Source organism: Gordonia sp. IEGM753, assembly GCF_050321825.1.
Taxonomy (GTDB): Bacteria; Pseudomonadota; Gammaproteobacteria; order Pseudomonadales; family Pseudomonadaceae; genus Aquipseudomonas.
Map to the genome: position 1 here is coordinate 287,461 of NZ_JBNQGB010000006.1, position 57,671 is coordinate 345,131.

The following is a 57,671-nucleotide window of genomic DNA, read 5'->3' on the forward strand; positions in this document are numbered from 1 at the left end:
GTAGGCCCATGCCGCCAGGAAGTTCCAGCGCGCACCACCGGAGGTTTTTGGATTTGGAGTGATAACCGAGACGTCGTTCTTGACCAGGTCACCCCAATCCTTGATGCCTTTAGGATTGCCCTTGCGCACCAGGAACACGATGGTCGAGGTATATGGCGTGCTCGCCTCCGGCAGACGCTTCTGCCAGTCAGTCGGCAGGGTCTTGCCCAGTTTGGCGATTTCGTCGATATCACCCGCCAGCGCCAACGTCACAACATCAGCGCGCAATCCGTCGATCACTGCGCGGCCCTGTTTGCCCGAACCACCATGCGATTGCTGGATTTTCACGGTGTCGCCAGCGTGCTCTTTCTGCCAGAACTTGATGAATTCAGCGTTGTAGTCCTGATACAGCTCGCGGGTCGGGTCGTACGAAACGTTAAGCAGCTCGTAATCCTTGGCAACCGCGGAACCCGCAAAAAGGGCGCTGGCCAGGGCGGCCAAAGCGAAATGACGAATCGACGACATGGTGAAAGCTCCTGGAATTCTGATGGTGTTGGCTTTTTCTTATGGTGTGCTGGCAACAGGCTGCCGAACGCTTAGCTCGGCTTGTTGTTCGGGTTCTGCAAACGGAATTTTTCCTTGCGTTCGATCTGCACCACCTGGGCGTTGTGCACGGTGATTTCCACTGCACCAAAACGCAGGTCGCGCAGTGCACTCTGGATTTCACGCAGGATGGTTGCTTCGTCTTGACCGTCAACGCTACGCAGGGATGCGCTCATGGTGCTGCTCCTTCGACTGAGAGGTTGCCTGGCAGTGGGCGGCACTGCTTGCGGCTTGGGAGCAATATAGATAGGTGCGGTTATTCTTAAAAAGACTATTTAAGAATGTTTATATAACCAGAAGGCATTATTTGATGTGACAAGGGGTTGCGAAGGATTTCAGGCTGCGCACTCCCACGCCCTGCGTGGAAATGCTCAGGTTGTGAACTCAGCCAATCAATGGCGAATGAGCCCAATCCAGCTGCGCGGCGGGCACCGGACGACCAAACCAGTAGCCCTGCCCAAGATCGCAGTCATGATCAAGCAGGAACGCCGCCTGCTCGGCCTGCTCGATGCCTTCGGCATGCACTTGCATTCCCATGCTTTGAGCCAATGCGATAATCACCCGTACGATTGCAGCGTCATCCTCATCCCACGGCAATCCGGCCACAAAACCCTGATCGATCTTCAGTTTTTGCACCGGCAATCGCTTCAAGCGAAGCAATGACGAGTAGCCAGTGCCGAAGTCATCGATGGCCAAACGCACACCCAGTTCACGCAAGCGGTGCATTTGCTCCAACGCCACTTCCGGGTCGTCCATCACTGCGCTTTCTGTGACCTCCAGCTCTAGATAAGCCGGATCCAGCCCTGTTTCATGCAGCACCTGGGCGACCTTTTGGTAAAGCTCACGGCGCGCGAACAAACGGGAAGACACGTTCACCGCGACAAACGACAACGCCACGCCAGCGGCCTGCCACTGGCACATCTGCTGACACGCTTGCTGCATGACCCATGCGTCAATCTCCGAGATCAGCCCGGTACGCTCGGCGATGGGGATGAATTCTGCCGGCGACACCAATCCACGCTGCGGATGCTGCCAGCGCACAAGTGCTTCCACACCGATCAGGCGGCTGGTTTTAAGGTCGTGCACCGGTTGGTAGTAAACCCGCAGCTCCTGTTGCTCCAGGGCGCGACGCAATTCGAATGCGGTTTCGACGCGTTGTTGCGCGTGTGCGGTCAGCTCTTCGGTGTACAGCGCATAGCTGTCGCGGCCAGCACTCTTGGCCTTGAACAGCGCCGAGTCGGCATTGCGCAACAGTTGCTCGGCGCTTAAGGCATCACTTGGAAACAAACTGATGCCGATGCTGGCCCCGATGAAAAGCTGATGGTCGCTGATATGAAAGGGCTGTTTGAGCCCGTCGATAATTCGTTGAGCAAGCGCGGCGGCTTGCACCAGTTGCGGACAGCTCTCGGCGAGCACTGCGAACTCATCGCCACCCAGCCTTGCGAGGGTAATGCCGGGCCCGAACATGGCCTTCAGGCGTTCGGACACGGCCTTCAACAGTTCGTCGCCAATGGTGTGCCCGAGGCTGTCATTGATCATTTTGAAATGATCCAGGTCGATCAACAGCAACGCGCAACCGCGCTTATGGATTTGTGCCGACGACAACGCCTGCTCGGCGCGGTCGGTAAACAGCAAGCGATTGGGCAGATCGGTCAGCGGATCGTGATGCGCCAGGTGCTTCAGCTCATGCTCGGAGTCCTTGATCGCACTGATGTCGGAAAACACCGCAACGTACTGACTGAGCTGGCCCTGATCGTCACGAATGATACGAATGGTCTGCCATTGCGGATAAATTTCACCGCTTTTTCGGCGGTTCCAGATCTCCCCACTCCACTCCCCTGCACTGCCAAGTGCCGAGAACATGGCCTGATAGAAACCTGGCGGATGATGACCGGACTTGAACAAACTGGGTTGCTGACCCAGCACTTCTTCGCGCTGATAACCGGTGATCTCCATAAAGGCGCGATTTACGTGGACGATCACTCCTTTATTGTCAGTGACCAGCACGCCTTCGCGTGTGCAATCGAATACGGCGGCAGCCTGTCGCAAGCGCTGACGGTCCTCATGTCGCTCGCGCAGTTGCGCGCCTACCCCAAGGCAACGGAACAATCGCGCCCTGGCGAAAAAAACGAATACCGCACTGAACACAACCCAGGCGTAACCGTTGATCAGTTGCCATCGCATCAGCTCAGTAGAGCTATCGAAGAAACTGTTCAATAAATGATCACTTGTCTGCAGCCAGGCTACGGAAAGCAACAGATAAAGCAGCGCTGCACGCAAGGCATAGCGAGAGGTGGCAGACATTCGGCGGTCCATGTCCCTTCAAAAAGGCTGGAATTATAGGGTAAAGAAACATCCAGCCACTCTTATCTGAAAGGGCGACTGGTTTTATCTGTGAGCTTAGTGATAATGCAACGGCTGTTTTTTTATTCAACGAGGGCCCTATAGCCTATGTGGTACGAAGGTTTTCTCGGCTTGTCGCCCTGGTCACTGGTGGCAGTCACCCTGCTGATGACCCACGTTACGATTATCGGCGTCACGGTCTATCTGCATCGCTATTCAGCCCATCGCTCGCTTGAGCTCAATGCTGGCCTGAAACATTTTTTCCGTTTCTGGCTGTGGCTGACCACGGCCCAGAACACGCGCGAGTGGACCGCTATCCACCGCAAACATCACGCCAAGTGCGAAACCGTCGATGACCCGCACAGCCCGGTCATCAAAGGGCTGTCCACCGTTCTGCGCACAGGTGCCGAGTTGTACCGCGCCGAAGCGGAAAACCCCGAGACACTGCGCATCTACGGCAAAAACTGCCCTGAAGACTGGATCGAACGCAACCTGTACAGCCGCTTCCCGCTGTTGGGCGTGGCAATCATGGGCGTCATCGACCTGCTGCTGTTCGGCACCATCGGCATCACCATCTGGGCCATCCAGATGATGTGGATTCCGGTATGGGCTGCCGGCGTGGTCAATGGCCTTGGCCATGCTGTCGGCTACCGCAATTTCGAATGCCGTGATGCGGCAACCAACCTGGTGCCTTGGGGCATCCTGATCGGCGGCGAAGAACTGCACAACAATCACCACACCTACCCTAATTCGGCAAAATTGTCGGTGAAAAAGTGGGAATTCGATCTGGGCTGGGCCTGGATCCAGGTGTTCAGCTTCCTGCGCCTAGCCAAGGTCCAACGAGTTGCGCCCATCGCCCACCGGGTTGAAGGCAAAGGCAACCTGGACATGGACACCGCCATGGCGATCCTCAACAACCGTTTCCAGATCATGGCCCAATACCGCAAGCTGGTTATCGCGCCGCTGGTCAAACAGGAACTGGAGAGGGTCGATCACTCGGTTCGTCACCAGTTTCACCGGGCCAAACGCCTGCTCTCGCGGGAGACCAGCCTGCTGGATGACAAACACCACATCCGCATTCAGACCATGCTCGAACACAGCCAGGCACTCAAGGTGATTTACGAAAAACGCCTTGCCCTGCAGCAGATCTGGCTCAAGACCAGTTCGAATGGTCACGACATGCTGGCAGCCATCAAGGATTGGGTACACGAAGCTGAAGCCAGCGGAATTCAATCGCTACGCGACTTCGCTGATCAGCTTAAGACCTACTCGTTACGCCCCGCCACTGTTTAAAACCGTTGATCGGTGCGCCCTTTTATAGGGCGCGCCTTCCGGAACTTCGCTCCAAATCCCCTATCTCAAAGACACTTCGCCATCCAGGCGCGCTTCGCACTGGCCGCTTCGAACCTCGGACGGCACACGCCCTTTGAGATCTGTGCCGATGGCCAACAAAAATCTGGAAGACTCATCTCCTCCGCAGTGGCCAGACGCTGCACAAACCCTGATGGCATTGATGCACGCCCAAGGTGAAGTGGCTCGCCTGAGCGAGCGCGAACAGTTGTTCAGTTCTTTGCTGGTAAGCGTCAACGCGGTGCTTTGGGCCTTCAACTGGGAAACCCGTCAGGTGCTGTACGTAAGCCCTGCCTATGAGCGGATTTTCGGCCGATCTGCCGGCCTGCTGCTGTCCGATTTCAACCAATGGCGCGACAGCATTTATCCAGACGACCTGGACTATGCCGAGCGCAGCCTGACGGAAGTGCTGGTTAAAGGCGCCGTGGAAGATCGAGAGTATCGAATCATTGCCGCTGACGGCGAAGTACGCTGGCTCAGCGACAAATGCTTCATCAATCGTCAGGCCGAGCCAGGACAACCCGTGATTATTGTCGGCATTGCAGAAGACATCACCGACAAGAAGCAAATGGAAACCGAGCTGCAGCGCCTGGCCACCACGGATGAACTGACGGAGAGCAGCAATCGTCGACACTTCTTCGATTGTGCGAACCGTGAGTTCGAACAGGCACGGTCCCAAGGTTCATCGTTAGCGTTTTTGCTGCTGGACATCGATGATTTCAAAGTCGTCAACGACACTTACGGTCATCAGGAAGGCGATATTGTGCTGCAACGCATCGCCGAGACCGGCCGCTCAGCATTACGTCGCGGCGATCTGTTCGGTCGGATCGGTGGAGAAGAGTTCGCGGCGGTATTTCCGGGTTGTGCGCCCGACATGGCGATGCAAGTGGCCGAGCGTCTGCAGCGGGAAATTCAACGGTTAGGCTTCAGCCATGGCGATCAAACGTTCAGCATCACCGTCAGCCAGGGTTTGACCAGCCTTACAGCAGAAGACGAAAGCATCGATAGCCTGTTCGCCCGGGCGGATGCCGCAATGTACGAAGCCAAGCGCCAAGGCAAAAACCGGATCATATCCGGCTGATCGGTTTATGACGCAAACGCATCAATTCAGGAAAACCAATCTTGAGCAAACGTGCGGTGCGGCTTTTGGCCAGCGTCTCGACGTTCTCATGCTCGGTCAGGCGCGCCAATTGCGCGGCCATGTTCATCACCAGGGCCTCGCGCGAATAAACCCCGCCACCGAGCTGGTACACCGACGCAATCAGCTCACGCAACTCCAATGGCAGCCGCCAACGAGTTCGCAGGGCCGAGCCGTAAGCCGCGCCAAACTCGGCCAGCGCATCGCCCACCTCCTCCAGCTCATCCAGCTCACCACCGGCCTGCTTCCACTCCTGCAGACATCGCAATAACGCAAGATCACCCAGGCGATGCAACATGCCGGCGCAATAACAACGCTCTTGATCCAGATCCAGCAAGCGTGCCAGCGTTCGCGCGTACTCGGCGGTATGCAGCGACAGTTCCCAATAACGTTCGGCGTAGTCCGCCAGACAAGGATCACTCAACCGAGCGCTACGCTTGAGCGCCAGCCCAAGAATGAGATTCATGCTTTGACCGGTGCCGAGACGATGCAGCGCCTGGGACAAGGTTTGCACCGCCGCGCCATGGTGCTGGGCAGCGCTGTTGGCGGCAGCAATCAATACCGCCGTGATTTGCGGGTCCGTCCGGACTTCATCCTCCAGCCGTGCCAGATCGAGACCTCCGGGATCGAGGCTGCGCTTGACTGCAAGGTGCACGTCCGTCATCAGCGGCGCACCGTCCGCAGACTGACGACGACGCTCCAGATACACCGACAGCGTCATGCCTGGCGCCAGTGAAGGCACATCGCACGACACCTCTTCGCCCACGTTCAACAACAAGCCCTGCAGGCGTTTGGTCAGGCTTTCCATGTTCAGCGGTTTGGTGAGATACGCCGAAGGCGCCAGCGGCAACGCCTCGCGCACGCTGGCGCCGTCGCTGCGACTGCTCATGAGGATAAACGGCAGCGGCGGATTGCGTTTGCGCTGACGGACGTTGCGCAACACATTCAAACCATCGACACCCGGCAACTCCCAATCTGCGATGACCAGGTCGTAAGGGTTTTGCGCCAACAGGTGCAACGCTTCCTGACCGTCAGCACACAAATCGAGCCGCGCATCGCAACGCACATTAAGCAACACTTGCTTGAGAAGATCACGAGACCACGGATCGGCCTCGGCAATCAGCACGCGTGGTACAGCAGGTAAAACCACAGCAGTCATCTGCACTCTCCAAAGGCACTGCTTGCACCTTAGTCAATGCTGGCCATTCGAAACAGGGCATGTGTTTCAAGAGGCATAAAAAAACCCGCCGAAGCGGGTTTTTTGTCGATCAGCTCACAAATACATCAGAGCTCGGAGAAGCACTCTTCAATGATCGCCAGACCTTTGTCCAACTGCTCGTCCGGCGAAGTCAGCGGCACCAGCACGCGCAGCACGTTGCCGTAAGTACCGCAGGACAGCAGGATCAAGCCCTTGTCGCGAGCCTTGGCCACTACGGAGGCAACTGCAGCAGCGTTCGGCTTGTGGCTGTCGCCATCGACAAACAGCTCAACCGCGATCATCGCGCCCAGCGCACGGACTTCGCCGATAACCGGATACTTGGCCTGGATGGCTTTCAGACCTGTTACCAGGCGCTCGCCAACAGCCTTGCAGCGGTCCAGCAGATGCTCTTCTTCAAACACTTCCATTACGGCCAGGGCCGCAGCGCAAGCAATCGGGCTACCGGCGTAAGTGCCGCCCAGGCCGCCTGGAGCAATGGCGTCCATGTATTCAGCCTTGCCACAAACACCGGCCAGCGGGAAGCCGCCAGCGATGGATTTGGCGAAGGTGGTCAGGTCGGCCGAAACGCCCATCTGTTCCATGGCGAAGAAAGTGCCGGTACGGCCAGCGCCAGTCTGCACTTCGTCAGCGATCAACAGAATGCCGTGCTGGTCGCACAGGGCGCGCAGACGCTTCATGAACTCTTTAGGAGCGACGTAGAAACCACCTTCGCCCTGAACTGGCTCGATGATGATTGCAGCGATGTCACGCGGCTCGGCGTCGTTCTTGAAGATGCGTTCGATGCTGGCGATCGAATCGTCAACGCTCACACCGTGCAGTTCGTTCGGGTACAGCGCGCGGAACACGCCGCCTGGCATCAGGCCCATGCCGGCCGAGTAAGGCACGACTTTGCCGGTCAGGCCCAGGGTCATCATGGTGCGACCGTGGTAAGCGCCGGTGAACGCGATTACGCCTGCACGGCCGGTGGCGGCACGGGCGATTTTCACGGCGTTTTCCACCGCTTCGGAACCGGTGGTCACCAGCAGGGTTTTCTTCTCGAAATCACCTGGCACCTTGGCGTTGATTTTTTCGCACACTTCGACATACGGCTCGTAGGCCAATACCTGGAAGCAGGTGTGGGTCAGCTTGTTCAGCTGCTCGGTCACCGCGGCGATGATTTTCGGGTGCACGTGGCCGGTGTTCAGTACCGCAATACCACCCGCGAAGTCGATGAACTCGCGACCTTCGACGTCAGTCACGGTAGCGTTCTTCGCGGACTCGGCGAAAATCGGGTGAATCTGGCCAACACCGCGTGGTACAGCGGCTTCGCGGCGCTTCATCAGGGATGCGTTAGTCTTGCTCATAGTGTCCTCATTCACCGCTCATCGGGCGGCGTGGTTCAAGGAAAGTGCGGCGGGGAGGCAACTACGGCAGCATGCGATGATCGACTGCCACAGCTTTCCCGGCCACAGAGAAAATTCCGTTTGAAACACGCAAAGGGACAGCGCTCTCGTGCCCTTTGCGTTTGAAGCAATGCCCTGCCAGGGCTCGTAAATCAAGCGTTTAGATGCCCAGGCAGAGGTATTTGATTTCCAGGTAATCTTCGATGCCGTACTTGGAACCTTCACGGCCCAGGCCCGAGGCCTTGATGCCGCCGAATGGCGCAACTTCGTTGGAGATCAACCCGGTGTTGACGCCGACCATGCCATATTCCAGAGCCTCGGCTACACGGAACACACGACCCAAGTCACGCGCATAGAAGTACGAGGCCAAACCGAACTCGGTGTCGTTGGACATCGCGATCACTTCGGCTTCGTCTTTGAAACGGAACAGCGGCGCCAATGGGCCGAAGGTTTCTTCCTTGGCCACGGCAGCGTTGTTCGGCACGTTGGTCAGAATGGTCGGCTCGAAGAAGTTGCCTTCGATGCTCTTGCCGCCGGACAGCACGGTTGCGCCTTTGCTCACGGCGTCAGCGATGTGCTCTTTGACCTTGGCCACGGCTTTTTCATCGATCAGCGGGCCAGTGGTGGTGCCGTCTTCCAGACCGTTACCGATCTTGAGTTTGGAGACTGCCACTTTCAGCTTCTCGGCGAACGCGTCGTACACCGAATCCTGAATGTACAGACGGTTGGCGCAGACACAGGTCTGACCGTTGTTACGGTACTTGGAGATGATCGCGCCTTCGACGGCCTTATCCAGGTCCGCGTCGTCGAACACGATGAACGGCGCGTTGCCGCCCAGCTCCAGGGATACTTTCTTGATGTCCTTGGCGCATTCAGCCATCAGCTGACGACCGATTTCGGTCGAGCCGGTGAAGGACAGTTTGCGCACGATCGGGTTGCTGGTCAGCTCGCTACCGATGTCGCCGGCACTGCCGGACACAACGCTGAACACGCCAGCAGGAATGCCGGCACGCTGAGCCAGTTCAGCCAACGCGAACGCGGAGAACGGGGTTTGCGAAGCAGGCTTGAGCACCATGGTGCAACCGGCAGCCAGCGCCGGGCCCGCTTTACGGGTGATCATCGCAGCCGGGAAGTTCCACGGAGTAATCGCAGCGGTCACACCGATCGGTTGTTTGATCACGATCAGACGCTTGTCTGGCTGGTGACCAGGAATCACGTCACCGTATACGCGCTTGGCTTCTTCAGCGAACCACTCGATAAAGGACGCGGCGTAAACGATTTCGCCCTTGGCTTCAGCCAACGGCTTGCCTTGCTCCAGCGTCATCAGGCGGGCCAGGTCATCCTGGTTCTCGATGATCAGCTCGAACCAGCGACGCAGCTTGTTCGCGCGATCCTTGGCGGTCAGTGCACGCCAGGCCGGCAGCGCTTTGTCAGCGGCTTCAATTGCGCGACGGGTTTCAGCGGCGCCCATTTTCGGCACAGTGCCCAGAATTTCGCCCGTTGCCGGGTTGTTGACCTTGATCGTCTGACCATTGTCGGCATCGACCCAAGCGCCATCGATGAAGGCTTGCTGGCGGAACAACTGGGTGTCTTTAAGCTGCATGTCGGCTTTCCTTAACAGCACCGCGGCAGGCGCGGAGCAAATTATGATTGTAGAAAGGCGCCTGAAAAGGCTGCCGTCAGGGAAATCATTCACCGGGCTGAAGCACATAAATAGCGCACGGATTGGACTCGTGCGGTTCAGCACCCAGACAAGAGCGTTTGAAATCTCAAACGAATCCTAGGATCAAAGGGGGTAAAGGACAATAGGCTGTTCGAAAAAAAGAACGAAAACGCCGCATTTGCCCCTTTTTTCTGATCAGCGTAGTAAACAACGCCTACGCTTTGAAAAAGCGCTGTTTATTCAGCAGCATGGACGCCTGCGGTGCATATGAGTATCATGGCGCCCGCTTGCACCAGTAGCTCAGCTGGATAGAGTACTGCCCTCCGAAGGCAGGGGTCGTGGGTTCGAATCCCGCCTGGTGCACCATATAGCAGAAACGAGAAAGCCCCGGGCCGTAAGGTCCGGGGCTTTTTTGTGGGCGCTGATTCAAGACGCACAGGTGCAGCGCCATTCCTCGGTTTGAAGTCGACCCCTACAAATCGCCTCGCAACGATCAGGTCTTTGCCAAATCCTGCATTCCCGAACATTGGTGTAGCACCGAAGCCGGTACCACTTCGGAGCCCGCGTCTCAATTGGGCGATACGCGGCGCGGGCGGACCTGCGAGTGTTTTCGTACTGGGCATGCTACCGGCCAAGATGGCGTTCCCTGATGCAGTGAAGGACAAGTCCAAGAGTTCGGTAAAGGGCGGCGGTCTGCGTAAACGCTGGAAAGATCGTAAAGGCCGCATTTATGAGTGGGACTCTGAAAATGGCAGGGTTGAGTTATACGACAAGCAAGGCAAGCATTTGGGAGAGTTCAACCCTGACACAGGGGAGCGAACCAAGGACGCCGAACGTGGCAGAACAACTCCAAAGTAATTAAGGGGAGACTCATGCACCTATGCATCACAGGTTTTTTATCGGGCGACAGCGATGATACTTCGCTGAAATATGAACTAGTCGTACCGTCGCAGTTTGAGCCAGCGGTACTAGAGGTACTGGGGTGGCAAAGCCTTGCACAAAGCCCGGACGGCGAATGGCTGCTTACAGGCGACCAATCTCAGCGGATTGCGACTGCGATTAAAGAGCAGCTACCCAGCGACCTGGATCTATTCATCGGGCTAGAGGCCTAGCGAACCAGTTGGACCCCTAACAGCACGCCAAAACGGTTCGCGCTTGGAGGCAGAAGCAGAAAAAATGCGAAAAAAAACCGCCGAAGCGGTTTTTTCACTCAGTCGTCCAATCAAACTCGTCGTACTCATCATCCTCTTCGTCCTCGAACTCTTCATCGTCGAGAACGTCTTCCTCAAGAGCCGCTTCTTTCTCCTGCGCCAGAAGAAACTCCTTACGACTCTCCGTCACTGCTCGCCGCAGTTCTTCGCCCTTGACCGGGCAGTTGAGCATTTGGGCGATGCGGTCGATTTTTTTCGCCATGGCTTCCTCCAACGCATCGGCTATGGCCCGATAGTGCGCGCTTTCGGGCCTGTATGCCAAATTGGCGACCGCTGTTTACCCGGTTAAACCCATCTAAAAAAAACTTCAGCGATGGTAACGCCGTACCACACTGCTGTTTTTCAGCACGTGGCCTTTGATTTTCTCCAGCAGTTGCGCGCGGGTCAGGCCAGCGGGCAAAGCGTCGGGGGCGAGGTCCAGGGCGTATAGCTGAATCACGTAATGGTGCGCACTGTCACCGACGGGCGGGCATGGGCCGATGTAGGTTGTGGTGCCTTTGGTGTTGCTGCCGCCCACGCCTTCAAAGGCAGATTTTGCGCCGACACCTGCAGGAATCTGGTGAGTGGTGGCCTTGATACCGTAATGCACCCAATGATCGACCCCTTGACCTTTTTGCCCATCGGGATCGTGCATCACGATGGCATAACTGAGCGTGCCGGCCGGGCCTGCGTTCCAGTTAAGCGCGGGGGAAATGTTTTTCCCGCCGCAACCGTGAGCGTCGCTGGCGGCGCCCGAGGTGAACAGTCGGTCATCCGTAACACCTGGGATATTCAGGGTGAAACGCTCCTGGGCCTGCACGGGCAGTTGCACGCAAAGGGCGACTGCAATGGCCGCCAGCCAAGGGTTCAGAGAGGTCAATCGGGTCATACCGGAGCACCTTGTGCTGGTGAGGCCGTCGTCGGCTTGCGAACTATAGCTGTACCGTTGGTGCCGTGGCAGTGGGAATTGGCTGAACCTGTGGATAAGTACCGAACTCTTACCTTAAATGTCTGCCTGGAGAGCGCTCATGGCACTGCACCGTGTTGCCCGTTTAGCCAATGTGTCCGAGACCCGAGGCCTGGAAGTCCAGATCGGAGACACAAAAATTCTGCTGCTGAAAGTGGGTGATCAATATCGCGCCTTTCAAGGCGAGTGCCCGCATGCAGGCGCACCGCTGGCTGAAGGAGCGCTGTGCAATGGACGCCTGATTTGCCCTTGGCATAAAGCCGCGTTCAGGACCGAAGACGGAGGATTGTGCGAGCCGCCGGCGCTGGACAGCTTACAACGCTATCCGCTGGAAATTCGCAGTGATGAGGTCTGGGTTGATGACCAGCCCTTGGCTGACGCTCATACCCCGCCGGCCGATGACGAGCGCGTTTTCGTGATCGTCGGTGCCGGCGCCGCAGGCACCGCCGGCGCGGTCACGCTGCGTGAAAAAGGTTTTGGCGGTCGTATCGTGTTGATCGACCGCGAGGCCGATGCCGGGTACGACCGAACAGTATTGAGCAAGTTTGTGATTGCCGGAGAAATGCCGCCGGAAGAAATCCCGCCATTGCGTGATGAACGTTTTTACCGGGAACAACGGATCGAGCAACTGCACGCCGACGTGGCAAGCCTTGATTGCACGAACAAGACCCTGCAACTGAGTGACGGCCAAACGCTGGCCTATGATGCGGCGCTGATTGCCACTGGCGGCATGCCGGACCCGCTATCGTTGCCGGGTGCCGATTTGCCTCAGGTTTTTCTATTGCGCTCCAAAGATCAGGCACAACAGATTTTGCACACGGCAAAACCCGGCCAGCGAGCGGTGATCATTGGCGACAGTTTCATTGCTCTGGAATCCGCTTCGGCGTTACGTCAGTACGGGCTCGCAGTCACCGTACTGGCACGCCACGCGGTGCCCTTTGCCAAGCAGTTCGGCGACACCGTCGGCAAAGCGATTCGGGCCCGCCACGAGGCCAACGGTGTGGTGTTTCATACCGACGGCGAAGCAACGCGTATCGAAGGCCATGGAAATGTAGAAGCCGTGACGCTGGACAATGGCCAACGCCTGCCCGCCGATCTGGTGCTGGTAGGGATTGGCGTGACCCCGGCAACCGGGCCGTTTGCCGATTTGCCGAAGGCGCAGGATCAGTCACTGCAGGTCGACGGCGGGATGCGCGTAACCGAGGGGCTGTGGGCTGCGGGCGATATCGTGACCTTCCCGCTCAATGGCCAGCCGCATCGCATCGAACATTGGCGCCTGGCGCAACAACAGGCACGAATTGCTGCCGCGAACATGCTCGGCGGCGACGAACATTACCTCGACGTCCCGTACTTCTGGACCTGGCATTTTGGCAAAAACTACGACTATCTCGGGCATGCCGAAAACTGGGACGAGGTCGAGTTCAAGGGTGATCCCTATCATCCGCCGTTCATCGGGCTGTTTGCCAAGAATGGTGTGGTGGCGGCTGCAGTCGCATGCGACAGGGAACGAGCGATGGCGATGCTCGCCGAACGGATGAAGCAGCCGCTGCCAGTGGACGAGGCGTGGCGGCTGATCCGGGACGTGGGCTAAGTACGGTTCTGCGGCGGCTGGGTGTCATCCTCCTCGGATGGCAAACGAATCACCCGCGGATGCGCGAGTGGCGCAAGAGCTGGCGACTCCAACGCCGGGTCCACCGGAAAAAAATGGCTAACTACGTGGCTGACATCGCCGTCCTGGGTGTTGTGGATGGTCATGATGCCGGGCTTGCGCAGCTTTTCCAGCCCATCGCCGGTCAGCTTGAAACTCTTGCTCAAGCCTTGATCATCCACCACCGGTGCCGGCAGTCGTCGCTGGGCGAAACTGCGGCTTTTGCGATGTTGATAACGCGCCCATGAAATCAGGATGACCGCGTTGATCACCGCCACCCATAGATAGATATGCAAGGTACCGATTGCGTCGAAAAGCCCCTTGTCGATACGCGGACCACCGTGCGTATCAATCAGCGGCCACAGGCCGCGAGCCAATAAATAGAGCAGGCCGATCCAGGCCAGCACCGTGCAAAACGCATCGACCACGACCAGGAATGGTCGCTGCCGGGTTCTGATGATTTTCATCTGATGACTTCCTCTTCATCGTCGTCCTGCGGTTTGATGCCCCGGTCCGGGCTGACCCACCGCGCACGTTTCTGATGCCGGCCGAACAGTACTTTGGGGAAACTGACCAGCGTGGTCAGCAGGCTGATGAACCAGAACACCAGCGGGTACCAAACCACCCAGAACATGGTTTTCCACAACCCTTTTTCATAGCGACGGTCGATCAGGATGCTGATCGCGAATTGCATCAGGCACACCATCGCCAGTAACAACCCGGTAAATGCGGGAGGCATCAAGTGATGCACGGCGATGGCTTCCGGCATTTCAACGAATTTACCGACCGCCCAGAAAATCACCGACAACAGGAAAGTGAAGGCCCAACCAGTGGACAGGCAGTATTCGAACAACAGCGGCCAGAGGTAGCGATGGCGGTACTGCCAGATTCCACGGATGTTCTTGAACAACACTTCGGCGCCGCCCTGAGCCCAACGCAGCCGCTGCTTCCACAGACCACCGAGGGTTTCGGGCATCAGGATCCAGCACAACGCACGTGGCTCGTAGAAGATGTTCCAGTGGTCCAGTTGCAGTTTCCAGCTGATGTCGATGTCTTCGGTGATCATGTCCGGGCTCCAGTAGCCGACCCGGTTCAGGGCCGTGCGACGGAACGCCACGATCACCCCGGAGACGGTAAAAATCCGCCCGAAAACCCGTTGTGTGCGTTTGATCAATCCGATGATCGACGAAAATTCACCCACTTGTACGCGCCCCACCAATGTCGAGCGGGTGCGGATGCGCGGGTTGCCGGTGACGGCGCCAAGCCGAGCGTTGTCGAGCATCGGCGCCACCAGGTAAGCCGCCGTGTTAGGCGCCAGTAACGCGTCACCGTCGATGCACACCAAGTATTCGCTGCGCGCCGCAATAGCGCCCATGCGCAAAGCAACAGCCTTGCCCTGGTTTTCCGCCAGATGCAGTACCCGCAAGCGGGGATCTTGCGCTGCGAGTGCGTCGAGCACGGCGGCGGTGTTGTCTTTGGAGCCGTCGTTGATCGCGATAACTTCAATGTTCGGATAGTGCTGAGCCAGCGCCGCATGAATAGTGTCGGCAGCGTTATCGCCCTCGTTGTAGCAAGGGATCAAAATCGAGATCAGCGGCTCGCCGGCCAATGGCGGAGGCAAGGTGTCGTCCTTCCACGGCCAGTGCCGCTCCCAGTGCAGCCAGAAATACAGGCCACCGGCGATCCACAATCCAGACATGAACAATGGATAGAAGAACACGAAGTCCATCAGGAATTGCCCGGTCACCAGGAAGATCAGCCCAAGGGGAATCCCGAGGACGATCGCCAGTACCAACAGAGCCAGCAGTCTATCCAGCATGTTATGGATTCCACTTGTTGGAGAGCGCAGGCCGCACGGTTTTCAAGTCCGGCAGGTTCTCGAGGAAGTTATCGGGGTAGTAGCCAAAACTGGTCGCACCCTGACGCTTGAGGATGCGCATCCAGTCGGCCAGTTGCTCGCCGTCGATGTCGGAATCGGTTTTTTTCGTCCAGTCTTTGGCCTGCAATTCAAACACTGTGCGCTCGAGCGCACCGGGCCTGGACTTGACCGTCGCCACCAGCGCTTCGAGCCATGGCCCGGATTGCTGCCGAGTCTGTTTTTCCATGAACGGCATGGCCATTGGCGCCGTCCAGTCGTAGGTGACGAGGAAGTCGTCAAGGTTCTGCGCGAACCACGTTTCGCTCTCGGGGTTGAGCATCGGCTCGGCGAAAATATTGCGCGCGGTCAACACTTGCGGGCCGCGAATGGCGCGCACCTTGGCCGTCAATTCCTTGGTGAAATCGATCAGGTAACGGCTTTTGAAACGTGTCCAGCGCTGCATTGTGGCGGGATCTGCACGAAGTGCTGCAATAGAGCCCGGCAGGCCATTGGCAGCATAAGTCTTGAGCGCTTCGGGGCTGGCGTCTTCGAAGTCCGACAGCACGGCATCATCGTGATAGAGAATGCCGTCGACAGAAGTCAGGCGCGCCACGTCTTCGTAGATTTCACCGATGATGCGTCGCACATTCGGGTCAAACGGTGACAGGCGTTTGTATTGGTCCGGGTCTACTGATGTCTTGCCGGTTTTCGGGTCCCAGCGAGTCACGCGTGGCAGCTTCGAATCCAGGGCAAAACTCAGCACTGGCATCCAGGCGAAGACCTTCACATGAGCCCGTGTACGCAGTTGCCACGCAACACGATCAAAGATGTCGGCAGCCACCGGCAAGTGACGGTTGGGGAAGTACAGCGAGTGCACCAACCCATCGCCTTTCGGGTCGGCAAAGGCTTGCAGGAATACCGTGTTGGCGCCCATGTCGGCCATGCGCTGGATCAATTTACCAAGGTTGATTTCCTGCTGCGCCGGGTCGGCGTCGTAGACGTTATCGAGGTCCACGTGCACCACGCGCATCGGAGCATCAGCCTGCACAGAAACGACACTGTTGGCGAAATGCTCGCCGTCCGGGTCAGAAGCCACCAGGAAACGCGGGCTGCTCATCAGGTTATCGAGGGCGTCCAGACCGTCATCCAGGGTCAAGGCCATTTGATAGCCTTCATCGGTGACCACTTGCAGTGTCGCGCCATCCGCCGCGCCGTATGGCCAGACCCAAACCCGTGGTTTTTTGCCCGTGACCTTGCGGATTTTTTCCGAAATCGCGGCAACATCCGTGCGCATCCGTGACTGGAATTCCGCTTCGGTTTCATAGCGACCATTCACCGCGTCATAGCGACGGGTGGCCGCGGCTGGCTGCAGGTTGCCCTGCGGGTTGGCCAGGATGCCTTTGTGGCTGGCGTCGGTGTGGGCGGCAATTTCCACCAACCCGGATTGCGAAATTTCGCGGATCTGATCCCAGGTCAAAAAGTCCGAACGTTGACGCGGCGTACCGGCGAAATCGACCGGCTGATTCAGCGGCGTGTCGATCCACACCCCGACCGGGGCCAGCAGTGCATGCCAGTTGTAGGCGCGCAGCACGGGCAGCACGCGGGTATAGAAACTGGCGTAGCCGTCGTCGAAGCTCAGCAAAATGGCTTTGGGCGGCAACTCGGGGCCACCCTTGCGGGCCGCGATGACCTGGTCGACGGTAACCGGTTGGTAGTTGTTCTCCCGCAGCCACGCCAGTTGCTCGATCATGCGTTCGGTGCGCACCGCCACCACCGCCTGATCGGGGTCGCGGTCTTCAATGTCGTGGTAGGCAATGCCGAGCACGTGGTTTTTTGGCCACGGTTTTTCGTTAGCCGCGACCGGACGCTCGGAGGGCGGCGCGAAGGCCGGTGCTTGCTGGGCGCATGCGCTGATCAACAGCACTCCCAGCAGGAGGATGAAACGCGAGATAAGAGGCATCTTCAAACTCTTTTAGAAGCGGTAAGTGAGGTCGACAAGCAGCCGCAAATCGGTTTCGCGGTCGCCGTCGTAAGGCCGGTTGATCACGCTCAACAGACCTCCCACCTCGAACACGTCATTCCAGCTATAGCGCTGGCCGTAACCCAGCAAGCCAATGCCACCGGTGCCATGATCGCGTTGGCTGTATGTGCCCGCCCCGGCCTGGAATTGCTGGCTCCAGGAGGTTTCATAACGGTGGTACAGCACGTGATTGACGTTCACCGTTGGCAACACGCTGAAGTCGGCTTTGGGGTTGAAGTACGGCACGTCTTCAGACATGGAGTTGTGGCTGGTGCCTACTTCCAGGCCCAAGTCGACTTGCACGCCTGGTCGGCTGTAGACGCCTTCGCGCCCGGTGAGTACCGCTTCGACCCGGTTGTTGCCATCGCTGAAGTGCGACGGGCTGACCGCCAGTTTCCACTCGCGACTTTCATTGGCGCGCCAGCGGATGAAACCGCTGCCACCGTTGGCGGTGACGTCGCTGTTCAAGGCTCGGAGCGGGGTTTGCGCCGAGAAATATTCGAGACTGCCGCCGTATTGCCACTGGTCGTCGATGTCCCGCGCAATGGCCAGGCGTGCGCCCTGCTTGCTGCCAAAGCCATAAGAGTGATTGGACACTTCTGCTTCAAGCGTCATGTCTCGCGTGCGGCGCTCCAGCCCCACGCGCTGGAAGCGGTGATTACCGGTGCCTTCCTCAAAATCGCCAGTGGCGTACCCGACGCCGGCGAAAACGCGCCAGTCTTCATCAATGGGCGGGCTGTAAAGTGTGGTTTCGATGCCAAAATCACGGCTGCCATTCACCGCACCCGCGTCGCCATTGCTGCCGCCATAACTCTTGCCGCCGTAGGTCTCAACGCGCAGCTCGGCCATGTCGTGCACTTCACGCTGGCGCGCCAGGCGTTGTACCTGACGGTTGTCCGGGAAGCGCGCGACGACGTCGTCGGTCAGCGCATCAACTTGCCGCCACTCTTGCAGGTCAAGCGCGGTTTGGCCCTGAGCAACTTCCAGCCCGACGTCACGCGGGGCCATGCTTTCGGTTTCCTTGAGTTGAAGCTCGGCACGCCGTGGCCAGTCTCGGGCCAGATACAGATCGGCCTGGGCCAGGCGCAAGCCAATGTTGCCCGGTGCCTGATCGACCAGGGTTTGCAGACGCTGCTCGCCGGAAGGCAGATCAGCGCCGTACGTGCCGGCCTGCGCAGCTAACTGCTGGGCGTCCATCCAATCATCGTTGGGGTTGCCTATGGGCAAGCCCTTGAGTTCGACCCGCGGGTTTTCGGTTTTGGCCAGGTCTTCGGCAACTTTGCGCGCCTCTTCAGCCTTGTCGCTTTCGAGCAAGGCGTAGTAAAGCGCGGTGCTGTCTTCGAGGCGATCGCCGGCGTCGGCGTCTGGCGCCGCCAGCACTTGGCGGTAAAGGTCAGTCGCGATTTCCGGCTGTCGCTGATCCAGATAAGACGAGGCCACCCAGCGCATGGCATAGGTTGGAATATGAACGCCCTCAGCGATCAGTTTCTGGTATTCGGTGATGACGTCAGCGGTGCGAGCACGCGCCTTGAGTGCTCCCATGCGGTCGATGCGCCAACGAACGACGTCGTCATGCGCAGTAGCGTCCGGGGTCCAGGTGGCGAGTAACTGGTCGTAATCGGCCAGCGCCCGGTCGGCGATCACGTAGCGTTCCTTTTCGCTGCGGGTGGCCAGTTCCGCCAGGCGCACACGCTCGGCGGCAAGATCGCCTTCAAGGCGCCGCACAGTCACTGGATCGATCAGCCCAGGTCGCTGACGAGCCAGGCGCAGGGCCGGTTCTGGCAGGCGTACACGTTGCAGCGCATTCACGTACTCACGAGCAACGTCGGGCTTGCTGCCGGCACGGATGAACGCCTGGTCGTACTCGAACAGCGAATCATAGCTTTTGCCGGCGCGGGCATAGGCATAAGCCAGAGCCATACGGCGGGAGGCGTCGTCCGGCTTCGCGGCGACCAGTGCCTTGGTGCGGATAACCGCTGCATCGGGATTGCCGGAATCGGCTTGGGTCAACGCCAACCCTAATTGAAGGTCAGCATTTTGCGGGTCCAGCGCCAGGGCCTTGGTGTAGACCTCGGTGGCCGAATCCCAACGTTTCAGATTTCGATAAGCGCGCGCGGTGGCGGTCAACGCCTGCACCGGCAACGCCCGATTGCGGCCTTGAGTCTCGTAGACCTGGACCACTTCGGCGTCGAGCCCGGCCCAACTGGCGATTTGCAGATGATCGCTGACCTGGCCGGTGGTGGCCTGGTTTTCAGGCACCTGACGCAGCACGGTCAATACCGGCGCGTAGTTGCCCGCTCGAGCATCAAGCACCAGTTGATCATAAGGAGTATTGGCTAACGCTATGGCAGGCCAAAGCAATTGGCTGCATAGCGCTACGCGAAACAGGGGGCGTAAACCACGATGTAACAACGGACCATCAATACGCGGCATTCGTCAGCATCCTTCCATGGCTAGCCGGGTCGCAATGCCCTCCTGGCCTTTCGTAACAAATTGACTGAATCCGGACCCAGTCAGACTTCAACCATCAAGTCTTGCACGCAAGCGTAGACCAATATTCAGATCACAATAATTGTTCAGATTGTGCGCACGCCCCTGGAGCGCATTAAACGGCGCACAGCAAAACGCCCGGCGCCTGCGTTTGCAGAGGCCGGGCGTTGCGGTGTGATAGGTGCCGTTACTGGACTACGCCAGCGCCACCGAGCTTGCTCATCACGAAGCCGACAAACTGCTCAACGGTCATTTTCTGGCCGTTGAATTCCACTTGATTGTTGGCGTAATGCAGCTTGCTGACGATGTTGGTGCCGTCCAGTTTCGCCAGTTGCGTACCGACGGCAATGGCGCCGAACATATCAGCAGTGGCCGTCGCCTGGTCAGCGATGACCTTGGCGTCGGCTTGCCCACCGAGTTGCCCCTGCACGCTCAACAGGTCCACGAGCATTGGCTTGGAGACTTGCACATTGACGTCCAGCAACGCGATCAATTGTTGAGTCAGTTGATCAGGCGGCAGGTCCATGGATTGCGGTTTGGTCAGGTCCAGCACCAGATTGGCACGGCTTTCACCATTGGCGGTGTTGAACGAAAGGTTCTCCAGGGCGAACTGCGGACCGGCGGCAAGGATTTTCTCCAGGCCGGTTTTTACCTGGGCTTCTTCTTCGGGAGTCAGGTTCAGTTCGGGTGCTGGCTGACCCGCGGCAGTGGCTTGGGCAGCAGCCTTCTCATACGGCTGCAGCTTGGTCTGGTAAATCTGCATCAACGACATCGTGGCCGGGATATCGAGGTTCTTCAGGCTCATGGCCATTTGCGCAGAACCAATCGTTTTGCCATTCAGCGACACTTCGCCAACCTTGTAATCGGCACGTCCCGAAGCGTTGGTATCCGTCTCTTCGGTCTGGTTCTTCATTTCAAACTTCTTCAAGCCCAGTACCGATTGCGGAGCACCAAACGTGGTCTTGCTATCGGTCAGCTCGACGGTGTTCTCGCCGGTGTAATAACCGTAGGTACTCTTGGTCAGGTTGCTGGCGAGGGTCAGGCCGTTAAGCTCCACCTTCACCGGCGTCTGGTCTTCAGCCACGGTGCTCAGTGTCAGGCTGTCCATGTAACCGTTGGCCTTGATCTTCTGCGCTTGGGCGTTGGCAGCGACATCGAGGCTCAGGCCAGAAAATTTCAGGGTCGATTTATCGTCCAGTGCCACGTCCAGCGGCAGCAACTGCAGCGTACCGTTGGTGGAGTTGTCGTAGCCGATGTTAACCACGCCAGTGAGCGGGGATTGGTCTTTGGCTGCGGCGAACCACTTTTCGGTGATCGGGGTTTTTTCCAGCGCATAGTGACTGGTCGCCATCACCGGCAACCATTTCAGCGACATCAGGCGCGAGAACGGTAGCGGGCCGTGTTCGATGTGATCGACGAACAGCAGCTCTACCGGCGCCGGACCGAACATCTCGCCTTCACCCTTGAGCCGGTAATGTGCGGTACTGCTGAAAACACCGCGTTCCAGCGACACCAGTTCCAACGACGCAGTGCCGTTGTAACCGACCAGTTCGGCCTGCAGCTCTTTGTTGGCGTCGGTGATGGCTGTGTTCAGCACACCCTCGATTTTGGTGCCGGTGTACCAGGCACCGCCGGCGCTGATTGCGCCGATGGCGACAACAATTCCAAGAAGCACGCCTGCTGATTTATTCATGAATTACCCGATCAATGTCCGTTGTTTGAAGGTGTGGTCGTCTTCCCTGAACCCGTGACGGGTACGGCTCGACTCCAATAAAAGTGCGATGGAGATTAGCATCAGGCGCGCAATGTCACCCAATGTTTAAAGGCTAAAGAGTGTCTATGGACCCGCCACACCGGTCGAGAGTTTCGGCGCTTGTGCAATATGGGGTTAAACGCAAACCCTGTAGGAAAACGGCTTGCTGGTGATAGCGATCGCGAAGACGCCATCGCTGGCAAGCCAGGCTCCTGCGGATCGGCGGTGTATCGGTTACAGACCCGATGGCTCAGGAGTATTGGACTTCCATCTCATCAAGCTGATGATCGAAGCTTTTGAGCCGTGCGGTCCACGTGTAGACCAACACTTCAAAATCCCGATTGATCACCGCCCCGCCCGTCACCTCCGCGCGCGGATCGCAGAAGTCCAGCTGATAGCGCTCGCGGGCCATGGCAGTCGCGACATCAGACAGCTCACGGGCATTGTTGAGCCAGTGCCAGCCCTCTTCATCCAGCTGCTTATCCAGGGCCAGGCATTGTTTCTTCAACGTCTCAAGGCTTTTTTCCAGCGGGGTGCCGGTGAGTTCGCCCATGACTTCCTGGAACGTGCGCCCCGGTTGCCAGTAGCTGCCCCAGAAATAACGGTCAAACACCGTTTCGACCCGGCGCAAAGCGACCTTGGTGTCCCAGATCAGCACCCGGGTCTTACCTTGTTCCAATTGTCTTTTTTTAGTGCGCTGCCCCTGGAACGAAGCCCAGGCAACCACCACGATAGCCATGACGGCTATCAACGCGGAGGCACTGTCGAGAAACACCAGAGCCTTATCGATCTGGTGGGCCAGCATGATGCCGTAGAAATAGGTGGCCGACAGCAAGACCAATGCCGCAATAGCGCACCAGAAGCCGGGAGCATAAGGGTTTTTCATTATTAGATCCCCATGACCAACGCAAGCCTTGATTGATGAGTTCGGCGTGCGACCTCATCAACTCAAAGCATAGCAACGGCCTCAGGGTTTGCCGGGTTGTGAGCCTTGCGTTCGTCCGCTTTCCCAACCGCCACCCAGCGCCAGGAACAAATCGATCTGGCTCATGGCAACCTGGGTGTTGGCGGAGGCCAATTGCGCCTGCACATCGGTGTAAGTGCGGGTGGCTTGCAAGTCCGCCAGGAATGACGCCCGACCGGCCTGATAAAAGCGGTGGGTCTGGTCAGCGGCCAATTGCGCCGACTGCCCGGCATCTGCCAATGCATCCCGACGTTGCAACAACGCCGTGTATTGCGCCAGACCGGTCTGGGCCTCGCGAATAGCGTTGAGTACCACGCCATCGAAGTGCGCCAGCGCACCTTGAGTGGTCGCCTCGGCCTCGCGAATTCGGGCCCTGGAACCGTTGGACGGCACGGTCCAGCTCAACAGCGAACCGAACCCCCAGCGATTGGTCGCCGGTTTACCGAGGTTTTCCAGCAGCCCCACCGTGCCCACGGTCGCGCCGATGCTGATGTCCGGGTACAGCTCGCCAGTGGCGATGCCAATGCCGGCAGTCGCAGCGGCGAGTCGACGTTCGGCCTGCCGTACATCGGGGCGTCGCTTGAGCAGCGCGGCGCCGTCACCCACGGGCACCAACTGCGCGATCTTCGGCAATTCGGCGCAACTGGCAGTGCCGGCCGGCAATTGATCCACTGGTTTGGCAAGCAGCATCGACAAACGGAACAGGCCCGCCTGACGGGCAGCCTCATAGCGCGGCATGTCGGCGCGCAAGGACTTGAATTGGGTTTGCGAACGGGTGACCTGGGTTTCATCACCGCGCCCGGCGTCGCGCAGGCGCTGGGTGAGCGTTGTGCTTTGGGACTGCAAGTCGAGTGAATGCTGCGCGATTTCACGCTCTTCATTCGCTGCGCACACTTGGGTATAGGCGCGAACAACGTCGGCTACCAAGGTAATTCGTGCGGTGTCTGCGGCGGCTTGAGTGGCATCGGCATTCGCCTTGGCCGCTTCAATACCACGCTGCAACGTACCAAACAGGTCGAACTGATACGAAGTGGTGATCCCGACGTCGCCCACGTTGGCCACGGGCACTTTTTCAGTCAGCAAAAAGGCTTCGCCCGATTCCTGCAGGCGCTGTGCGCCCAGTTTCACGCCACCGCTCCAGCCGCCAGCGGCATTGGCTTCGTCGACTTGAGCACGCGCACGCAGAAGACTGGCCGCCGCCACGCGCAAATCGGTATTAGAGGCCATCGCCTGCTGCACCAATTGATCCAGGCGCGGATCTTGGTACAAGCGCCACCAATCACTCGGCACCGGCGCCGAGACAACATCTTTATCGTTGACGGCTAGGTTGCCCTGCAGGTCTTGACGGTTTACGGCGGCTTCTTTCGGCAAGTGGTAATCCGGCCCGACCACCTGACAAGCCGATAGCAACAGGCCTAATCCGCAAACAGCCAACGCGTGGGCCCTGCTCATTTCGCGGGCTCCTGCTGTTTGTCGTCCTTGATCTTGTCGTCAATGATCGACACGGTCGCGGTCCGTCCGGCAATCATGCGGAAATCCGCCGGCACATCGTCGAAGGCGATTCGCACCGGAATCCGCTGCGCCAACCGCACCCAACTGAACGCAGGATTAACGTTGGGCAGCAGGTTGCTGCCGCTGGTGCGGTCGCGGTCTTCAATACCCGCGACAATGCTTTCCACATGCCCTCGCAGGCGGGAACGATCGCCGATCACCCGAATGTCGACACTCTGGCCGACATGAATGCCGTCCAGTTTGGTCTCCTCGAAGTAGCCGTCGATGTGGAATGAGTTGCTGTCTACCACCGACAACACCGGGCGCCCGGCCGTGACAAACTCTTGCGCTCGCGGCGCACGGTCGTTGATGTAACCGTCCACCGGGCTGCGAATGGTCGAACGGTCCAGATTAAGCTGAGCGCTGTCGACGGACACTTGCGCTTCCATCAGCGCCACTTCGGCGCGGGCCACCTTGGACTGGCTTTCTTCCAGTTGCTCGGCCGGCACCAGGTTGCCCAAGCCGCGGTTACGCTTGGCCTCACGCTGTGCCTGGGCCAGGGTTTCCTGACGGTCCGCGACCGCTGCTTTCGCCTGACGCAACGCCAGTTTGAAACGGTCCTGATCAATGCTGAACAACACCTGGCCACGCGTGACGAGTTGGTTGTCGCGCACTTCCACTTGCTGGATCAGCCCGGAGACGTCCGGCGCAATTTGCACGATGTCGGCACGAATGTGTCCGTCACGCGTCCACGGCGCGAACATGTAGTACATCACCATGCGCCACACAACAACGACCGCGAAGGTCACGATCAACAGGGTCAGGACCACGCGGCCGATGGTTAAAAAAGGTTTTTTCATGTCATCAGGTATCGACTGAGTGAATCCACGGCGCCAAGCAGCAAGGCGTAGAGAGCCACGTTGAACAATGCCCGGTGCCAGACCAGACGGTAAAAGTGCAGACGCGTCAGCAACCCGTGCACCAACAGGTAAAACACATACGTAATGCCCATCAACACCAGCAACGTGGGCAGGAACACCCCGCTGATGTCCAGATCACCGATCATAAAGGCGCTCCATCGATGCCATGGGGAAGCGGTTCTTCGAGTTCGCTGCTACCGACGAATTCCACACCGGGCAGCAGTGCCAAGCGCAAACCGCTCAAGGCGTGCAGCAAATGTAGTCGAGCGCCGTCATCACATTCGTGGTTCAACGCGCGGCGTGTGCGATCCATGGTCATCAGCAACGCGCTCGGTGCCGGCAGACGTTCGCCAGCCTTGAGGCATGCTTTGAAATATTCGCCGACTTCCGCCACCACCTGACGCAGCAGCACTTGCGGCACGCCGAGGACGCGCGGCGTATACGCCAGAAGGTCCAGCAGGTTGAGCGCCACGCGCAGTTCGCGCAGGGCAATGCCGGTGTCCTGGCCGATAATCGCCAGGCGCGGCAAGTGCTGCATCAGCCGATCGAGCATTTGCACCCCAAGGCGCCGATGTTCGGACAGCGACGCCGGTTCGGTCAGGCTGACAATGTCACGCCAACTGAAACGGGTCAGGCGTTTGGCCGCCAGTTCGGCGCCGAAGGGCCGCGCGATCAAGGTCCAGACAAAGGCAAACAGCAAACCGATGGGGCCGGCCAGGTTCGAGTTGGCGAAGCTGAGAAAATCCGCGTCGTACGCGCCCTGAATACTGATAAAGGACGAGGTGTTTACCAGCGTCAGCAGCATGCCCAGATAAAACTGCGGCTTGACGGTAAGGGTGCCGATGCAAATGAACGGCACGGCGAACGCCAGCACCAGCATCGGGAAGTCGTGCAGGTTGGGCAGCACCAGAAACAGGTACAGACTGGCAAACACCACCGACATCGCGGTCCAGAAAAAGAACCGGTAGATTTGCGGCGCAGGGTCATCCATCGAGGCGAAAAAGCTGCACGCCACCGCCGCCAGGATCACCGCGGAACCACCATCGGTCCAGCCGAGCAGAATCCACAACACAGACGCAACGATGATCGCGCTGATCGTCGATGCTGCCGAATAGAACATCAGCCCGCGGTCAAGAAAAGGTGTCAGCCGCCCCAAACGCCAATGCCGATAAACCGCGCGCCAGTTGTCCTGGCTTTCACATTGAATGGCGTATTGCAGGCTGCGGCAGTCTTGCCACAGATCGATCCATTCACCGAGACGGTACAGGGCATTGGAAAACAGCAGTTGCTTGCGATCATCCAGCGCCTCGGCGCTCGGTTGCTGGGCTGCAAGCTGATTTTTCAGGGCCTGCCAGCGATCGAGGTCGGCATCGGTGTGCTCAAGCCATTCGGTTGTTGCAGCAAGCAACGGGGCGAATTTATCCACCAGTTCCGGGGTACGCCGTTCCAGCGCGTACAGCGCATCGTCAAGCGCATCGATCACCGGAAGCAGGTGAATCATTCGCCCACGCAACTCTTTGGTGTTGCGCACGGTTTGCGGACGAGAGCCCTCATGGGGCAATTGGCCGATCATCAATTCCAGCGTGTTGAACGTCGCCACCATTGAGGAGCGTAAGGCGCTGACCTCTTCCGGCTTCACGCTGCGCGTCAAGAAGCGCTGGCTGTAAATCGAGGCATCGGCGAACCATTTGCTGACCGAATCATTGAACACTGGCGCCAATCGACGCGGCCAGAACATGCTGCCGACCACCGCCGCGACGGCGATGCCGAGGAAAATTTCCTCGGTCCGTGCCTCGGCCACATCCCACACTGCCAGCGGGTTATCGACCACCGGCAAGGCAATCAGCGGCAATGTGTAACCGGCGAGCATCAAGGCATAGCTGTTGGCCGTGCGCAGGTGCAGCGACAGAAACAACAACGTCCCGGTCCACAATGCGATGACCACCACCAACACATAAGGGCTTTGCACAAACATCGGCACGAAAAAAACCGCCGCTGCCGCACCGAGAAACGTACCGACCGCGCGGTACAACGCTTTGGAACTGGTGGGGCCGACAAACGGGCTGGAGACGATGTAAACCGTGGCCATCGCCCAGTAAGGCCGAGGCATTTGCATGAGCATGGCGATGTACAGCGCGATCATCGATGCTGCAAAGGTACGCACACCGTAAAACCAGTCTCGTGCCGGGGGCATGCCGCTGAAAAAACCGTTCACGGGTTAGTCACCGGAATTTGACCGGCCGCCTCGAACGCTCGCAACACGCGCAGCGCCGCTTCCAGGTCATGTTGATCGATCCCCTGGAGCACTTCGTTGCGCAAGCGCACCAATTCAACTTCGACTGCCTGAACCAATTCGCGACCGCTTTCGGTCAGGCTCAGGCATTTGGCGCGCCGGTCATGGGCGTCTTCGGTGCGACAGACGTAACCGCCGTGACACAGCTGATCGAGCAGACGCACCAGCGACGGACTTTCCATCCCCGCCGCTTGAGCCACCGTCACCTGACGCACACCTTCCCCCAACCGTCCGATCATCAGCAAAGGGACGGCACAGGCTTCGGATATTCCGTAGTTGACCAGCGTGGTCTGGCAGATCTTCCGCCAATGCCTGGCGGCCACCACCATGGAACTGCTGATGTTCATCTGGAGAGCGTCGATGGATTTCGGCACGGGAGACAATACACACTGTTAGTTTGCTAACTATCAATATCGCATTGGAGGGAAAGACGGTCAAGTTTTGATACAAATTGCCGTGCCGACATTTTGGATTATTTTTAGACCATCACGTCAGCGATGGTTATCAACGCTTCTGAGCTCGCTCATAAACACTGCTACGTTCGCGCGTTCCTACTGCTACAACCGCAACGACTATTCGCTCATCAACAACTTGGTAGACAAGTCTGTATCCGGCGGACTTCAACTTTATTTTGTAGCAGTCAGGCATTCCATGCAGGCAATCCATGGGAATTCGCGGCAACTCCAGCCGCTCCGCCAGTTTCTTCTTGAATTGATCACGTAACGTATGACCCAGCTTTTCCCACTCCTTGCGCGCAGACGGCAGGAACTCAAGGCTATAGGTCATCCAGGCTCACCGGCAATGGTGTTTCGTGACGGCGAGCGCGAACAATTTCCGCCAACTCGAGGTCATCCAATCGCTCCATCATGGCCTCGAACACATCCGCAGGGACCATGTAGCCCATGACTCGATTATGGTTGAGGACAGCAACAGGTCCCCCATGGGCGTTGTTCAAAACCGCCGATGGGTTTTTCTTCAACTCGGAAACACTGACGGCCTTATCGGCGAGAACACTTTGCATGATTTAGACCTCAATTAAGGTCTTAATATTGGTCTATTAAAAGCTTGGGAGCAACCTCCAAATCCCCAACCTCGTCATACGCCGCGCCCCTTCCTCAACAACACATTCAGTTGATCCACCACCTCCGCCCAATCCGCATCATCAAGTATTTCATCACGCAAAAAATCGGCCTGGCTCTTGGTCCAGAAAAACGCATCCGCCAGATGCAATTCGGGCTTGAGTGGCGAGTGGGTGGCGATGAATTGGTCGATGCTCACCGGATCGTCGTCCAGGCCGAGTTGTTTGAACAGGGACGGGAGGGTGTGGTTTGGCAATTCCATCATTGAATTCCTGGTGAAAGGCCCAGAGCAGGCTAGTGAGGTTCTACTGTAGGAGCCAGCCTGCTCGCGAAGGTTGCAACTGGCGCCACAAAACTTAATGGCTCAACTCACACACCTCGGCATGCGGCACCATTCTCAAGTACTCCGGCATGCTCATGTGCACCAGATTATTGTGATTGCCGGCCTCCAGATAGATGTCTTTTTGGCGCGTCAGCAACGGGTCGATGACCATGTCCAGGCCATAGGATTCGCCCAGCGCCGGCACCGCGCCACGCTCGCAGTCGTTGAACAGATGCGCCAGGGTGCTTTCCCGGGTGATCTGCCATTCGCCACTGCCACGCACTTTGCTCAAGTCCAGGTGACGGCTCGCGGGCAGTACCGCCATCAGGTAATGACCGTGGTGATCGTCGAGGATCACCGATTTCGCCACCCGTTCGGCGGGGATGCCTGCAACGCGCGCCGTTTCAAGGCTGCTGGCGGAGTGCGGGTGGGTGACGATGTCAAATTCGCATTGGGCCTGTTCCAGGCTGCTTTGCACGGTTCTTGCCATACGCATGATGCACCTCGGTGTCCGCAAAGGTGTTCGGCGGACGATGGTTAAACCTCTTCATTCCATAGAAAGTCTAGGCCCGATGGCGCATTACGCGCGGTAAATCTGCACGTGGGGACAGCACCCGCCGCTGATCAAAATTCATACAGCTCCAAGCTCAACTAGACTGTAAAGAGTTACCCCTGACGCTCACGGAGGGTCGAGTGATTACCCGTTGCTGTGCAGTTGCGATGTTGTTGGCCCTGAGCGGATCGGTTCTCGCCGCAGACCCGGTTGTAGTGCTCACACCCAACCCGATGGGCCTCTGGTTGATCACCTTTGGCATCGCATTTCTGATCGCCGAGGCAGCCCTGCCCAACTATGGGGTTATCGGCTTGGGCGGCATCGTGATGTTTGTGATCGGTGCCGTCATTCTGACCCACACCGATGTGCCCATTCCCCTGATGATCGGCCTGGGTTTGATCAGTGCGTTGCTGCTGGTTTTTTTGTTGATACGCGCATTGAAAACCCGTCCCCGCCAAATTGTCAGCGGAGATGCCGGTTTGCTCGGCAGCGTGACGTCTGTGATGTCGCTGCTGCCAGGCAATGCCTACAACGGTTGGGTTCACCTGCAAGGCGAGCGCTGGCAAGTATCGAGTGCGACACCGCTGCAACCGGGACAAACGGTACGGGTGGTGGCACGTAAAGGTTTGATGCTGGAAGTGGCCGCGGCTGACGCGGTGCACAAAGGAGAATAGTCATGGGCCTGCAACTGGGTTTTGCTGCGCTGCTGTTGCTGGTCATTGCGTTGGCGGGGTCAACCTTCCGCATTCTGCGCGAGTACGAACGCGGGGTGGTGTTCCAACTCGGGCGCTTCTGGCAGGTCAAGGGACCGGGGCTGATCTTGCTGATTCCGGTGGTGCAACAAATGGTTCGCGTCGACCTGCGCACCATCGTCCTCGACGTGCCGCCGCAGGACGTGATCACCCGCGACAACGTCTCGGTCAAGGTCAATGCCGTGTTGTATTTTCGCGTGCTCGATCCGCAGAAAGCGATTATTCAGGTCGAAGACTTTCTGATGGCCACCAGTCAACTGGCGCAAACGACCTTGCGTGCCGTGCTCGGCAAACATGAACTCGATGAGCTGCTCGCCGAGCGCGAGCGGCTGAACATCGACATCCAGCAGGTGCTCGATGCCCAGACTGATGTTTGGGGAATCAAAGTCGCCAATGTCGAGATCAAACACGTGGACCTCAATGAATCAATGATTCGCGCCATCGCCAAACAAGCCGAGGCCGAGCGCGAACGACGGGCCAAGGTGATCCATGCTGAAGGCGAATTGCAGGCCTCGGAAAAACTGATGCAGGCCGCAGAAATGCTCGGCCGACAACCTGGCGCGATGCAGTTGCGTTACATGCAGACGCTGACCTCGATTGCCGGCGACAAGAGCTCGACGATTGTCTTTCCGCTGCCCATCGAGTTACTCAAGGGCATGGCGGATTTGTCTTCAAAATCGTGAGGCGCAACTAGTGGCTTGAGGCCGGACATGGCTGGCCGTCGACGGGGCAGATGACATAGAGCCGCGCCAGCGTATCGTCCACCTTCAACTCGTCGATGGCTTTCCAGCCACTTGGTACGGGCGCAAAATCGTAAGGCGCCACGCTGCTGCTGATCAGCCAGACCCGTCCTGGCGTGCGTGGCAGGTCTGCCAGGGCATCAAGGTAGATTTCCTTGCCACTGTCTTCCACCAACGTACCGAAACCGTAGGCATTTGGCCGGCCCGAGCGCCCGTCGGGAAGCGGCGGCGTGTAGAGCATCGGTTGCGCAGCGGTGCGGTTGTAGTAGACGTAGCTGAAATACCAGAACAGATCGCTGACGACGATGCGGTCGCCGTTGGCGTAATGCTGGTTAACGTAATCGACCATCACGTCGATGCGATCAGGATCGGTGGTGTAGATATTTTTCAGGCCAACCCCTTCCACACCGACCACCACCAGCAATGCCGCCAGCGCCCACACCCGGTAATGTTCAGCGAGGCGGTCGAGGGCAATCGCCAGAATGATCGGCAAGCCCAACGCCGCGAACATCAGGTAACGATCCACCAGCAACGGCGTCGCCAGCGAGGCCAACCCGATGACCAGCAACGGCACACAGGTATACGCCGCCACCAATGTGTTGAACCGGTACTCGCTGCGGTCCGCGCGAAGGATCAACACCGTCACTGCGATCAAGGCCAGAGGCAACAGCACAAACACCGGCCATGCGCGCTGAAGGCCTTCGTCATAGGTCATGAATTGCCAAATCACTGAAGGCAACGACTTGACGGTAATCGGCTCGATCCAACCCACATCACCGCCGAGCTTGAGTTGCTCCAGGTGCTGCAACTGATCCACCAGGCTGGGAATCCAGGGTGCGTAAAGTGCGACGATAGCAACGTTGGCCACCCACCACGCAGGCCGCGTGACCAGTGGGTTGCGCGAATTGCTCAGGCGCAGCACCAACAGATAGGTCCAGTGCGACATCACGCACAGGGCCGTGAAGTAATGGGTATAAAACCCCGCCGTCATCAGCAGCGCGTAAACCATCAGATAACGCTGACGCTGTGGGTGTTTTACCCACAGCACCAGCGCAATCGTCGCGCCGATAAGCCAGAACCCCAGCAGCGAATACATCCGCACTTCCTGGCTGTAGCGCACAGCTATCGGCAATAGCGCCACCAGCAAACCGGCGAGTGCAGCGGCACGCCGTGTCGCAATCAGCCGCACCAGCCAGATCACCAGCACCACCGTGCCCAGGGCGGGCACCACGCTCATGAAGCGGATGGAAAACAAACTGTTGCCGAACAGGTTCATCCACGCATGCAGCAACAGGTAGTACAGCGGCGGATGAACATCGTGTGCCGTATGAAACCAGGTCAATGCCGGCGAGTACTGACTCAGCAGCAGGCTCGAACCTTCATCACACCAGATGGCGGAGTCGGTGAGGCCATACAGCCGAATCGCAGCCGCGAGAATCAGGATCGGCAACAGCCAGCATTCGCGAGCCGCGTGGAGCCATTGCTGCACTACTGATGTGTTCTCACCCACAGCAACCCATTCCCCCATCGTGACCTGCACCTTTCAAGACGGGGGTAGAAGAGCGTTAAAGACTCACCAATCGTAAGTCAGGCTCGACACCACCGTACGTCCATCCCCGTAAAAGCAGTCCCATTGGCTGATGCAACTGCTGACGTAGTTCTTGTCGGTAAGGTTTTTGAAATTCACCGCCAGTTTCACGCCTTTGATGCGCAACGCGGACGTGCCCAGATCGTACGACAAACTTGCGTCGTAATCGGTGTAGGAAGGTATCTGAAAAGCCCCTTCTTAGTCATCACCATAACTGCCCCTGGCGTAACGCGTGCCGATACCCGCGCCTAATCCGGCGAACGGCGTATCACCCAATACCGTGTAATTGAGCCACAGCGCGGCAGTCAGTGGCGGGTTTGCTGCCGGGTGGCGACCTTTCGGCCGTCGTTGTCCTTGGTGTATTTGATGTCGTTACGCGACGCCGATGCAATCACATTCAGGGCATCAGTCAGCTCGGCCTTGGCTTCAAACTCAATGCCTTTGGAACGCACAGCGCCACTTTGGTTGCTGAAGCCGGGAGCGGCCAGGTTGGAGGTCAGCACATTTTCCTGTTCCAGTTCGTAAGCAGAAACCTGCACGAAACTGTTTTGCCCAGGTGGCTGATACTTCACCCCCACTTCATATGGCTTGCCGGTGGACGGTTCAAACGCTTTGCCATCGACGTCGCTGAACGGGACGGTATCAAACTCGGCCTGGGTAATGTTATCGACGCCAAAGACTTTGTTGTCCTGCTGCCAATCCACGCCGTAGCGCGTCTGGTAGCGCTGGTCGTTCAGCCCGGAAATCGGGTTTGTGACAAAACGGTAGCCGTGCAGCGGTGAGGTGTAATGGTCATTGACCCGCGCGTAGCGTGCGTTCTGCTTGATGGTCCAGATGTCATTCAGACAGCATTCCACTAACGGGAGGCACTCAACGGATACACCGACTCCCACCCGCCGCCCAACGCCTTGTACAAACCCACCATCGCCAACGATACGCCGGTAGAGCTTTCAACAAACTGCTCTTGAGTCGCGAGCAATGCACCTTGCACGGTCAGCACGTTAACGAAATCGACCACGCCTTCAACGTATTGCTGCTGCGCTGTGCGCAGGGCGATCTGGTTCTGGCGTACAGCTTCTGCGAGGCTGTCGCGGCGCAGTTGGCTGGCATTGTAGGCGCTCAATTGATCGTCGATCTCATGCCAAGCGCGCAGCACGGTTTGTTGATAGGCAATGGCGGCTTCCTGTTGCTGGGCTTCGCGCAAATTCAGCACACCACGCAGGCGGCCACCATCGAACAGCGGCAGGCTGAACTGCGGGCCGATACCGAAGGCACGCGAGCCCCAGGAACCAAAATCGCTCAGTTGCATGGCTTGCGAGCCCATATTCCCTGACAGCGTGATTCGCGGGTAGAAATCGCCTTTGGCCACGCCGATGCTGGCGGTAGCGGCATGCAAACGCGCTTCTGCCTGGCGGATATCCGGGCGGCGTTCAGCCAGTTGCGAAGGCAGGCCGATGGCAACCTGACGCGGCGTTTGTGGCACTGGCGCATCAGTGGATAACTCGGCATGTAACGCTTGCGGCGGTTCGCCCATCAGTAAACTCAAGGCATTGATCAGCTGAGACTGTCGCTGCTCCAGCGCCGGTAATCGCGATTCGATAGCGGCGACCTGTGCAGCGGCTTCGGCAACGTCGAGGTCGGTTGCAACACCGTCGGCGAGGCGCAAGCGAGAGAGTTGTAAACTGTGGCGCGCAACGTCCAGGTTTTGCTCGGTAACCGCTCGCGTACTTTGCACACCGCGCAGCTGGATATAGTCCTGGGCAGTCTCGGCGAGCACCGACAGCAATACACCGCGACGGTCATTTTCCGCGACTTCCAGGCTGGCATCGGCGGCTTCGGTTTCACGGCGTACGCGGCCCCAGACGTCGAGCTCCCACGACGCGGAAAACCCCGCGTCCCAGAGATTGAAGGCCGAGGCGCCATTTTTTCCCGAGGGATCGCTCAAGCCTTTGCCGCTGTTGCGTTCACGGGCATAACTGCCCGTAGCGGCGGTATCGGGGTAACGCTCGGCTGTGATCACCTGACGTGCCGCTCGACTTTGCTGCAAGCGACTGCTGGCCAGTTTCAGGTCCAGGTTATCGGTCAGCGCGCGCTGGCTCAGGGCCGACAGTTTGGGGTCGCGAAAAACGTCCCACCAGCGTTCATCGAGGGGGTCGGCGACAGCCTGGCTGGCAGCCGCTTTCGAGGGTTTTGACCATGCCTCGATGTGCGGTGCTTGTGGCTTCTGGAAGTCTGGGCCGACGGTGCAAGCCGACAGAGACACAACGCTCAGAACAAGTGCGAGACTATTAACACCGAAGGAGTGGCGAGGGAGCTTGCTCCCGTTCGAGTGCGCAGCGTTCGTGGTTTTGGAGTCTGCTTTGCAGGCCAGCGGTAGCAAGCTACCTCGCCACAGAGTTCGGCAGTTACCGAAAACATTCATCGTTGCACTACCTCAGGCTTGCCGGCACTCGCCGTATCAATACGCGCCTCCACCGACATTCCCACACGCAGACGCTCAGCCGACGCCTGGCCTGGATCGAGCACGATCTTCACTGGAATCCGCTGCACAACTTTGGTGAAGTTACCGGTCGCGTTGTCGGGTTTTATCGAGGCAAACGTCACACCCGTGGCGGGTGCGATGCTCTCCACGCGCCCCTGCAATGCTTCACCGCCGAGGCTGTCGACATGCACTTGCACGCTCTGCCCGGGTTGCACGTCGGTCAGTTGGGTTTCCAGAAAATTGGCGACCACATAAGCCTGTGCCAACGGCACGACCGCCAGTATCTTGCTGCCCGGCGTGACGTAGGCACCGACGCGCACCGCGCGCTCACCGACCATGCCGTCCTGGGGCGCAACGATGCGTGTGTACGACAACTCGTAGCTGGCAATCTCCAGCGCTGCCTGCGCCCTTTTCAGCCCACCGTCTGCCGCATCACGTTGCGCGGCCAGAATCTCCACCTGCTTGCGTTCAGCCGCCAGCACCGCCGTCGCGTTGGCCAATTTGGCGGCGGCCTGATCGATGCGCGTACGCGCTTGTTGAGCGTTTTGCACGGTACCGGCACCGACACCTGCGAGGTGGTCGTAGCGATTCAATTCACGTTCGGCGAAGGTCATCTCAGCCTTGGCCGACACTACCGAGGCCTGAGCCTGAGCAATCATCGAACTTTGACGCTCAAGCGTGGATTTCGCGTTTTGCAGTTGGGCCCTGGCCACCAGCGTTTCGGCATCGGCTGCCTGAGCCGCGGCGCGTAAATCCCGATCATCGATCAACGCCAACAGTTGTCCGGCCTTGACCTGCTGGTTGTCGTCCACCAGCACTTCCTTGATGAACCCGGCAACTCGCGGCACCACCAAGGTGAAATCCGCCGAGACGAACGCATCGTTGGTGTTCTGTTGCGTGCGCTTGCCGAATACACCGGGTGCCAGCAGGTACACCAGCACACCGAGCGCCACCACGGCGGCGACACCGACAGCCATTTTTTGCTTTGCTTGAGTCGTCATAAAAGCCTTCTGTATCAATGAAGCATTCAAGTCGGCGCGCGCGGTGGATAGATCCGCGTCGGCAGCCAGAAAATCAACAGGATCAGCGCCAGAGCGACGCCAGCCATGCACACATAAAGATCGGATGACGTCAGCACCACCGCTTGTTCGTGCAGCCTGTGCGCCAGGCCTGCGCTGTCCCCGTCAACCCACGGTGAATTGCCGAGGCGATCAACCAACATCGTCGAATGGAAATGCAGCCTTGCAGTGGTCAGCGCCTCGATGACGCCAGTGGCAATCACCGCCGACAGCCCTTTGACGGTGTTGAACCAGGCCGAGGCGAACGGCCCTTCCATCGGACTGATGCTGCCAGTGGAAAGCATCAGCAGTGGCAGTACCGCCATCGGTTGTCCGAAAATCTGCAGCAGTTGCAGGGCATAAAAGTCGTCACGTATCCACTGCGACGTCAGCAACGAACCACCGATGCAGGACATCGCCAGCATGCTCAGGCCGATGCCCAGCACCCACCGGCAATCGACCCAACGAACGTTGCACAGCGCCGCCACCAACGGCAGCGCAATCAACTGTGGCAACGCCGCCAGCAGCATGATCGGCGCACTCTGAATCGGCCGATAACCCTGGACTTGCGCCAGGTAACTGGAAGGAATAATGATCACCGCCAACAGCACCACCAGCACGCCCGCAAGGGTCAACAAGGCGAACGACAGATTGCGGATACCGAGCATCTGCATCTTGAAAAACGGAATCGGTTGCGACCATTCATTGATCAGGAACAACACCAGCAACAGAAGTCCGCCGCCGAGCAATCCGCAGATCAGGCTCGACTCGAACCAGTTCAGGCGATTGCCCTGCAGGATGCCGATCACCAGCATGCAGATCGCCGGAAAACCCAACAGCAGACCCCGCCAGTTGAACTGCTTGAACCGCTCCAGACGCAACGGGTCCTGAGGCAATCCATAGGCCACTGCGGCCATGGCGATCAGGCACGGCACAATGATTTGCCAGAAGGTCCATTGCCAGCCGACGTACTCGGTCCAAAGGCCCGCCAACGGCGTGCCCAGGCCCGGGCCGAAGGTTGCCGTCAGGGCGTAACCTGCCAGGCCATAGAGCTTGACGTTGGCCGGCAAGAAACGCAGCGCCACCGTCATCAACATCGGCGGCAACGCGCCGCCCGCCAGCCCTTGCAAGGTACGCATGAGCAACAGGCTTTCGTAGCTCGGGGCGAATGGGCAAAGCACGCCCAGCAACGTGAACAGGCTGATGGCGCAAAGGGTGAAGCGTCGGAGTGAAAACGTCACCGAACACCACGGCGCAAATGCCATGGCCGCCACCGAAGTCGCCGTGTAACTGGCGACCAGCCAAGTGCCTTCGTCGTAGCCGATGGCCAACGCGCCGCGAATATCGGCCAAGGCAACTTTGGTGACCATCTCGTTGAGGCCCGATACCAGCACTGCCAGCAACACGCCCACCAGGCCGATGATAATCCGTGGGCCGAATACCGGTGGCGTCACCGCAGGCGCCGGACTGGCCGCGGCGATGGGCGCCGTGACCGAAAGGGAAGTCATGTACTGCACGCTCCGGGATTTAAATACCGGAGCATTTTATGAAGCGCGGTAGCTGACGAAAACTGACTTATCGACAGGTTATAAGTGCGCTAGACGCAGCAATAGGAGTTTGGGTAAGCGCATGCAGATTGTAGGGCGTTAAGCAGGTTGCGCTGCCAGCCACGTTTCGTCGCAGCAGGTCTTGAGGGTTTCACGCAACCAGCGGTGAGCCGGGTCTTTGTCGTATCGTGGGTGCCACGCTTGAGTCAGCATCAGTGTCGGCAATGGAATCGGCAGCGTAAACGAGCGCAGCTTCAGGCCCAGGCGTCGAACGCTGAGTATCGCCTCCTTGGGCACCGGCAGGATCAAGTTGGAATCGGGCAACGCAAACATCGCGGCATGAAAACTCGGTGCAATCACCGCCACCCGCCGCTCCAGCCCTAACGCATTGAGCGCAGCGTCTATCGGGCCACGAGCAATGCCGCGCCGGGACATGCTGATGTGAGAAAAACCGGCGAAACGTTCCGCTGTAATCTCTTCGTCAAACAGCGGATGGTCTTCGCGGACCAGCCCAACAAAATGCGTTGAAAACAGGTTTTGCACCTTCACTTCAGGCGTTTGTGGGCGGGTATTGCTGATGTTCAGATCGATCCGGCCTTCACGGAGCGCCTCGTCGTCACCATCGCCTTCTGGCACGAACCGCAGTTCACAGTGCGGCGCCTGACGATCGAGGGTATCGAACAGCTTGCCGCCGTAGACACCGACGAAAAAGTCGTTGGCGCGGATGCTGAAGCGACGACGCAACGTGCCCAACTCCACCTGATCGGCGGAACGAAACAACAGCGCGGCTTGCTCCACCACATCCCGCACCTGCTCACGCAAGGCCAGCGCCTTGGGCGTGGGCACCAGCCCACGCCCGGCACGCACCAGAATCGGATCGCCGATGGCCTCACGAATTCGCGTCAGCGTGCGGCTCATGGCCGCCGGGCTGAGGTTCATCCGCCGCGCGGCGCCCACCACGCTGCCCTCGTCGAGCAGGGCGTCGAGGGCAACCAGCAGGTTCATGTCCGGGAGTTGCATGGCGAGCACTCGTGGCTGATCAGGGTTGATCCAGACGCAATCTTAGCAGTGTCTCGTTTAGGGGGCGGCACTAACAGTTCTGATAGTTCTAAGGGTCGAGTTTGGGGCGTAGCGTGTGATCAACCCATCGCTTGAGGAATTTACTTCCATGACAACCCTCGCTGGCCCAGCGCTCACGCGCACTGTGTTGTTGGCGACCGACAACAAAAACTCGGTCATGGCTGAAGTCGCTGAGGACGCGTGCACCTCAATTGCCTATTGCGCATACGGTGAGCAATCCGCGCAACACAGCGCTGTGACGCACTTAGGCTTCAACGGACAAATACGCGAGGCGAAAATTGGCTGGTATTTACTGGGCAATGGTTATCGCGCCTATAACCCTCGTTTGATGCGTTTTCATAGCCCGGATACTTGGAGTCCGTTTGGACGGGGCGGGTTAAATGCGTATATGTATTGCGCCGGGGATCCGGTGAATCGATCGGACCCGACAGGGCATTTTTTCAACTTCTTCAAAAGGTTGGGGCCGGGTACGAGCAGGCCCGTGAATATGAACAATATGGACCTGAGCGGCGCAATGAGCATGCTAGGCCAAGCTGCAAATCAAAGGATCACCGCCGTCACACCTCTTGCGAGATCAGGTGGGCTTGGCGAGGCGCTGTATCGAATTGGCACTTCAAATGCGATGCCGGGTGGTTCTCCAGCGAGAAGCGATATAGGTCCTACCACATCTAGACACCACTCTGGATACTCAGCAGTGGTTGGAATGACCAGCCGACCCAACCGTTCGATTCCCAAAGTTTCAAGTGCCGGTGGAGGTAGACAAAACACACACAACTCTGAGCTGTCGCGAGGATATGAATCTCCACCGACTTATGGAGAAGCGATGCGGCTGTCTAATACTGACACTTTCGCCGAATCACAGCGGGGTCAGAGTTTTGTGGTGAACAGAATGTCTCGTTCCGGAGGGCAATACGACCGACTAAACCCACCTCCTATGGAGCATCGAATACCCCTGCAGCAAGCTAGACCTGCCAGAAGCCCTAGTCCATCGCCTCCGCCTTCCAGAGACTCGACTCCACCTCGATCACGCAATAACAGTGGCGGCGGCAACGGCGCTGCAAACTTTGACGACTTGGCAACCAGGTTAAGATTTGCACGTCGTGAATAATAACCTCTCTCAGGCTGGGGCACCGCCGCATGCCCCACCGCTTCACGTCACCCGTATAAGTAATGATATGGCATTTGAATTGTGCTGCCCTTTTGTACGCCATCGCGAGCAGGCTCGCTCGCACTTTGGCCCTGTGTACGCCGGTCGAGAGTGGAAGCGAGTCTGCTCGCGACGGGGTCAGCATTAGCAATGAAATCTTCCTTGTTCCCGCTCCAGCGTGGGAACCATTCACTTCCCGACACTCACTTCCCCCAATCAATCACGTCACTGTAAGGCGTCTGCAAATCGCGCTCTGGGATTTCCCAGATAATCAATTTTGGCGGCGTTTGCTTGAAGGCCGGGTTGTTGAAATAAGCATTGGCGCCGCCAGAGAACTCACCACCGTCCTTGGCGAAATTACCGATCGGTGCGCCCAGCGACTGTTGCAGGAAACCGGCAAAATTGGAGTTGCGTGAGAACGACGTGCCAATCAGCGCGACGTTCGGCAAGTTGTCATCACCGAACAGGTCGTCGAGGTTATCGCCGCCGTTTGCCGCCTCGGCAACCTTCTCGCTGATCTGCGTGGCCGCCACGGTTTCCGGGGCAGGTTGCAACGTTACTGGCAGCCATTCAAGGCCAGCCAGTCTTACCAGGTCACCCGGACGCCGCGCCGGCGCTTGCACCGTCGCTGCAAAATCCTTGTGTGGCGTGGCGCTGATGCCCATCGCTTGCACCTGTGTGGCCACCGCTTTCGCCGCCGCCCCAGAGCCGATTTCGCTCCAGTGCGTGTCGGTGCGCAGGTACGCCTCGGCGCCCAGCGGTTGCAGGCTCGGCGTGAGGTCCACAGCGGCAATGCCTGCTTTGTTCAACCCAGAGACCCAATCGACGACGCGATCTTGCAGTTGCAGCGGACGACGCAAGTCGCACAGTTGCGCGCTGGCGATGCGGCTCTTGTCTGGCACCACCACCACCAGCAATTTTATTCCACGCTTGGCCAGACGTTGCTGAGTGTCGCGAACGGCTTGAGCCTTGGTATCAGCATTGACCTGAGCTTGACGATTGATGCGCATCTCATCGGTCAGGAACAGCCAGCCAGTGCAGCCGGGACGTACACGAGGGCCGGTGTCATGCAGCGCCAGCCAACTGGCGCCGCGTTCCAGGTCCGCCGCTTGCTCGGGCACCGTCGCCTTCGATAATTGCTTGGCAATCTTGTGCGTCACCTCGCCGTGCAGCGCCGCGTCGACGGTCAATTTGGCGGGCAGCATTTCGACCTTGCCGCTGAGCAGCAGCCAACCGCACGAGACGAAACCAACGGCCAGGAACGCGACGAATACAACACCCGCCACCTTGCTGATGCGGGCATTGAGTTCACTCGGTGGTACCGGTACAGGGGTAGAAGACATGGGCGTGGTCATCAGAACTGGAAGTACAGGAAGGGCACCGCTTCACGGCTCGCGATCAACGCGAACGAGAGCAGAAAACCCGCCACCGGCCACAGGGCCGCAAGCGGTGCATACAGCGCATTGCCGCCGAATCGCCGTTCATAACGCGTGTGCAACAACGGCGCGACAATACACGCCACACCGAGCATTGCCGCCAGACCGTGTACCGGACGCAACGTCACCGCCAGCGCATCGCCCAGGGCAAAACCGTGCAGGCCGAATTGGCCGGCGTACATCGTCAGCGCCGAATGAAAATCCGGCGCGCGGAACAAGGTCCACGCCAGGCACACGAACAAAAGCGTCAAGGTATGCGACAGCAGCGGGGGAATGCTCGGCAGGCTTGAGCGCGACCACAATCGGTCAACACACAAAGCGATGCCGTGCGCCGAACCCCACAGCAGGTAATTCCAGCTGTCGCCGCCATGCCACAGACCGGCAATGGCCATGGTCAGGAATAGGTTGCGATAGGTTTTCCATGCGCCTTTGCGGTTACCGCCGAGGGCGATGTACAGGTAGTCGCGCAGCCAGCTCGACAGCGACAAGTGCCAGCGCCGCCAGAAGTCCTGGATGCTGCTGGCCAGATAAGGTCGATTGAAGTTTTCCGGGAAGTGAAAACCCAGCATCAGGCCCAGCCCGATGGCCATGGCGCTGTACCCGGCGAAGTCAAAAAACAACTGCAGCGAGTAAGCCAGGCAGCCTATCCAAGCGTCGACAAAGGATGGATTTGGCAGATGGAACGCAACGTCCACCAGCGGCGACAGTGTGTCGGCCACCAGCACTTTCATGCACATGCCGATCATGAATCGGCGAGCACCCAACGAAAAATTCTGCCAGCCGAAATAGCGCTGCGTCAGCTCGCGTCGCACCCAGTCATAACGGATGATCGGCCCGGCAATCGAGTGGCCGAACATCGAAATATAGGTCGCGTAATTGATGAAGCTGCGCTCCACCGGCACCGTATGGCGGTGAACGTCCACCAGGTAGGAAATCGCCTGCAACACGATGAACGACAACCCGGCCGGCAGCGCCACTCGCTGCCACTCAAGCGGCATCGCACCGTAATAGGTGATCAGCTCACTCCAGGTTCCGGCCAGAATGTTGGCATATTTGTACCAGCACAATACGGCGGTGTTGAACACGATCAACGCGATCAGCAGCCGTACCCTTCCCCTCGAATCCTCACGAAAGCGGTCCACCAGCAAGCCACCGACCCAGGCGACGATGGTCAACACCACGTGCAGGGTCAGAAACAGCGGACTCAGCCAGCCATAAAACAGCCAACTGCCGATCAGCAGGATGACGTTACGCCAGGCCGGTTTGCCCAAGGCGTATATCAGCAAAAACGCAGGCAGGAAAAGCGTCAGGAACTCGAGTGAGGCGAAGACCATGGCAGCGGCAGAATCCGATCAGTGGGACAACGTGTCCGTGGCGTTCAAAAGACGCGGCCCGTTTGCCGAAGGCACCAGCAGCACGCTGTAACGCTCGCCTGCTTTGAGTTCGCCAAGGTCCAGCGGTGACCCGACATTGGCGTTGGCGCACACCAGTTGCACCGACAGGCTGACCGGGTTGATCGAACGCCGTTGCAGGCTGTTCACCGGTACCGCTTTGAACAGGTCGGCGGTACGCCCGGCAGGACGCAGGCTGGCGTCGGCGCACGCAGCGTCGACGTTGAAGAACGCCAACGACGCCTTCAGGCCATTAAAATCGTCCGGCTGCTCACGCACCGCGACGTGCTTGATGCCTGCGCCGTCCGGCACCGCAATCACGGTCGCAAACTCACCCGGCTCGACTTTCAGGTCCATGGCCAGTTTTTGCGCACCGCTCACCAAGCTGCCCTTGATCGGACTGCTGGCCTGCACCGGGAAAAACAGCGACACCGGCGCCGACACCTCAAGGCGCAGCGGCGGTTGGCCAGCCTGCGCGATGACGTCCAACGGCGCGGTGCCGGCGTTGACGAAGCGAATGAACGCCGAGTCTTCAGCCGGACCGGTTGGGTACAGCGCAACCTCCGCGCTGGCCAACGCACTGATCGACAACACAGGTAACGCTGCGAATGCGGCGAACAGCTTGATCATTTTTTTGCTTCCTTGACGGCCGGTGCTTCCAGCAGTGCCTTGCTGATGTCTTCGCTCCAGGTTTTGTAACCCGGTGCCGTCAAATGCTGACCATCAACCGTGGCCCACTGGCCCGGTTTGGAGAACTGCAGCGAGTCGATATAGCTGCACGGCGCGACGTTGGCCGCGAGAAATTTGGAGGTCATTTCGACCCGGGCGAAGGTCTTGCCGTACTTGCCACCTTCTGTGCCCCAGTTCGGGCCAACCCAGGCGCAACGTGTACCGTTGGCGGAGATTTCCTTGGTCAGGGCGGTGGTCTGCTGCCACAACCAGGCTTTCGGGAACGCAGGCTTGGTGTAACTGGCCATGGTGTCGCCCATCACGATCAGCACCAGGTCGGGCTTGTCGGTGGCCAGCAACTGGCTGATCGGCAACGTCGCGGCCTTACCGCCCAGCACCACGGCTTTCTCGGTGCCACGGCGCTCGGCGCCACCACAGGTTCCCGGCGTAGCTTTTAGCCAATCACCGGCGTTGGCGCCACAAATACCCAGGGTGTGCACGGTTGCGCCCTGAGCCACCAGGCTGTCGTGCAGCGTGGAAATCAAATAATCAGGCGTCGCCAAATGGCTGTCGCCGATCATCAAAATAGTCATGCCTGCCAGAATTGATACTGCCACGATGAAAACTCCTGCTGCTTAATTCGAGTAAGGGGAACGATAAGGACTGACCGGCATTGCCATGCGACCGGTGAAATCCTCGAACATGTACCGCAGGTACAAACCACCGGTCCATTGCTTGTAGTCTTGGGCGTTGTCCAGGCCGAAGTTGCCGCCCAGGAAAAAATTGTCGCCAAAACGGTATTCGGCTGCGGCGTTCAGGTTGTAGCCGATGCCTGTCTTGTTCTGGCCGGAATAGCGGGTTGGCACGGTGATACCGGACGCGGCGTACTGCTGCGAAACCTGGGCGAGCGCGCTTTGCATCTCGCTGTCGTTAGGGAAGTAAGGCGCCGAGTCCTGTTCGATGTGTTGCAGGCCGACCGAGCCCCTGAGCGAGTAACTCAAGCGATCGGTGCGTTGCGACCAACTGATCGGAACGCCAATGGAAAAGAAGTTTTGCGGACTGAAATAGCCGCCGTTGCCGTAAGTGAAGTTGCCCTGATTCTTGTCGTAACTGATGCCGGTCAGGCTCAGCCCGGCCGTCAGCTGGCGGCTATCGTCGTTCAGCAGATACCAGTAAACCCCGGTACCGCCTTCGGCGCGGTTGTTGGATTCAACGTTGTTGCCCACCAGTTTCTGCAAGCCGCCGTAGCCGTAAACACCGTAATCGCCGTTGTCATAGCTCAACTGCAAGCGGCCGCCATTGCTGGTGACACCGCCCCACTCCAGACCGCTGCGCGCATCGCGGGCGCCGGCAAAAGACATCAGGCTGTCCGTCACCGGACGCCGCGCAAGGCTTATCCCGTAGTGGAAATTGCTGCCCTCGGTAAACGAACGGTCAATGCTGATACCGCCCACTACGGTGCTGTAGAGAAAGCCCATCGGACTGGTGCCCAGATCGGTTTTCAGGCCCAGCGACGGGTTTTCATAGGCGACGGCCAAACCGACACCGGAGTCTTTCTGACGCCCGACCGGGCCGCCGATCACGCGGGTCAGGTAATCGGTGTCGGCCGGGTTGGTGTTGTTCGCCAGTTGAGCCTGCAAGTCAGTCATTTGCTGGTCGCTGAAACCACCGAAACGTGACTTCGCCGAATCACTCAAACCACCGGCATTCAACGACACCGGGGTTACGCGCAGCGCGATGCGGTCATCGCCCACCGGCAAACTGATTTCCAACGGCGTCTCGACATCGGTGATTTTGCTCAGGCCCGACTCGCTGTCATTGCTGCGAATGGTGACGCCTTGCGTGACGCGCGGACTGCGCTCCTGGTCAATCTGATCCAGCGCATTTTGCATCGACTTGCGCGCTTCTACTTGCGGGTCGACCGGTTTGCCAAGGGCCAAACGCCGGTTATCGTCCAGACGCCCACCGCCAGGCTGCGAAGCGTAGGCAGCGACGTTATCGTCCGATGCCAGTGTGTTCGCCGCGAGTAAACGGGGAGCCGGTTCGGCGTCTGCAGTGGCAACCTGCACCTGGGCCGGCTCCGGTATCTGCGAAAGCGTGGCCTGGGACAACCGCGATTGGCTGCGTTGGCCGGTCTTGCCGACAAAAGGGTTGGCGGCCACGGTGCCGGCGAACGGGTTAGCGTCCTCTTTGGGCGGCGCCTGCAATGCCAGTGCCCGCGCGTAGAGTTCGCCAGCCTTGGCATTCTTGCCTTGAGCACGGTAAACACTGGCGGCGCTGGCAAGAATTTGCGCGTCGTTCGGCGCCAGCTCAAGGGCTTTTTCGGTGGCCTTTTCGGCGCCACGATAATCACCGGATTTACTCAAGGCCTGCGCCATGCCCATCTGCAGTTGCGGGTCATTTGGTGTTTTGTCGAGCAATGGCTGATACAGCTCGATGGCTTTTTTCGCGTTGCCGTTGGCCAGGTACATGCGTGCCAGGGCACTGACCGCCAGCGGATCGTTCGGGCGTTGGGCAAGGGCTGGCGCGAGGGTGTCGTAGGCCGCGACGAGGTCACCTTTCTCGCGCAGCAAATCAGCCTGGCGTACGGTGTACAGGTACAACACTTCGTCATAAGTGCGTTGTTCTGCCGGCGGCAACGGCTGGGCTTGCAGCTCGTGCAGGATCTGATTGACCTGCACATCGTCACCGCTCTTGAGCAGCACACCGGCATAAGCCAGGCGCAGCGCAGGTGACGGTGAACTGCTTTGTGCAATGGCATTGCGCAGCATCGACAGTGCGTGTTCGGTATCGCCGGCATCGACGTAAGCCTGCGCCAGCATGCCCAACGATTGCGGTTTGCCGTCAGCGGCCAGTTCGGCTCGGCGCAGCAAGGTAACGGCCTGAGTGCGGTTGCCTTGCTGGGCCAGCGTTGAAGCCTGGCTTGCCAGCGACTGCACCTGAACCTCGTTGGCCAGTTGCTGCACCTGCGTGCTGCGCTGGCTCACCTCGATTCGCTCAAGCGTACTGTGCGCCGCCGACCAGTCACCCAATTGGCTCGACAGCAAGGCACTGGCGTACAGCGCTTCGATATTTTTCGGATCGCCCTTGAGCAGCTCGCTCATGGTTTGCCGAGCCTTGTCCGGGGACTTGGCTTGCAGGTAAAAACGCGCCAGATCGTAGCGGGTCCATACGCTTTGCGGATCGTTGCGAACAGCGTCTTGCTGCGCGGCAATCGCGGCGCCCAAGTCACCGTCGCGCTCGGCATTTTTGGCCTGGCCGACCGCCACGGCTGCACGCAAGGGCCGCAAATCGCCTAGTCGTTGCTGCTGGGCGGGGCTCAGGGCCTCAACCATTTTCAGCGCCTGACTGGCCTTGCCGTTTTGCGCCAACACGGTAATCAGCCCGAGCATGGCGCCCGGGTTGTCGTTGTCCAGGGTCAAGGCCTGGCGATAGCTCGCTTCGGCATTGTCCAACTGATTCTGCTCGGCCTGCACGCCACCGAGGGCAACATAGCCTTCCACCTGACGCGGTTTACTGGCGACGGCTTGCTGTAACAGGCTGCGAGCTTTCTGCAGGTCGCGGTTGGTTTTGGCAGTGTCGGCCTGGGCCAGCAGGTTCCAGTAGCGATTGCTGTCCAGCGCCGCTTGCCAGCGAGGATTGCCACCGCGCCCGACAGCGCGGGTGAGCAATTCATTGGCATCGCTGAAGCGCCCCTGCCGCTGTCGCACCACGCCGAGTCCGCCCAAGGCATCGGTGTCTTGCGCCTGCTCTTTGAGGCGCGCAAGAAAGGCTTGTTCGGCACTGCCCAATTGGTTGTCTTGCAATGCCTTGAATCCACGCACCAGGTACGGGCTCTGCTGCGAGGCCACGGCGGCGGTGCCACGGCTGTTCATTTGCGTGCGAATTTCGGCGTCGTCAGGATTGGCCTTCAGGTATTGCTCGAACAGCGCAACCTCACCCGGACGCGGCGAACCCAGCCACACCAGACCTTCACGCCAACCCTCGGTGGCCTCGCCGCCCAACTCGGGCAACGTCGACAACTGGCTCAAGCGGCGAATGCCTTCGGTACGCGTGGCTTCATTGCGCAGCAACAGTTTGGCCAACACCAGTTGGACCTTGGCATCGTCCGGATTCTGTTGCAGCAAACGCTCAAGACCCTGACGCGATTCACTCCAGCCACCGGTCGCATAACCGAGGTAGTTATAGAATTCGAGACCCAAATCCCCTTGCGGCGGTTTACCGGCGAATATCTCCCGGTAAATCGGAATCGACTTATCCAGGTCGCCCGCCGTCGAGAGCAATCGTGCTTGCTCCAGCTGATCAAGTGCATTGCCACTTTGCAGGTTGATGGCCTGCTCCAGCAATAAAGTCTGCGGCGCTTGCGGATGCGCTTGCTGGAGCTTGCCCAGGTAGTTATTAGCGCCATCGATACGCTTTGCCTTGAGCTCCAGCATACCCAGGCCGTACAGCGCATCGGCTTGCTGCGGGTCTATCAGCAACAGTTTTTTCCAGACCTCGGTCGCCCGGGCCTGGTCATCCTGAGCCTGCCAATAATGCCCCTGTTGCAGCAACGCCTTGCCCGCATCATTGAGTGCGGCAAAGCTGCTGCTATGAATCAGGGCTGCAAGTACCCCGAAGGCTATGGCGTGACGGCGCGCTGGCATTTCTTCTCCCACATCGGTTGCAACTTCCCGTGATCAAGGAAGTGGTAGCGGTTGTCCATGTAGCCCAGCGAAAACAGGCTCAGTACAAAAAAGTAATAGGGCGGCTGCGCAGCCTGGACCGCATCTGGCGTCAAGCTTTGAGCCATCAGTTGCTGCACGCGCAACGCTTGCTGTTGTTGCAGCGACGCATCGCCAAGTGCCTTGAAATAAGGCAGCAGCGCAGCCGAAAATCCGAACGGTCCAACGCCGCTGTACTGGCCGCTTGTGACCTGGACCTTTTCCGGCGGCACACCGTCGGCGGCAGTGACTTTGAGCATGCCGCCGAGGCTGTCCAGCAATGGTTTGCGCAAAGGGTCTTGAGCCGGCATCAAACCGGCCCACAGGTACGTGCGGATCGCGTCATAACTGCCCAGTTCACCCTTGACCGGGTCGACAATGAACTCGCCTTTGCCTGGCCCGGTGCTGCGATAACTGACCCAGTCAGCGACGAAGCCTTTGTAGCTGACAGCCTTGATCAATGTTTGCGTATTGGTGGCGATTTGCGCCCACGGCCCTTTGTGATCAACCGCGGCCAAACGGCGCAGGACCGGGATCGGCAGGTAGCTCGGGTTGAGTTGCCACAGCTCGGGTTTATCCAGGCTTGGCTTGATAAAACCAACTTTGCCGGGCATTAACATCTTGCCCAGACCCGGTAGATTCTCGACCTCCTGGGTGGCCACGTTGTGCAGCAACTGTCGCGCCTGCAGCGTGTAGTCATCGCGCTGCCAGAGACGGCCGGCTTCGAGCAACGCATAGGCAAACCACAGATCGGCGTCGGACGCCGAATTGCTGTCCAGCAGGCGCCACTTGCCCTGCTCATCCAGCCCCCAGAACCAACCCGGCAGATTCGATTTGATATCGCCCTGGGCCAGGTTGTCCTGGCTCCAGCGCCAGAGCTTGTCGAACGTTGCGCGGTCGTTGGCCACCAGCGCAAAAAACATCGCGTACGACTGCCCTTCCGAAGAACTGTGACGTTGCGGCGTGCTCGCATCCAGCACGCGCCCGTCGGGCTGCACAAAGTGCTCGACGAACGTTTGCCACAGCGGCCACGTTGCGACCTCACAGCTTTCAGCGTGCGCGGCAGGGGGCATCAGCCAGGTCAGCAGCAGCGCCGACAAACCGAAAAACCCGGCACGTCGGCGCGGCCCAATGGTGAAGAAATCAGCGAGGCTCATGGGCGATGTTTGTCCATTACACGTCAAGGCGTCGTTTGGCACGGGCGCGCAACGACAGGTACGCCAGGCCACTGAGCAAGACGATGCCCAGACCGGTCAGTACCAGCGTCCAACCCACGTGACGCGACAGCAGCCATTGCATGTATTTGAACGGCCCAAGTTCCCCCACGTAATACTGCTGGTCCGCGACCAATGGTTCGATGGTCTTGCCACGAACCACCACCAGGCTGCCCTGAATCGACTGGGTGTAATCTTCACCGCCGATCAACGCATTGGTCGCCTCAGCCAGGCCTTCCGGCTGCGCGCTGGCAATGACAACGACACTGCGACCGCTTTTTAGCGGCGACTCAAAACCGGTCAGGTAAGTGCTACGCTCGCCACCCGAAAAAGCCATCGCCAGCCGTGCCTTGCGCTGATTGGCTTCCGGGTCCGGGCTGAACCAGTCACGCACACGCATCGGCAGGTCAGACAGATGGAAACTTTGCTGGCCATTGAGATCGGATGCCGGCAGGCGATCTGCCCATTGTTTGAGCAAGGGTTGGTTGGCACCGGAGGCCAGCACCAGCAAATCTTTGTCGGCGGCGCTCGCCACCTGTGCGGCCTGGGTGACCACCACACCGGTGGCCGGGTAACCGGTGGATTGGCCGAAGCGACCGAGCACGGTCAAGTAGGCGTCGAGGTCTGCAGTGCCGGCATTGTCCGGCAGCACGACTGCAGTCTGTGACAAGTCCGCCAACCGGGTGAACGGGAACCCGGCGTCCTTGAAAACTCCCAAGTTGGGCATCGCCATGAAATGGTCGTAGCCGCTCAGGTCCAGTGTCGATTGCGGGTCAATGCTGCCGCGCATGTTGTCGATGATGATGTCACCGCACTCGCCCTGCTTGATGTAATCGAACATGTAGCGCAGTTGCAGTCGCGATTGCAGGGCCACCGAGTTAAGCGGCAGGCGCACGCTGACTTCACGCGCCAGATTGCCATCGCCTGCTTTCAACGCATTGAGCACACCGCTGTCGAGTTTGTCTTCGGACGGCAGGTTCTGTGACTTGATCAGCGCATCGTTGAAGCTGACGATAAACGACGAATTGGTCGATTTCTCTTGCGGCGTGTAGCGGTACTTGATGGTCAGGGGAGCGCCTTCATCACGCCAGGTAAACAGGTCCGGCGGGAAGTTCAGCGGCACCGTGATGTCGCCCGGGTTGTAGCCCGAGACATTGAATAGTTTGGCCGCCAGCAACTCACCAAGCTTGACCGGGCGATCGCTCGGCAACCAGTTCGGTGCATCGTATGGCTTGCGAGGTTGCGCTACGTCGAGACGGTCAATCACCACGCTGCTGCCGGACAACGCCTGGCTGCCCAACACCAATGCCGTCGCGGCACGCTTGAGCTCTGCACCGTCGCGACCGGTGATCACCAGCAATTTGCCGTTGATGTCATTCGGGTTGGTCATCACGGTCAACGTCGGGCCTTTAGCGGCCGGCAGGCTCAGCCCGCCAACCTGCAAGGCGTCAGGACCGCTGAGCAATACCACGGCGTTCCCCGTGGCTGGAATCTGATTGAAGCGTGAAGCGAACGTCGCACCGCGATAACTGGCCTGGGCACCGAACCACGACGACAGTGCGCCCGCGGCTTCCAGCGTGGTGTTATCGGGTGCAGTGGCAAACACGAATGGCAGGTTCAAGATCCGGGCATCGCGACGATCAAAGAACGGCAGCGGCATCAGCGACAGATCATTGGGCAAGGTCAGCGGCGTCACTTGAATATCGAGTTGGCTGGTGTTGCTGATTTTCGCCCACAGGCTTGAGTGCTGCGGGTCTTCGCAACCCATGGTGTAGTGGCCGACAAACTGCAGGCTCAAGCGGTTGAACTCGGTGATCAGGTGCGCCGGGATTTGCACCACCTGCTTTTGCATGACCCCGGCGTTTTCCTTGGGCAACGGCAAACTGGCAGCCACTTCATCGTTGACCATCACGTTGATCTGCGAAAGGTCCGCCAACAATGCAGGCGAGTAGGTGTACTGCAACGTCAGGTGCGCACCGGTCACGATCGAATCGGCCCGCACATCGAAGTTAACGCTGTCGGTGGACTCCACGCCGCGCAGGGACATCGGATAGTGACGGCCCAACTGCTTGAGGGTCAGGCTATAGCTGTTGGCATCTGCGGTGGCGTTGGCGGCCGGCGCGGATTCGGCAAACACCGTGGCGCTGCTGCCCAGTGCCAGCAAAGCGCACGACATACCTGCCAGCGCACGGCGCGTGTCGCGCAGGTTGCCGAAAGCGAAAGACTTCGAGTTCATCACTTGTCCAATACGTTTTCTAAGGTGGGTGAAGACGAGCGAGGGCGACGGAGTAAAATCCGCAGTTCCTTTAGCGTTGCCTTGAACAGTTCGTAGATGCCGCGCATGCCGATACCGGCGACGTCTCGCAACGCAACCAACGGTGTATCGACCTGACCGTGGCCCCAGGTCGATGCCCAGGTGTCGGCGCGCGAGAAGGTCAGGCGCACCAGTTCACTTTGCTGACGCAGTGTCAGCTGATCGAACTGCGCGCCCATCAATTCGCCGCGACTGAACACGATGATTGCCGGGAACACGCTGAGCTGTTGATTGCGGAACAGCGAAATCTGTATACGTTCGCCTTTGGGAACGCTGACGCCTTCGGGCAAGCGGAAACCCAGGCCTTTTTGCGAAAAGTCCACCGTCACGCCTTCAACCGTAGTGCCGTCCGCGCGGGTCATGCGCATCGGCAACGCGGCGGCGACACGTGGCTCGGAACGCACCTGCCGGGTTTCGCTGGCAACCGCCACCGAGGCACTGGTGATGATGATGTTGTAAACGGTCCATGCCAGGTTGATCAGGATCGTGGTGGTTGCGCCGTCTTCGCCGTGGATCAACTTCACCACACCAAAAATCAGGCCGGCGACGTTCAACGTCAGCAACACGATGTAGGGACGCGCGAGTTTCCACTCGAAGAATTTCTTGTCGATGATCCCGCCCTTGTCGGTCACGTTGAAGCCACCGAACTTGGGGTTGACCAGCGCCATCAGCACCGGGCCCATGATGTACCAGGCCAGCACCGTCTCGTAGACCTCGTTCCAGAACGAGTGGCGAAAGCGCCCCTGAATAGTGGAGTTGGTCAGGCTGGCATGCAGGATGTGCGGCAATACATAGGCAGTAATCATCAACGCGGATGCGTGGAAAATTTGCGCATCGAAAAACAGAAAAGCGAGCGGCGCGGTGAGGAATGCCAGGCGCGGCAAGCCGTAGAAAAAGTGCAGCATTGCGTTGACGTAACACAAGCGCTGCCCCAGGTTCAGGCCTTTGCCCAATAGCGGGTTATCGGTTCGGAAAATCTGCGCCATGCCCCGCGCCCACCGAATCCGCTGGCTGATATGCCGCGACAGACTTTCGGTCGCAAGACCCGCCGCCTGAGGGATCGCCAGGTACGCGGTGTTGTAGCCGGCCCGGTTGAGTTTGAGCGCGGTGTGGGCGTCTTCCGTCACGGTTTCAACCGCTACGCCACCGATCTCCAGCAACGGTTCACGGCGAATGACCGCGCAGGAGCCACAGAAAAACGTCGCGTTCCACAGGTCATTGCCATCCTGCACCAGGCCGTAGAACAACTCGCCTTCGTTGGGTACGGTACGGAAGGTGTTGAGGTTCTTTTCAAACGGGTCGGGCGAGAAAAAGAAGTGCGGCGTCTGCAACATCGCAAGCTTGGGATCCTTGAGGAACCAGCCCACACTGACTTGCAGGAAAGAACGCGTCGGTACGTGGTCAGCGTCGAAAATCGCGACAAATTCGCCACTGGTGACCTTCAGGGCCTCGTTGAGATTGCCGGCCTTGGCATGACGATTATTGTCGCGAACGATGTAGTTCACGCCGATCTGATCACAGAACACGCGAAAGTCATCCCGGCGACCGTCATCCAGCACGTGCACGCGCAACTTGTCCCGTGGCCAGTCGATGGCCTGGGCCGCGAAGATGGTGACCTTCACGATGTCGAGGGTTTCGTTGTACGACGGAATAAACACGTCGACCGTCGGCCACTCGCTGGGCGGGCCACTCATCAGCACCGGTTTGCGGCGCAGCGGCCACGCGGTTTGCAGGTAACCAAACACCAACACGATCATCGCGTACAGCTCGGCCATGACCAGGCCGTAACCGAACAGCATGTCCACCCAACCTTCAAAACCAAGGGTAGAAGTCAGCCGCCAGTACAGGTAACGCAATGAAGCGGTCAGCGACAGGCCGATCAGCATCAGTACGGTCAAGCGGCCCGGAATCTTGCGCAGCACCATGGCAACAATGAAGCAGCCAAGCGCAAAGCCGCACTGCGCGTACAAGTCGAATGGCACTGTGACAATGAACAGCGCCACCAGCGCCCACAGCACGGCCATGCTGACGGTCAGCGCACGCCGTGCAGCCAGCGGCCACCGATCAAGCTTATCGGACAAGGCCTGAGCCCAGCGTTGCGAACGGGTGGGTGCGGTAATGGGTTCGTCTGAAGTAGTAATCACGAGGCGTAAATGTCTGCAGTACCGGCGGTTTCGAGACGGGTCTTGAGTTGCTCGCTGAGCAGCATCAAGTCGTCACACGCGGGAGATAAGTCGGCGGCGCCGAGCGGATTGCGGCCGTAAGCCAGTGATTCGCCGAGGGCATGATCCAGCGAGATGACACCCAGCAGTTGCCCGCCAAGACGTCGTTTAAGCACTTCGAGCATGTCGCGGGAAAATTCACGGCCAGCATCGAATTGGTTGATGACGTAGCTGAACGTCGAAAACTGGGTTCGTGCGTCAGGCGCTGCGAGCGATTGTTCCATCGAGTCCAGGGTCAGGAAACTGGCCGCGTCGGCGGTCGTCACCACAACGATCTGGTCGGCCACCTGCAGCGCCTGCTCCAGATAAACGTTTTGACCCGGCGGGGTATCAAGAATGATCACGTCGTTTTCTTCGAGCGTCATGCGCGCCAGTTGGCGGGCCAACCAGTGACGATCGTTGACCAGGTACTGCTCCAGCGTACGACGCTCTGAACCCTTCAGCGCACCGTAAGGCAGCAGCAATGAGCGGGCGCCGCACGCCAGCAACACATCGCTCCAGTTTTTACCGGACAGGCTGGCACCGCCCATACCGGCCACATCGGGTTCAACGCCGAGGTGATACTGCAGCGCGTTTTGCGGATCGAGATCAATGGCTACAGTCCGCCCACCGGGCAGGTGCAGCGTGCTGGCCATGGCCGCGCTTATCGTGGTTTTCCCCACACCGCCCTTGTTTGAAACCAGCGCGATAACGTGGGCCTTGCACTTGGCGGGACGGCCCTGGGGCAGCGCCTGACGCAGCGCTTCGTCATTGCGCGCACGCGCTTCAGCCTGGCGCGCCAATGCGACCTCGGCCAATAGACGCCCAAGCGGTGCCGGAGTATTCGGTAGATCGCCAGACGCAGCAGCAGTCGCGGGAGTCAAAGACTTGACTACTACCGCCAGTTTGAGCGGCTCGGCCTCCAAAGGCTCTTCAACGACGGCTTCAACCACAGGCTGCGCGATTGGCTCATCGGCGACTGCGGACAACAAAGCCAATGGCTTTTCCTTGTAGTCGAAGTGGCTATCGAACTCTAGATAGCTGTCCGCACTTGCTCCAAACCTGTTGAACAGGTTCGATATGTCGTCGGTACGATGCATGTTGGATTGCCCCGAAAGCTGACTGGGTGTAAGCACGTTGCTCAAGACAATCCGTTGAAACGAGCGGTCAAAATCTATATCGTCAATATTTTGAACGGTGTCATCTTAATATTCATTCGCGATTAAAAAAACTGTTTTGATCGCCATAATTTTGACGACAAAATCGCTTTTCAAGCTCAAATGCGGCCATCAACACACGCTTTTCAGTCCTCTGAAAGCCGCGTGTTTGAAGGTTGACGCCATTGAATATCGCGAATTGTCGAAGCAAATAGCGGACCATATGAACTATCGCTATAAGTGTGACAACCCGCAGAATTTTGTATAAGTTTTTATAAATCAACGCTTTGTTTATCCATGCTGCAAAAACCGCGACCAGAATTACCGATGAACGGTCAAAAACCGGGCTTTTAGAGGGGCGGGATAGGTAATACGTGCCCTCAACGGGCGCGACGTTGGCTATGCTGCTGACAGCATGACGCCACTTCATTGACGAGGGATGATCGATGTTCTACGTGCAACGCGATGCGCAAGGCCAGATTGTGAGAGTGGAAGAGTCGAGTTATGACGACGCCAGCGAGACACTCGCCGCCGATCACCCCGACCTGCAAGCCTGGATGGCCAGTGAGGTCATGGCCAACAGCCTGAAACAACTCAAGCAAAGCGACCTGGAAATGATCCGGGTACTCGATGACTTGATACAGGTGCTGACCAGCAAAGGCGTGATTCGTGTCACCGACCTGCCGGCCGCTGCACAGGCCAAGCTTATGGATCGGTCCCAGGCGCGTGAGGCGTTGGGTGGGTTGAGCCATTTAGTCGATGACGACGAGAACGGGCTGATCTGACTCAACGGCCGCTTGCGCACAGCACGCAGGGCTTATTTCCAGGGCTTTGGCTCGCCCACCAAACGCCCTTGCACACCGTAAATTCCCATTTCGCGAATCACTGACAACTCCCCATCGGTTTCGACCAGTTCGGCGATCAGCGGCAGGTCGATGCTGTGCGCCGCGCGCTGAATGGCCTCGATGAACAAACGCTTGTCACTCTCCAGGTCTATGGCGCGGATGTAGCTGCCATCGATTTTCAGATAGGCCAGACCGAGACGCGCCAAGTTGCCGATCATGCTGAAGCGCCCACCGAAATGCTGCAGGCTCAAGGAAAAACCGAGCTCGCGCAACCGTTGGGTCAGGGCTTCCAGTTGCACCTGTTCGGGCAATTGCTCCTCGCCGATTTCGAGGGTCAGACGCGGCCCCAGATTGGAGTGCGCACGCAAAATGTCGAACACCTTGCCCAGCACTTGCGCGTCGCCAAGCGTTGCCGAAGACAGATTTAACGCCAGCGACTCTTCGTGCCCTGCCATTTGCTCCACCACCAATTGCAGCATCAGGCAGTCGAGCCGTGCGCTCCAGCCAAAACGCTCAAGCCATGGCAAGAAACGACCCGCGGGAATGACTTGCCCCTGATTGTCGATTAACCGCGACAGCACTTTGTAATGCAGCACCAACTGCGTGTCCTGGCTGGCAACCACTGGCTGGAAAAACAACTCGAACCGCCGCTGGGTCAATGCCTTGTCCAGCAAGTCGTGCCAAGCGTGATGGTCATCAGCTACGCTGGCCAACGCCGCGCGATCCAGGCACACCCAACTCGAGTCACCTTGCCCTTCGGCTTGCGCCAATGCCTGATCCGCCAACCCCAGGACCGCTTGCGGTGAATCGCCGTGAACAAATGGCGCCAGCCCGATAGAGGCCACCGACGCCACGTCTGTCGCACCGGTTGCATGCAAACTTGCCAATGCACTGTCGAGGTTTTGCGCCAATTGCAGCGCTTCCTCGCGCATCATTCCTGGCGCCAGCACGGCAAATTCGCCGCCGCGAATCCGCGTGACGAGGTTCAGTGTTTCCGGGTACCGAGCGCATTCGCGCAGGAGTTGCCCGGCCACTGCCTTAAGTAATTCGTCGGTGTGCTGACCGCCCATGCGCTGGTTCATACCGGCCAGATCCCTGACCCGTAACAGCAGCAGGTAACCCGAACTTGCCTGCTCCGGATCACTCACCCGGGCATTCAATTGCATCTCGAAATAGCGGCGGTTGGCAAGGCCGGTCAGGCTGTCCTGATAGGACTCGGCCCGCAGTTTTTCACTGCGCTCGGCTTGCTCCTGAAACAACGCCTTGAGCTTCTCGACCATCTGATTCATGGCCTGCACCACTCGCCGCAGTTCGGGTGTGCGTGGCAGATCCGGCAGGCTGAGAAATTCGCGACGAGCGATGGCGTGGGACTGCTGGACCATGTAATCCAGTGGCTTCAATTGACGGCGCAGCAACAACGCGCCGAGCGCTGCACTGACCGCACCGCAGATCAACAGCCAGCTCAAACTGCCCAACGCACTTTGCCAAAGCTTGGCCAGCGCGAACATCGGATGGCTGACCACTTCGACCCGCGCCGCTTGCTCCCAGCCACGACTGACGATTGCATCGCCACCGGCGGGTTCCAGGCCGATCAGTTTGACGAACCAATCCGGAACATTGCTCACCGCCGGAATGCCACTGCGCTCGGCAATGACTTTGTCGTTCGACAGATCGACCACGCGAATCGTCGCATAGTAGCCACTGTCGAAGATCGAACTGACCAACAACTCGACCATTGCCGGGTCATCGATGTTGGGGGTCAAGGACAGCGCCAGCGCCGTCGCCGCGTCCTGAGCATGCGAGCGCAACTGATTGACGTACTGGGCACGCGAGCTCTCAAGGCTGACCATGAAGCTGCCGGTGAAGGCGACGACCAGAAACAGACAGATAGCGATCAACAGTTGTTTGAACAATGACATCTGGGCGCGTACTCCTAATGGGTCGTCTCGACCGGAAAACCTTCGGCCTGCATTTTTTTCAGCACATCCTGCCAGCGCGAAAGGCGTTTGGTGTCGCCCACCTTTTTGTCACCCTTGGCGCCAGGCAAGTACAACCCTTCGGCGTTGAAAGAGTAGACCGGCAATAAATCGCTTCGCTGGCTCGCAGGTTTGATCGTATCAAT

Annotated in this window: 51 protein-coding genes and 1 tRNA gene (2 of these 52 only partly in view); 10 read left to right on the forward strand and 42 right to left on the reverse strand. The window is 58.8% G+C overall.

Annotated features, from left to right (window positions below; genetic code table 11):
• The 3 genes from ACQR3R_RS25280 to dibA all read right to left on the reverse strand — a co-directional run.
• A protein-coding gene (locus tag ACQR3R_RS25280) for a sulfate ABC transporter substrate-binding protein (protein WP_428276548.1) crosses the window boundary here: on the reverse strand, positions 1-504 show its 5' portion. 510 nt of this gene lie to the left of the window's left edge; 504 of the gene's 1,014 nt are visible here — the first part of the coding sequence; its start codon is at positions 502-504; its stop codon lies beyond the left edge, outside the window.
• A 71-nt stretch (positions 505-575) separates the two neighbouring features.
• On the reverse strand, positions 576-758 hold the full coding sequence (oscA, locus tag ACQR3R_RS25285) for a sulfur starvation response protein OscA (RefSeq protein ID WP_052962923.1): 183 nt from the start codon (positions 756-758) through the stop codon (positions 576-578).
• Positions 759-966: 208 nt separating this feature from the next.
• Positions 967-2,886, reverse strand: a complete 1,920-nt coding sequence (dibA, locus tag ACQR3R_RS25290) for a phosphodiesterase DibA (protein ID WP_428276551.1) — start codon at positions 2,884-2,886, stop codon at positions 967-969.
• 147 nt (positions 2,887-3,033) lie between these two features.
• Here dibA and desA point away from each other — a divergent pair, with 147 nt between their 5' ends.
• Together desA and ACQR3R_RS25300 are read left to right on the forward strand one after the other, a co-directional pair.
• Complete coding sequence (desA, locus tag ACQR3R_RS25295) at positions 3,034-4,218, forward strand: delta-9 fatty acid desaturase DesA (protein WP_428276553.1); 1,185 nt, start codon at positions 3,034-3,036, stop codon at positions 4,216-4,218.
• Between the two features lie 148 nt (positions 4,219-4,366).
• Entirely contained in the window at positions 4,367-5,356 is a 990-nt protein-coding gene (locus ACQR3R_RS25300) for a diguanylate cyclase (RefSeq protein ID WP_428276555.1), read from the forward strand.
• Here ACQR3R_RS25300 and ACQR3R_RS25305 read toward each other — a convergent pair.
• The 3 genes from ACQR3R_RS25305 to gabD all read right to left on the reverse strand — a co-directional run bounded on the left by ACQR3R_RS25305 (position 5,343) and on the right by gabD (position 9,617).
• Positions 5,343-6,572 carry an HDOD domain-containing protein gene (locus tag ACQR3R_RS25305; RefSeq protein ID WP_428276557.1) on the reverse strand — a complete coding sequence of 410 codons (1,230 nt, stop codon included), beginning with the start codon at positions 6,570-6,572 and terminating at the stop codon, positions 5,343-5,345. The genes ACQR3R_RS25300 and ACQR3R_RS25305 overlap by 14 nt on opposite strands.
• A 125-nt stretch (positions 6,573-6,697) precedes the next feature.
• Positions 6,698-7,975 carry a 4-aminobutyrate--2-oxoglutarate transaminase gene (gene gabT / locus ACQR3R_RS25310; RefSeq protein ID WP_428276559.1) on the reverse strand — a complete coding sequence of 426 codons (1,278 nt, stop codon included), beginning with the start codon at positions 7,973-7,975 and terminating at the stop codon, positions 6,698-6,700.
• Between the two features lie 199 nt (positions 7,976-8,174).
• Complete coding sequence (gabD, locus tag ACQR3R_RS25315; protein WP_428276561.1) at positions 8,175-9,617, reverse strand: NADP-dependent succinate-semialdehyde dehydrogenase; 1,443 nt, start codon at positions 9,615-9,617, stop codon at positions 8,175-8,177.
• Between the two features lie 349 nt (positions 9,618-9,966).
• Between gabD and ACQR3R_RS25320 the strand changes: the two genes are divergently transcribed.
• From ACQR3R_RS25320 to ACQR3R_RS25330, 3 genes are all read left to right on the forward strand, one after another.
• Positions 9,967-10,043: transfer RNA gene (locus ACQR3R_RS25320), tRNA-Arg, on the forward strand.
• A gap of 255 nt (positions 10,044-10,298) precedes the next feature.
• Complete coding sequence (locus ACQR3R_RS25325) at positions 10,299-10,535, forward strand: colicin E3/pyocin S6 family cytotoxin (protein WP_428276563.1); 237 nt, start codon at positions 10,299-10,301, stop codon at positions 10,533-10,535.
• A gap of 14 nt (positions 10,536-10,549) precedes the next feature.
• Positions 10,550-10,789, forward strand: a complete 240-nt coding sequence (locus tag ACQR3R_RS25330; RefSeq protein WP_428276565.1) for a pyocin S6 family toxin immunity protein — start codon at positions 10,550-10,552, stop codon at positions 10,787-10,789.
• A 94-nt stretch (positions 10,790-10,883) separates the two neighbouring features.
• Here the strand turns inward: ACQR3R_RS25330 and ACQR3R_RS25335 are convergent, their stop codons facing one another.
• On the reverse strand, positions 10,884-11,090 hold the full coding sequence (locus tag ACQR3R_RS25335; RefSeq protein WP_428276567.1) for a hypothetical protein: 207 nt from the start codon (positions 11,088-11,090) through the stop codon (positions 10,884-10,886).
• Positions 11,091-11,195: 105 nt separating this feature from the next.
• The gene (locus ACQR3R_RS25340; RefSeq protein ID WP_428276569.1) at positions 11,196-11,756 is read right to left on the reverse strand and encodes a YbhB/YbcL family Raf kinase inhibitor-like protein; all 561 of its coding nucleotides are present in this window, start codon (positions 11,754-11,756) and stop codon (positions 11,196-11,198) included.
• Positions 11,757-11,895: 139 nt separating this feature from the next.
• Between ACQR3R_RS25340 and ACQR3R_RS25345 the strand changes: the two genes are divergently transcribed.
• On the forward strand, positions 11,896-13,425 hold the full coding sequence (locus ACQR3R_RS25345) for an FAD-dependent oxidoreductase (protein WP_428276571.1): 1,530 nt from the start codon (positions 11,896-11,898) through the stop codon (positions 13,423-13,425).
• On the opposite strand, the gene pgaD is transcribed toward ACQR3R_RS25345, so the two are convergent.
• From pgaD to ACQR3R_RS25420, 15 genes are all read right to left on the reverse strand, one after another.
• On the reverse strand, positions 13,422-13,949 hold the full coding sequence (gene pgaD, locus ACQR3R_RS25350; RefSeq protein WP_428276573.1) for a poly-beta-1,6-N-acetyl-D-glucosamine biosynthesis protein PgaD: 528 nt from the start codon (positions 13,947-13,949) through the stop codon (positions 13,422-13,424). The two genes, ACQR3R_RS25345 and pgaD, sit on opposite strands and share 4 nt — an antisense overlap.
• On the reverse strand, positions 13,946-15,301 hold the full coding sequence (pgaC, locus tag ACQR3R_RS25355; RefSeq protein WP_428276575.1) for a poly-beta-1,6-N-acetyl-D-glucosamine synthase: 1,356 nt from the start codon (positions 15,299-15,301) through the stop codon (positions 13,946-13,948). Before pgaC ends, pgaD begins: the two co-directional genes overlap by 4 nt.
• Before the next feature lies 1 nt (position 15,302).
• A complete protein-coding gene (pgaB, locus tag ACQR3R_RS25360; RefSeq protein WP_428276577.1) occupies positions 15,303-17,300 on the reverse strand; it encodes a poly-beta-1,6-N-acetyl-D-glucosamine N-deacetylase PgaB in 1,998 nt (665 codons plus the stop codon).
• 12 nt (positions 17,301-17,312) lie between these two features.
• The gene (pgaA, locus tag ACQR3R_RS25365; protein ID WP_428276579.1) at positions 17,313-19,793 is read right to left on the reverse strand and encodes a poly-beta-1,6 N-acetyl-D-glucosamine export porin PgaA; all 2,481 of its coding nucleotides are present in this window, start codon (positions 19,791-19,793) and stop codon (positions 17,313-17,315) included.
• 244 nt (positions 19,794-20,037) lie between these two features.
• Positions 20,038-21,543, reverse strand: a complete 1,506-nt coding sequence (locus tag ACQR3R_RS25370) for a DUF945 family protein (RefSeq protein ID WP_428276581.1) — start codon at positions 21,541-21,543, stop codon at positions 20,038-20,040.
• Between the two features lie 310 nt (positions 21,544-21,853).
• Complete coding sequence (locus ACQR3R_RS25375) at positions 21,854-22,489, reverse strand: hypothetical protein (protein WP_428276583.1); 636 nt, start codon at positions 22,487-22,489, stop codon at positions 21,854-21,856.
• 81 nt (positions 22,490-22,570) lie between these two features.
• Positions 22,571-24,019, reverse strand: a complete 1,449-nt coding sequence (locus tag ACQR3R_RS25380) for an efflux transporter outer membrane subunit (protein ID WP_428276585.1) — start codon at positions 24,017-24,019, stop codon at positions 22,571-22,573.
• On the reverse strand, positions 24,016-24,918 hold the full coding sequence (locus tag ACQR3R_RS25385; RefSeq protein ID WP_428276587.1) for an efflux RND transporter periplasmic adaptor subunit: 903 nt from the start codon (positions 24,916-24,918) through the stop codon (positions 24,016-24,018). Before ACQR3R_RS25385 ends, ACQR3R_RS25380 begins: the two co-directional genes overlap by 4 nt.
• Positions 24,915-25,124: a DUF1656 domain-containing protein gene (locus ACQR3R_RS25390; RefSeq protein WP_059404133.1), complete on the reverse strand. Its 210-nt coding sequence runs from the start codon at positions 25,122-25,124 to the stop codon at positions 24,915-24,917. Before ACQR3R_RS25390 ends, ACQR3R_RS25385 begins: the two co-directional genes overlap by 4 nt.
• Positions 25,121-27,193, reverse strand: coding sequence for an FUSC family protein (locus tag ACQR3R_RS25395; RefSeq protein WP_428276589.1), 2,073 nt, complete (start codon positions 27,191-27,193; stop codon positions 25,121-25,123). Before ACQR3R_RS25395 ends, ACQR3R_RS25390 begins: the two co-directional genes overlap by 4 nt.
• Positions 27,190-27,618 (reverse strand): winged helix DNA-binding protein, encoded by a 429-nt coding sequence (locus ACQR3R_RS25400; protein WP_428276591.1) that lies wholly within the window; start codon positions 27,616-27,618, stop codon positions 27,190-27,192. Before ACQR3R_RS25400 ends, ACQR3R_RS25395 begins: the two co-directional genes overlap by 4 nt.
• Positions 27,619-27,775: 157 nt before the next feature.
• Positions 27,776-28,057, reverse strand: a complete 282-nt coding sequence (locus ACQR3R_RS25405) for a type II toxin-antitoxin system mRNA interferase toxin, RelE/StbE family (RefSeq protein WP_428276593.1) — start codon at positions 28,055-28,057, stop codon at positions 27,776-27,778.
• Entirely contained in the window at positions 28,047-28,292 is a 246-nt protein-coding gene (locus ACQR3R_RS25410) for a type II toxin-antitoxin system prevent-host-death family antitoxin (RefSeq protein ID WP_428276595.1), read from the reverse strand. The genes ACQR3R_RS25405 and ACQR3R_RS25410 overlap by 11 nt, the downstream gene beginning before the upstream one ends.
• 74 nt (positions 28,293-28,366) lie before the next feature.
• The gene (locus ACQR3R_RS25415) at positions 28,367-28,612 is read right to left on the reverse strand and encodes a DUF2789 family protein (protein ID WP_428276597.1); all 246 of its coding nucleotides are present in this window, start codon (positions 28,610-28,612) and stop codon (positions 28,367-28,369) included.
• A 94-nt stretch (positions 28,613-28,706) separates the two neighbouring features.
• Positions 28,707-29,168 carry a YbaK/EbsC family protein gene (locus tag ACQR3R_RS25420; RefSeq protein WP_428276599.1) on the reverse strand — a complete coding sequence of 154 codons (462 nt, stop codon included), beginning with the start codon at positions 29,166-29,168 and terminating at the stop codon, positions 28,707-28,709.
• A gap of 197 nt (positions 29,169-29,365) precedes the next feature.
• Between ACQR3R_RS25420 and ACQR3R_RS25425 the strand changes: the two genes are divergently transcribed.
• Both ACQR3R_RS25425 and ACQR3R_RS25430 read left to right on the forward strand, forming a co-directional pair.
• Complete coding sequence (locus ACQR3R_RS25425; protein ID WP_428276601.1) at positions 29,366-29,899, forward strand: NfeD family protein; 534 nt, start codon at positions 29,366-29,368, stop codon at positions 29,897-29,899.
• Between the two features lie 2 nt (positions 29,900-29,901).
• Positions 29,902-30,660, forward strand: a complete 759-nt coding sequence (locus ACQR3R_RS25430) for an SPFH domain-containing protein (RefSeq protein WP_428276603.1) — start codon at positions 29,902-29,904, stop codon at positions 30,658-30,660.
• A 7-nt stretch (positions 30,661-30,667) separates the two neighbouring features.
• On the opposite strand, the gene ACQR3R_RS25435 is transcribed toward ACQR3R_RS25430, so the two are convergent.
• The 7 genes from ACQR3R_RS25435 to ACQR3R_RS25465 all read right to left on the reverse strand — a co-directional run bounded on the left by ACQR3R_RS25435 (position 30,668) and on the right by ACQR3R_RS25465 (position 38,412).
• Positions 30,668-32,245: a glycosyltransferase family 39 protein gene (locus ACQR3R_RS25435; RefSeq protein WP_428276605.1), complete on the reverse strand. Its 1,578-nt coding sequence runs from the start codon at positions 32,243-32,245 to the stop codon at positions 30,668-30,670.
• Between the two features lie 45 nt (positions 32,246-32,290).
• Positions 32,291-32,458 carry a hypothetical protein gene (locus ACQR3R_RS25440; protein WP_428276607.1) on the reverse strand — a complete coding sequence of 56 codons (168 nt, stop codon included), beginning with the start codon at positions 32,456-32,458 and terminating at the stop codon, positions 32,291-32,293.
• Between the two features lie 152 nt (positions 32,459-32,610).
• Positions 32,611-33,162, reverse strand: coding sequence for a TonB-dependent receptor domain-containing protein (locus ACQR3R_RS25445; RefSeq protein WP_428276609.1), 552 nt, complete (start codon positions 33,160-33,162; stop codon positions 32,611-32,613).
• Positions 33,162-34,568 carry an efflux transporter outer membrane subunit gene (locus ACQR3R_RS25450; RefSeq protein WP_428276611.1) on the reverse strand — a complete coding sequence of 469 codons (1,407 nt, stop codon included), beginning with the start codon at positions 34,566-34,568 and terminating at the stop codon, positions 33,162-33,164. The genes ACQR3R_RS25445 and ACQR3R_RS25450 overlap by 1 nt, the downstream gene beginning before the upstream one ends.
• 155 nt (positions 34,569-34,723) lie before the next feature.
• Positions 34,724-35,788 carry an HlyD family secretion protein gene (locus tag ACQR3R_RS25455; RefSeq protein ID WP_428276613.1) on the reverse strand — a complete coding sequence of 355 codons (1,065 nt, stop codon included), beginning with the start codon at positions 35,786-35,788 and terminating at the stop codon, positions 34,724-34,726.
• A 26-nt stretch (positions 35,789-35,814) separates the two neighbouring features.
• Positions 35,815-37,353 carry an MFS transporter gene (locus tag ACQR3R_RS25460; protein WP_428276615.1) on the reverse strand — a complete coding sequence of 513 codons (1,539 nt, stop codon included), beginning with the start codon at positions 37,351-37,353 and terminating at the stop codon, positions 35,815-35,817.
• A 138-nt stretch (positions 37,354-37,491) separates the two neighbouring features.
• Positions 37,492-38,412: a LysR substrate-binding domain-containing protein gene (locus tag ACQR3R_RS25465; RefSeq protein WP_428276617.1), complete on the reverse strand. Its 921-nt coding sequence runs from the start codon at positions 38,410-38,412 to the stop codon at positions 37,492-37,494.
• A 217-nt stretch (positions 38,413-38,629) separates the two neighbouring features.
• Between ACQR3R_RS25465 and ACQR3R_RS25470 the strand changes: the two genes are divergently transcribed.
• A complete protein-coding gene (locus ACQR3R_RS25470; RefSeq protein ID WP_428276657.1) occupies positions 38,630-39,580 on the forward strand; it encodes an RHS repeat-associated core domain-containing protein in 951 nt (316 codons plus the stop codon).
• A gap of 242 nt (positions 39,581-39,822) precedes the next feature.
• On the opposite strand, the gene ACQR3R_RS25475 is transcribed toward ACQR3R_RS25470, so the two are convergent.
• The 10 genes from ACQR3R_RS25475 to ACQR3R_RS25520 form a co-directional block, all read right to left on the reverse strand.
• Positions 39,823-40,962, reverse strand: coding sequence for an alginate O-acetyltransferase AlgX-related protein (locus ACQR3R_RS25475; RefSeq protein ID WP_428276619.1), 1,140 nt, complete (start codon positions 40,960-40,962; stop codon positions 39,823-39,825).
• An 11-nt stretch (positions 40,963-40,973) separates the two neighbouring features.
• A complete protein-coding gene (locus ACQR3R_RS25480) occupies positions 40,974-42,389 on the reverse strand; it encodes an MBOAT family O-acyltransferase (protein ID WP_428276621.1) in 1,416 nt (471 codons plus the stop codon).
• An 18-nt stretch (positions 42,390-42,407) separates the two neighbouring features.
• Entirely contained in the window at positions 42,408-43,076 is a 669-nt protein-coding gene (locus ACQR3R_RS25485) for an alginate O-acetyltransferase AlgF (RefSeq protein ID WP_428276623.1), read from the reverse strand.
• The gene (locus ACQR3R_RS25490) at positions 43,073-43,732 is read right to left on the reverse strand and encodes an SGNH/GDSL hydrolase family protein (RefSeq protein WP_428276625.1); all 660 of its coding nucleotides are present in this window, start codon (positions 43,730-43,732) and stop codon (positions 43,073-43,075) included. The genes ACQR3R_RS25485 and ACQR3R_RS25490 overlap by 4 nt, the downstream gene beginning before the upstream one ends.
• An 18-nt stretch (positions 43,733-43,750) precedes the next feature.
• Entirely contained in the window at positions 43,751-47,761 is a 4,011-nt protein-coding gene (locus ACQR3R_RS25495; RefSeq protein WP_428276627.1) for a cellulose synthase subunit BcsC-related outer membrane protein, read from the reverse strand.
• On the reverse strand, positions 47,737-48,975 hold the full coding sequence (bcsZ, locus tag ACQR3R_RS25500) for a cellulose synthase complex periplasmic endoglucanase BcsZ (RefSeq protein ID WP_428276629.1): 1,239 nt from the start codon (positions 48,973-48,975) through the stop codon (positions 47,737-47,739). The genes ACQR3R_RS25495 and bcsZ overlap by 25 nt, the downstream gene beginning before the upstream one ends.
• Before the next feature lie 16 nt (positions 48,976-48,991).
• Positions 48,992-51,268, reverse strand: a complete 2,277-nt coding sequence (gene bcsB, locus ACQR3R_RS25505) for a cellulose biosynthesis cyclic di-GMP-binding regulatory protein BcsB (RefSeq protein ID WP_428276631.1) — start codon at positions 51,266-51,268, stop codon at positions 48,992-48,994.
• A complete protein-coding gene (gene bcsA / locus ACQR3R_RS25510) occupies positions 51,268-53,490 on the reverse strand; it encodes a UDP-forming cellulose synthase catalytic subunit (protein WP_428276633.1) in 2,223 nt (740 codons plus the stop codon). The genes bcsB and bcsA overlap by 1 nt, the downstream gene beginning before the upstream one ends.
• Positions 53,487-54,647: a cellulose biosynthesis protein BcsQ gene (gene bcsQ, locus ACQR3R_RS25515; protein WP_428276635.1), complete on the reverse strand. Its 1,161-nt coding sequence runs from the start codon at positions 54,645-54,647 to the stop codon at positions 53,487-53,489. Before bcsQ ends, bcsA begins: the two co-directional genes overlap by 4 nt.
• Before the next feature lie 112 nt (positions 54,648-54,759).
• Positions 54,760-55,134: a hypothetical protein gene (locus ACQR3R_RS25520; RefSeq protein ID WP_428276637.1), complete on the reverse strand. Its 375-nt coding sequence runs from the start codon at positions 55,132-55,134 to the stop codon at positions 54,760-54,762.
• A 16-nt stretch (positions 55,135-55,150) separates the two neighbouring features.
• Here ACQR3R_RS25520 and ACQR3R_RS25525 point away from each other — a divergent pair, with 16 nt between their 5' ends.
• Positions 55,151-55,489, forward strand: a complete 339-nt coding sequence (locus tag ACQR3R_RS25525) for a hypothetical protein (protein WP_428276639.1) — start codon at positions 55,151-55,153, stop codon at positions 55,487-55,489.
• 32 nt (positions 55,490-55,521) lie between these two features.
• Here ACQR3R_RS25525 and lapD read toward each other — a convergent pair whose 3' ends face one another.
• Complete coding sequence (gene lapD, locus ACQR3R_RS25530) at positions 55,522-57,468, reverse strand: cyclic di-GMP receptor LapD (RefSeq protein WP_428276641.1); 1,947 nt, start codon at positions 57,466-57,468, stop codon at positions 55,522-55,524.
• Between the two features lie 14 nt (positions 57,469-57,482).
• Positions 57,483-57,671 carry the end of a cysteine protease LapG gene (lapG, locus tag ACQR3R_RS25535; protein WP_428276643.1) on the reverse strand. It continues 594 nt past the right edge of the window, so 189 of the gene's 783 nt are visible here — the last part of the coding sequence; its start codon lies beyond the right edge, outside the window; the stop codon is at positions 57,483-57,485.

Excerpts from the sequence above, each read along its gene's own strand:
- ACQR3R_RS25345 (WP_428276571.1), top strand. The coding sequence starts at position 11,896 with ATGGCACTGCACCGTGTTGCCCGTTTAGCCAATGTGTCCGAGACCCGA.
- ACQR3R_RS25520 (WP_428276637.1), bottom strand. The coding sequence starts at position 55,134 with ATGAAGTGGCGTCATGCTGTCAGCAGCATAGCCAACGTCGCGCCCGTT.
- ACQR3R_RS25495 (WP_428276627.1), bottom strand. The coding sequence starts at position 47,761 with ATGCCAGCGCGCCGTCACGCCATAGCCTTCGGGGTACTTGCAGCCCTG.
- ACQR3R_RS25385 (WP_428276587.1), bottom strand. The coding sequence starts at position 24,918 with ATGAAAAAACCTTTTTTAACCATCGGCCGCGTGGTCCTGACCCTGTTG.
- ACQR3R_RS25430 (WP_428276603.1), top strand. The coding sequence starts at position 29,902 with ATGGGCCTGCAACTGGGTTTTGCTGCGCTGCTGTTGCTGGTCATTGCG.
- ACQR3R_RS25420 (WP_428276599.1), bottom strand. The coding sequence starts at position 29,168 with ATGCGTATGGCAAGAACCGTGCAAAGCAGCCTGGAACAGGCCCAATGC.
- ACQR3R_RS25410 (WP_428276595.1), bottom strand. The coding sequence starts at position 28,292 with ATGCAAAGTGTTCTCGCCGATAAGGCCGTCAGTGTTTCCGAGTTGAAG.
- bcsQ (WP_428276635.1), bottom strand. The coding sequence starts at position 54,647 with ATGCATCGTACCGACGACATATCGAACCTGTTCAACAGGTTTGGAGCA.
- ACQR3R_RS25335 (WP_428276567.1), bottom strand. The coding sequence starts at position 11,090 with ATGGCGAAAAAAATCGACCGCATCGCCCAAATGCTCAACTGCCCGGTC.
- ACQR3R_RS25330 (WP_428276565.1), top strand. The coding sequence starts at position 10,550 with ATGCACCTATGCATCACAGGTTTTTTATCGGGCGACAGCGATGATACT.
- ACQR3R_RS25480 (WP_428276621.1), bottom strand. The coding sequence starts at position 42,389 with ATGGTCTTCGCCTCACTCGAGTTCCTGACGCTTTTCCTGCCTGCGTTT.
- oscA (WP_052962923.1), bottom strand. The coding sequence starts at position 758 with ATGAGCGCATCCCTGCGTAGCGTTGACGGTCAAGACGAAGCAACCATC.
- ACQR3R_RS25455 (WP_428276613.1), bottom strand. The coding sequence starts at position 35,788 with ATGACGACTCAAGCAAAGCAAAAAATGGCTGTCGGTGTCGCCGCCGTG.
- ACQR3R_RS25405 (WP_428276593.1), bottom strand. The coding sequence starts at position 28,057 with ATGACCTATAGCCTTGAGTTCCTGCCGTCTGCGCGCAAGGAGTGGGAA.
- ACQR3R_RS25525 (WP_428276639.1), top strand. The coding sequence starts at position 55,151 with ATGTTCTACGTGCAACGCGATGCGCAAGGCCAGATTGTGAGAGTGGAA.
- ACQR3R_RS25435 (WP_428276605.1), bottom strand. The coding sequence starts at position 32,245 with ATGGGGGAATGGGTTGCTGTGGGTGAGAACACATCAGTAGTGCAGCAA.
- ACQR3R_RS25475 (WP_428276619.1), bottom strand. The coding sequence starts at position 40,962 with ATGTCTTCTACCCCTGTACCGGTACCACCGAGTGAACTCAATGCCCGC.
- ACQR3R_RS25340 (WP_428276569.1), bottom strand. The coding sequence starts at position 11,756 with ATGACCCGATTGACCTCTCTGAACCCTTGGCTGGCGGCCATTGCAGTC.
- ACQR3R_RS25300 (WP_428276555.1), top strand. The coding sequence starts at position 4,367 with ATGGCCAACAAAAATCTGGAAGACTCATCTCCTCCGCAGTGGCCAGAC.
- ACQR3R_RS25380 (WP_428276585.1), bottom strand. The coding sequence starts at position 24,019 with ATGAGCAGGGCCCACGCGTTGGCTGTTTGCGGATTAGGCCTGTTGCTA.
- ACQR3R_RS25370 (WP_428276581.1), bottom strand. The coding sequence starts at position 21,543 with ATGAATAAATCAGCAGGCGTGCTTCTTGGAATTGTTGTCGCCATCGGC.
- ACQR3R_RS25305 (WP_428276557.1), bottom strand. The coding sequence starts at position 6,572 with ATGACTGCTGTGGTTTTACCTGCTGTACCACGCGTGCTGATTGCCGAG.
- ACQR3R_RS25375 (WP_428276583.1), bottom strand. The coding sequence starts at position 22,489 with ATGAAAAACCCTTATGCTCCCGGCTTCTGGTGCGCTATTGCGGCATTG.
- bcsB (WP_428276631.1), bottom strand. The coding sequence starts at position 51,268 with ATGAACTCGAAGTCTTTCGCTTTCGGCAACCTGCGCGACACGCGCCGT.
- ACQR3R_RS25470 (WP_428276657.1), top strand. The coding sequence starts at position 38,630 with ATGGCTGAAGTCGCTGAGGACGCGTGCACCTCAATTGCCTATTGCGCA.
- ACQR3R_RS25460 (WP_428276615.1), bottom strand. The coding sequence starts at position 37,353 with ATGACTTCCCTTTCGGTCACGGCGCCCATCGCCGCGGCCAGTCCGGCG.
- gabT (WP_428276559.1), bottom strand. The coding sequence starts at position 7,975 with ATGAGCAAGACTAACGCATCCCTGATGAAGCGCCGCGAAGCCGCTGTA.
- pgaB (WP_428276577.1), bottom strand. The coding sequence starts at position 17,300 with ATGCCTCTTATCTCGCGTTTCATCCTCCTGCTGGGAGTGCTGTTGATC.
- pgaA (WP_428276579.1), bottom strand. The coding sequence starts at position 19,793 with ATGCCGCGTATTGATGGTCCGTTGTTACATCGTGGTTTACGCCCCCTG.
- ACQR3R_RS25390 (WP_059404133.1), bottom strand. The coding sequence starts at position 25,124 with ATGATCGGTGATCTGGACATCAGCGGGGTGTTCCTGCCCACGTTGCTG.
- ACQR3R_RS25400 (WP_428276591.1), bottom strand. The coding sequence starts at position 27,618 with ATGAACATCAGCAGTTCCATGGTGGTGGCCGCCAGGCATTGGCGGAAG.
- desA (WP_428276553.1), top strand. The coding sequence starts at position 3,034 with ATGTGGTACGAAGGTTTTCTCGGCTTGTCGCCCTGGTCACTGGTGGCA.
- ACQR3R_RS25415 (WP_428276597.1), bottom strand. The coding sequence starts at position 28,612 with ATGGAATTGCCAAACCACACCCTCCCGTCCCTGTTCAAACAACTCGGC.
- dibA (WP_428276551.1), bottom strand. The coding sequence starts at position 2,886 with ATGTCTGCCACCTCTCGCTATGCCTTGCGTGCAGCGCTGCTTTATCTG.
- pgaC (WP_428276575.1), bottom strand. The coding sequence starts at position 15,301 with ATGCTGGATAGACTGCTGGCTCTGTTGGTACTGGCGATCGTCCTCGGG.
- ACQR3R_RS25325 (WP_428276563.1), top strand. The coding sequence starts at position 10,299 with ATGCTACCGGCCAAGATGGCGTTCCCTGATGCAGTGAAGGACAAGTCC.
- pgaD (WP_428276573.1), bottom strand. The coding sequence starts at position 13,949 with ATGAAAATCATCAGAACCCGGCAGCGACCATTCCTGGTCGTGGTCGAT.
- gabD (WP_428276561.1), bottom strand. The coding sequence starts at position 9,617 with ATGCAGCTTAAAGACACCCAGTTGTTCCGCCAGCAAGCCTTCATCGAT.
- bcsZ (WP_428276629.1), bottom strand. The coding sequence starts at position 48,975 with ATGAGCCTCGCTGATTTCTTCACCATTGGGCCGCGCCGACGTGCCGGG.
- lapD (WP_428276641.1), bottom strand. The coding sequence starts at position 57,468 with ATGTCATTGTTCAAACAACTGTTGATCGCTATCTGTCTGTTTCTGGTC.
- ACQR3R_RS25465 (WP_428276617.1), bottom strand. The coding sequence starts at position 38,412 with ATGCAACTCCCGGACATGAACCTGCTGGTTGCCCTCGACGCCCTGCTC.
- ACQR3R_RS25485 (WP_428276623.1), bottom strand. The coding sequence starts at position 43,076 with ATGATCAAGCTGTTCGCCGCATTCGCAGCGTTACCTGTGTTGTCGATC.